Source organism: Streptomyces sp. NPDC002513 (assembly GCF_053595355.1).
Genome location: NZ_JBSFXK010000003.1, coordinates 1 through 57,228 on the forward strand (window position 1 = coordinate 1; position 57,228 = coordinate 57,228).

Here is a 57,228-nt window from a genome sequence, read left to right on the forward strand (position 1 = left end):
GTGGCCCGGATGTACTGCGGCGCCTTGGGCAAGCGCGGCAACTGCCAGATAGGCGTGAGTGTCAACCTGGTCAGCGACCACGCCTCGGCGGCCGTCGACTGGCGGTTGTTCATCCCTGACAGCTGGGACGATGCCACGGCTGAAGACGACGAACTGCTGGCCGGGGCGATCCGCCGTCGCCGTCGGCGGGCAGGCATCCCCGACGGGGTCCGCCACCGCGAGAAGTGGCGCCAGGCGCTGGAGATGCTCGACGAGGTCCGCGAGCAGTGGGAACTGCCGGATCTGCCGGTGGTCGCCGATGCCGGTTACGGCGACGCCACCGGCTTCCGTCTGGGCCTGACCGAGCGTGGCCTGGCCTACGCGGTCGCCGTCAAGGGCACCACGAGCGCCTACCCGGGCCACGCGCGGCCCGAGCGACCGCCCTACAGCGGCCGAGGCCCCCGACCCCGGCCCGCCTACCCGATACCGCACAGCTCCCTGCGCGATCTCGTCCTGGCCGCGGGACGAGAAGCCGCTCGCACCGTCACCTGGCGCCAGGGCAGCAAGAGCGGCCCGCGCAACCCGCGGGCCGAGATGCGTTCGCGCTTCATGGCGCTGCGTGTGCGTCCGGCCAACCGCGACATCCCCCGTGATGTGGACGGCAGTCTGCCCGAGTGCTGGCTGCTGGCCGAATGGCCCCCCGGCGCCGCCGAGCCCACCGACTACTGGCTGTCGACCCTGCCCGCCGACACCCCGCTGCGCGAACTGGTCCGTATCGCCAAGATCAGATGGCGCATCGAGCACGACTACCGCGAACTCAAGGACGGCCTCGGCCTCGACCACTTCGAAGGCCGCACCTACCTCGGCTGGCACCGCCACGTGACCCTGGCCGCCCTCGCCCAGGCCTTCTGCACCCTGCTCAGGCTCGACCCAAAAGCCCTTGCGCCGGCCTGACCCTCTACGCGGTCCTCCGCGAGTTACAGAAGATCCTGGCCACCTGGACCGGCGCCTGCTCGATATGCGGCCAACCCGCCCCCACTCCCGAACCCCACCACAGGACCTAACAAAGCCCTACTAGTGCCCCGACAGGCAACGTTCGCCCCGTCGCGACGCCCGGCACGCTCCCCCAAGCTCTTCGAGCAGGGGGTACCCCCACTCGCCGCACCGCCCGAAAGCCCAAGTACATCCAGTACGAGGACTTCCGGCCGGCACTCCCCCAGCCTTCGGCCGGGGGGACCCCCAGAGCACGCACCGGACGCCGCTCCTTAACGGGCAAACGTTGCCTGCCGCGGCACTGGCCACGGCCAGGTGGCGTGCAGCGCTGCGTAACGCATACGCGACACCTCGACATGCGGGCCGATCAGTCCCGAGGCCGTACTACCGCAACGCCTCGGAGGCCGACACCTCCGAGTCCGGCGGCTCAGCCACGGAAAGGCGTTGTTCCCTCACGGTGTTCGTGCCGAACACGAGAGTGCTGACGACGATCGCGGCGCCGGCCACGACGAACGGCGTTCCGAGGGAGAACAGGCCGGCGAGGAGGCCGCCCACGAGGGCGTCCGCGGGGACCGTGCCGAATCCGATGAGGCGGTACATGGCGGTCACGCGCCCCATCAGGTCCATCGGCGTGACGCTCTGGCGCAGGCTGCGAGCCACGATGGAGAAGGACACGCCGGCCAGGCCGGTCAGCAGCTGCAGGCCGTAGATCAGCCACACGCTGTGCGTCAGGCCGATCGCCAGCGTGGCCGCACCGGCGAGCACACTGGCGTCGAACATCGTGCCGGTCCGGCCGGCCAGCCGCACCACCCGCGAGGAGAGGGCGGCACCCAGTACCGCGCCGACACCGGTCCCTGTCAGCAGCACGCCGTAGGCGGCAGAGGACACGTCCAGGGCGTCCGTCGCGTAGAGGACGAACGTCGCGCTCGCCGCGCCGACCGACCCGTTGACCACGGCCACCCACAGTGCCATCGAGCGCAGCACGGGCTGGCGGACCAGGAAGCCGAAGCCCTCGACGGCCTCGCGGGTGAGCGAACCACCGGTGCGGGGCGCGGACTTGCGCTCGGGGAGCCGGGTCCGGAGGCGTTCGAAGAGGGCGGCGCTGACCGCGAAACTCGCCGCGTCGACCGCGAACGGCACCCAGCGGCCCACGCCGAACAGCACGCCGCCCAGGGCTGGTCCGGCGAAGTCCTCCCCGACGGACTGGGCGCCGCTGAGCCGGGAGTTGACGTGTTCCAGGCCCTGATCGGCGACGATCTCCGGGGTGAGCGCCTGGAGCGCGGTGTCGGCGAGCAGTTCGGCGATGCCGAGGACGACGGACAGGAGGTACAGGGCCCACAGGGCCATGGTGTCGGTGGCGACCAGCGCGACGAGGACGACGACCAGGAGCAGCCGGGTGAGCTGGACGCTGCGGACCAGCGAGATCCGGTCGACGCGGTCGACGAACGCACCGACATGCATACCGAACACCAGCTGCGGCACCTTCAGGGCCGCGGTGAGACCCGCCACGGCGACCGGGTCGCGGGTCAGTGCCACGGCGAGCAGCGGGAACGCCGACATGCGGACGCCGTCCCCGATGCTGGACGTCGCGGCGGACGTCCACAACAGGGTGGCGAGCCGGGCCCTCCTCACCGGTTCGGTCCTGCGGCGGCGCCGGTGGCGTCCGTCTCGGCCGCCCACCAGACGGGCGAAGCGGCGTAACCGCTGCGGGGGTTGATGTTGAGGGTGGTGTCGCCGTTGATGGCGTAGCGCCGCAGAACCCCGACCGCGGTGCCGCCGACGATGAAGCAGCCGTCGACGCTGACCGTCTCGGTGGTGACCTCCTCCAGCGCGCGATCAGTGTGCGTGACGGTGACGGCGTCGGGCACGAAGAGTTCCTGGACGACCCACCAGGCGCCGGCCCGACCGTCGGCCACGGCGCCCTCCACCAGGGCGCGCCAGGCGTCGTCGGCCACCTCGCGGCCGATGACGACACCGCGGCCGCCGTGTCCTCGTACGGGTTTGAGCAGCAGCTCCTCGCGGTGGGCGACGACGTACGGCACCAGGTCGATCTGGCGCTCGTCGCGGTAGGTATCGCGCGGCTCGACGACGCGGGTCCACGGCACGCTGCGCCGTACCCGGGCGGCCAGGTCCGCGTCGATGCCGCCGACGACCTCCTCGTCGGTCAGCACCGACAGCACCGCCTTGGACGCCAGCGTCTCGCCGCGGTAGCCGGTGAACAGGCCGACGACGCCCGCCCGCGCCGCCTCGAACAGCACGCGCAGCTTCTCCTGCTCGCGGGCGTTGTCCTGGGCCGGGGACTCGAAGCACCGGTAGACCAGTCCGATCGGGCGGCCCTGATAGGTGACCGCTTCGGAGCCGAACTCCAGGTCCTCGACCGCGCAGTACACAGCCTCCACGCCGAGCCGGGCCAACTCCGCGACGAACAGGTCGTACTGCCAGCTCAGCGGGCCCTCGTCACGCTCGTGGGCCCAGTAGCAGATGGCGAAGAGGCCGTCGTCGCGGCGGATCTCGCCCGACACGCCCTTGAGCAGGGCGGGCATGGCCGGGGACGGGGCGACGGGCCGGTCGGCACCGGTCTCCAGCAGCCGTTCCTGCGTGCGGGCCAGGATGTCGTGCAGCCCGAAGAGCCCCGCCGGGGAGTCGCTGTTGACCTCGACGACCAGGGTGCGCCCGCCGGACGTGATGACGTCGGGCCGGGCTATCGTCGCCCAGTCCTGGTGCGGCTGGTGGCCCAGCAGGACACCTCCTCGGGGGTGGCCCTGCACAGCGCGCCCAGCCGGGCGATGTCGCCCCCGCACACGTCGCGCAGGACGGCGTCGAGCCCGGCGAACACGTCGGTGCACGCCGACTCCAACCGCCGCAGCAGCGCGGGCGGTTCGACCGAGGGCCGGGTGACGAAACGCTCCTCGGCATACGGGGAGGACACCGCTCGTAGGTCGTGGAGCGCGGCGTCGATCGCCGCCCGGCGGGTGGGGAAGCGAGAAGTCATCCTTGGTCTCCCTGCGTCGTCGCGTCGTCGTTCCGTTTCGCCCCGGCCGGGGCGGCCGTCAGGATGCCGTGACCGCCGGGCACAGGTGCGTGGCGGCGAACCGCTCGATCGCGGTGTGCGCCCGCTCCGGCTGGTCCCACAGCACCTGATGGCTGGCCCCCTCGACGACGCACAGCTCACCCAGGCCCGGCGGCAGGGCGTCGACGGCCTCGGCGGCGACCGCGGGCGGCACCAGCGGGTCGAGTTCGCCGACCATGACGAGGACCGGTGAGCGGGCCGCGGCCAGCCCGGGGCGCAGGTCGAGCCGGTCGAGGGCGGGGATGAAGTGCGCGTTGACCTCTGGCGTGGCGATGCGCCGCGCACGTGCCCGGGCGAGCCGCGCGTCGGGCGGGCGGCGCGCGGACAGCGGGGCGCACACCTCGGCCCAGTCGCGCTCCGCCTCCGCGGACCGGTCGGTCAGGGAGCGCCGCATGACCTCGGCGGCCCGGTCGCCGCCGAGGTCGCGGTACCGCTGGACGATCTCGTCGTGGCCGGCCTGGCGCGGGCTGCTGCCCACCAGGACGGCACCGCCGGGCTGTTCCGGATGACGCGCGAGGTAGTGCTGCACGACGAAGCCGCCGAAGGACGTGCCGAGCACCAGCGGGCGGTGCAGGCCTAGGACGTCGATCAACTCCGCGACGTCGTCGGCCCATTCGTCGAGGTTCCAGGTGGCGGGGCCGGCGTGGTCACTGCGCCCGTGGCCTCGCTGGTCCGGCACGACGACCTGCGCCCACGACCGCGCAGGCTCCATGGTGAGCCGCAGCACGCCCGCGTCGATGCCCGGCCCGCCGTGCAGGGCGACGACGGCCGGGCGGCGGGTGTCGCCCTCCCATTCCTCGCCGAGAACGGAGACGTGGAGGCGGAGGTCACGGACCCGGACACGCATCAGGAGCTCCCGGAAGGTCGGGCGACCACCTCGAAGGAGAAGCGGTCGGGAATCATGCTGGACCGGACGTCCGGCGCGGACGGCGCGGTCACAGTGGTCACCACCACCGCACGGTCGATCACCGAGGCGGCTGTCAGCAACTGTGCCCTGCCGAGCCGTCCGCCCAGGCACCAGCGGCTGCCGCCCCCGAAGGGGAAGTAGGCGCCGGGGCCGGGACTGAGGTTCTCCCAGCGTCCCGGCTCGTAGTGCGACGGGTCGGTGTAGACGGCGGGATCGCGGTGGCTGACGTACGGCGAGACCATCACGGCGCAGTCGGCGGGGATGCGCCAGCCCGCGCACAGCTGCTCGCGGTCGGTCTCGCGGAACAGCATCCAGGTCGGGGGCCACAGCCGCAGCGACTCGTCGACGGCGTGCGCCACTTTCGTCGGGGACAGCGGGCCGCCCTCGGGCTGTCTGCCGGGGGCGCTCAGGCCGGCGATGATCCAGGTGATCCCGCAGCTCGGGGTCGTCCCGGCCCAGGCACAGCTGGGCGAAGGCCCGCGAGCCGGGCTCTGAGCTCTTCAGGGGGTGACGAGGTCGCCCGTGTCCACCGGCGCCGTGGCGTTGGCCGCGCGTCCGGCGTCGCCCGCGACCTCGTCCGCCGTCAGCACGTACCCCGTCTCCGGGTCCGACGTCGAGCGGGCGAAGACGACACCGTAGACCTGGCCGTCCGTGGTGAGCAGCGGGCCGCCGGAGTTGCCGGGCAGGACGGTGGAGCGGATCGAGTAGATGTCCCGGGTGACCGTGTCCGTGCTGTAGATGTTCTGGCCCGTGGCCCGGATCCGGGCGGCGACCGTGGCGGCCCGCAGCGTCAGATCGCCGTCCTCCGGATACCCCGCGACCACGGCCGCGTCGCCGCGCTTGGCGCCGCCGTCGAAGCGCAGGACGGGCGCGCGCAGCCCCGGCACGTACAGCACGGCCACGTCCCGGTCCGGGTCGAAGAGCACCACCCGGGCCGGGTACGCCGGGCCGACACCGCCGACCTGGACCGTCGGGTGGTCGATGCCCGCCACCACATGGGCGTTGGTCATGACGTGCCCCGCCGCGTACACGAAGCCGCTGCCCTCGCGGCCCTGGGCGCCGACGGCGCCCTCGATCTTCACCGTGCTGAGCTTGGCGGCGTTCGTCGCGCTCGGTGTGACGTTGTCCCCCGAGGGCCTGGGCACCCCGGCCGTCGGCTCGTTCTCGAACGGGTTGAAGACCTGGGGGAAGCCCGCCTGGGCGAGCGCGGTCGTGGCGCGCGAGAACCAGGCCGGGGTGGTGTCCGGCATCACCTTCTGCACGGAGCCCAGCAGCCGCGAGTCCCGGATCGAGTCCGTGACCAGCGGGGAGGAAGAGGCGCCCAGCACACTCGCGGCCACCCAGGCCACCAGCAGCACGGCCACCGTGTTGGCCGCCGCCCCGCCGATCCCGTCGGCCACCCGCAGCGGCCCGTGGTCCAGCTCGCGCCGCAGCTTCAGCGCGAGACGTCCCGCCAGCCCGTGGCCCACCACCGCCGGGACCAGCACGGTGAACACCGCGGTGACCGTCGCCGCCGTCGTCCCCCGCGTCACCAGGTGCATCACCCACGGCAGGATCCACACCCCGAGGACGGCCCCGCCCACGAAGCCGGCCAGGGAGACACAGCCGGCCACCAGCCCGCGCCGGTAGCCGGACGCCGCGTAGGCCAGGATGACCAGCATCAGCAGGATGTCGAGCAGGTCCACGGAGCCGCCTTTCTCTAGGACCCCTTAGTACGCGCCGCAGGGGCCCAGTGATCAGCCACGCGCGGGGGCGCCGGAAATCGTGTGCGCGTCGACCTGTGAAAACGCACCGGACCGGGACAATGGTTCCGCCAGGTGGCACAGCGCACATCGCACAGCCGGCGGGACCGGCCGAGAGTGGGGTCATGCGCGTCCTGCCAAGAGCCAGACCGGTGCGACCACCGTGCCTGCGGATTCCGGGGTCCGCCCTGCTGCTGCTCGGCGCTCTGCCCGGGTTCGCCGCCTCCCTCACCCTGATGACGTGCCCGTCCCGGGTCGAGCAGGCGGTGACGGCCCTGCGCCCGCATCCGGTCGAGGCCCGGTCCGCCGTCCTGCACGCGGCCCCCCGGCCGCGGATCATGCCGCGAACGGCCTGGGCGCGCGGGGGCAGGCCGAACCAGCCGCCGCCCCGCTACGACGACAAGGTCATCGCGGTCTTCGTGCACCACACCGCCTCGCCCAACCGCTACGACTGCGCCGACGTGCCCCGCATCATCAGGGCGCTGTACGCGGGCCAGATCGGCTACCGCCGGTGGGACGACATCGGCTACAACTTCCTCGTCGACCGCTGCGGCAGGATCTACGAGGGCCGCGCGGGCGGCACCGAGCGTCCCGTCACCGGCGCCCACACCCAGGGCTTCAACCACCGCACCGCCGGCATCGCCGCCATCGGCACCTTCACGGCGGGCGTGCCCGTGCCCCGGGCCATGACGGAGGCGATCGCCGCCCTGGCCGCGTGGAAGCTGGGCCTCGCGGACATCGACCCGCGCACCAAGGTCCGGCTCGTCTCCAGCAACGGCAAGAGCCGCTACAAGGAGGGCGCCACCGTCCTGCTGCCCGCCCTCGCGGGCCACAAGGACGGCTATGCGACCAACTGCCCCGGCGCGGCCCTCAGCGCCCTCCTCCCGGCGATCAGGGACCGGGCGGCGCATCTCCAGGGCAGACGGTGACCGGCCGGGCCCGCAAGGCCGGGGGAAACGCCCGCAGAGCGCCACGCCGCCCACGGCGTCCGCCCTCGACCGGGCCCGGCCGGACGCCGCCGCACCACACGGCCGGGCCCGGCCGGGAGCCGGGGACGGCCGGCCGGTGTCGGTCAGTCCGTGAACCGGACCCGGCGAGGAAGCCACCGCGCGTCCGCACCGTCAGTCAGTCCTTGAAGCGGTCCCACAGCCGGGGATAGCGCTCGGCGAGCACGGACTCGTTCTCCAGGTCGAACGGTGTCCCCTCCGGCTCGGAGGCCGTGGGCGGGATGCCCAGGTCGGGCGCCACGGTCCCGGTGAGCTGCTCGTACGCCTCGTCCGCGGCGTAGCCCAGTTCCTCGCCGTCCCCGTCCACCTCCTCGTCGAAGTCCCCCAGCAGACCGGCGAGCGCGTCGGGGTCGTGCAGGGCTCCCTCGAAGACCTCCCGGCCCTGGCCGATCAGCCAGCACCGGAAGAAGTCGAACGCGTCGTCGCTCGCCCCGTCGAGCAGCACCCAGGCGGCGCCCCACAGGTCCCAGCGGTAGGCGCGGTTGTAACGGCACTCGAAGTGGCGGGCGAAGTCCAGCACGGTGTCCGGGTCCAGTCGCAGCAGCCGTGCGACGAGCTGGTCGGCCTGCTCGTCGGGGTCGCCCCCGGCGGCCTCCCGGCTCGCGTCCACCAGCTCCCAGAACTCCGTCTCGTCCATCACGGGACCAGCATCGGCCCTCGGCGGGCGGGGCGCACGTGGAGTGCGGCGGGATGTCACCGGTCGTAGAGCCGGGCGAGCCGCAGCGCGTCCCGCGCGAAACGGGCGCGCAGTTCCGGAGGCGACACCACCTCGACCTCCGGCCCCAGCGCCGTGAGTTGTGTGTGCGCGACCTCCTCGGACTCCACCGGCAGGGGCACCGTCACCCACCCCTGCCCGTCCGGCGCGCCCGCGGCCGCCAGCGCGGCACGGGCCGACGCGGGATCCACGGCGTGCGGCAGTCTGCGCACGCCCTCCCCGGACAACCGCACCACGACCTCGGCCCGCAGGAGGGACTGCGCGAACTGTTCGGCCCGCTCCGCCCAGAAGGCGGGCAGATCGAACCCCTCGTCCCGCGCGAACCGCTCCGCACCGGGGACCACGGCCGTGCAGCGGTCGACGCGGTACACCCGGAAGACCTGGGCCTCGGCCACCCGCGCGCACAGGTACCACACCCCCGCCTTGAGCACGAGCCCGTACGGTTCCAGCTCCCGCTCCGCCTCGCCCGCGCCGCGCCGGTAGCGCGCGGTGATCCGCCGGTCGTCCCAGACCGCGTCCGCGATCTGGGGCAGCAGCGGCGGGGTCGCCGGCTCCGCGAACCAGGCGGGCGCGTCCAGATGGAACCGCTGCGCCGCCGTACGGGAGGCGTCGCGCAGGGAGGGGAGCAGCGCCGCGGACACCTTCAGCCGGGCCGCGGAGGCCGCGTCCTGAAGGCCCATCTCGCGCAGCGCCCCCGGCACCCCGCTGAGGAACAGCGCCTCGGCCTCGCCGCGGGCGAGCCCGGTCAGCCGGGTGCGGTAGCCGCCCACGAGCCGGTAGCCCCCGGCCCGCCCGCGGTCCGCGTACACCGGGACCCCCGCCTCCGAGAGGGCCTGCGCGTCCCGGGTGACGGTCCGCTCGGACACCTCGAGCTCACGGGCCAGCTCGGCCGCGGTCATCGAGGTCCGGGACTGGAGCAGCAGGACCATTTTGATCAGACGGGCGGCACGCATGCGGCCATCATGCCCCCGGCCACCGACAGCGAAGGGGTACGGCAGCCGCCGTACCCCTTCGCCCTCACCCTTCACGGCCCTTACAGGCCGTACTTCTCCCGGGCCTCCTTCACGGCCGTCGCCTTGATCTCGCCGCGCCGGGCGAGCTGGGCGAGGGCCGCGACCACGATCGACGGGGCGTCGACGCCGAAGTGGCGCCGGGCGGCCTCACGGGTGTCCGAGAGGCCGAAGCCGTCGGCGCCCAGCGAGGTGTAGTCCTGCTCCACCCACTGCGCGATCTGGTCCGGGACCTGGCGCATGTAGTCGGACACCGCGAGCACCGGGCCCTCGGCGCCCTGGAGCGCCTGCCGGACGTACGGCACCCGCTCCTCGCCCCGCAGCAGCGCCGCGTCCGCCTCCATGGCGTCCCGGCGCAGCTCGCCCCAGGACGTCGCCGACCACACGTCCGCCGCGACGCCCCACTCCTCGGCGAGCAGCTTCTGTGCGTCGAGCGCCCAGTGGATCGCGGTCCCGGAGCCCAGCAACTGGATGCGCGGGGCGATGGGGGCACCTCCCTGCTCGAGCGAAGCCGAGAGCTCGGGGGAAACCGGGGACAGGCCCGCAGACTCGGCGGTGTTGTAGCGGTACAGGCCCTTGACGATGCCCTCGTCGATACCGAGGCCGGACGGCTTCGCGGGCTGCGGCAGCGGCTCGTTGTAGACCGTGAGGTAGTAGAAGACGTTCGGGTCCTCGCCCGGCGCGCCCTCGCCGTACATCCGGCGCAGGCCGTCCTTCACGATCACGGCGATCTCGTACGCGAAGGCCGGGTCGTAGGCCAGCGCGGCCGGGTTGGTGGCCGCGATCGCCGGGGAGTGGCCGTCGGCGTGCTGGAGGCCCTCGCCCGTCAGCGTCGTACGGCCGGCGGTGGCGCCGACGAGGAAGCCGCGGCCGAGCTGGTCGCCGAGCTGCCACATCTGGTCGGCGGTGCGCTGCCAGCCGAACATCGAGTAGAAGATGTAGAAGGGGATCATCGCCTCGCCGTGCGTCGCGTACGACGTCGACGCGGCGATGAAGTCGGCCATCGAACCGGCCTCGGTGATCCCCTCGTTGAGGATCTGGCCGTTCTTGGCCTCCTTGTAGAACATCAGCTGGTCACGGTCGACCGGCTCGTACGTCTGGCCCTTCGGCGAGTAGATGCCGAGGGACGGGAAGAGCGACTCCATGCCGAAGGTGCGCGCCTCGTCCGGGACGATCGGCACCCAGCGCCGGCCCGTCTCCTTGTCGCGGACCAGGTCCTTGACCAGGCGGACGAAGGCCATGGTGGTCGCCACGTTCTGGGAGCCGGAACCCTTGTCGAAGGACGCGAACGCCTTCTCGGCCGGGGCGGGCAGCGGCGCGAGAGGGTGGACGCGGCGGGCCGGGGCCGGACCGCCGAGGGCCGCGCGGCGCTCCTGGAGGTAGCGGACCTCGGGGGAGTCGGTGCCCGGGTGGCCGTAGGGCACCACGCCGTCGGCGAACCGCGCGTCCGGGATCGGCAGCTCCAGCAGGTCGCGCATCACCTTGAACTCGTCCACCGTCAGCTTCTTCATCTGGTGGTTGGCGTTCTTCGACGCGAAGCCCGTGCCGAGGGTGTGGCCCTTGACCGTCTGCGCCAGGATCACCGTCGGGGCGCCCTTGTGCTCCAGGGCGGCCTTGTAGGCGGCGTACACCTTGCGCGGCTCGTGACCGCCGCGCGAGAAGTGGAAGCAGTCGAGGATCTTGTCGTCGCTCAGCAGCTTCGCCATCTCGACGAGCGCCGGGTCCTTGCCGAAGAAGTCCTCGCGGATGTAGGCGGCGTCGCGGGTCTGGTACGTCTGGACCTGCGCGTCCGGTACCTCGCGCAGCCGGCGGACCAGCGCGCCCGTGGTGTCGAGGGCGAACAGCTCGTCCCAGGCGCTGCCCCACAGCGACTTGACGACGTTCCAGCCGGCGCCGCGGAACTGGGCCTCCAGCTCCTGCACGATCTTGAAGTTGGCGCGGACCGGGCCGTCGAGGCGCTGCAGGTTGCAGTTGATGACGAAGGTGAGGTTGTCCAGCTCCTCGCGGGCGGCCAGCGCGAGCGCGGCCGTCGCCTCCGGCTCGTCCATCTCGCCGTCGCCGAGGAAGGCCCAGACATGGGACGCCGAGACGTCCTTGATGCCGCGGTTGGTGAGGTAGCGGTTGAAGCGCGCCTGGTAGATCGCCGACAGCGGGCCGAGACCCATGGAGACGGTGGGGAACTCCCACAGCCAGGGCAGGCGGCGCGGGTGCGGGTAGGAGGGCAGGCCGTTGCCGCCGGCCTCCCGGCGGAAGTTGTCGAGGTGGTGCTCGTCCAGCCGGCCGTCGAGGAAGGCGCGGGCGTAGATCCCGGGGGAGGCATGGCCCTGGATGTAGAGCTGGTCGCCCGAGCCGTCGCCCTCCTTGCCCCGGAAGAAGTGGTTGAAGCCGGTCTCGTAGAGCCAGGCGGCCGAGGCGAAGGTGGCGATGTGGCCGCCGACGCCGTACTTGCTGCCGCGGGTCACCATCGCGGCCGCGTTCCAGCGGTTCCAGGCGGTGATCCGGGCCTCCATCGCCTCGTCACCGGGCACGGCCGGTTCGGCGGCGGACGGGATGGTGTTGACGTAGTCCGTCTCGAGCAGCTTCGGCAGCGGGACGCCGGTGCCCTCGGCGCGCTCCAGCGTGCGGCGCATCAGATACGCGGCACGGTACGGCCCGGCCGCCTCGGTGACGGCGTCCAGGGAGGCCTGCCATTCGGCGGTCTCCTCGGGGTCGCGGTCCGGGAGCTGGTCGAGCTCGCTCGGCTGGATGGCCTTGGGGTCGGTCATGTCGCCGCCTTCCTCAGTCGAAGGGGGTTCCCTCATCGGTAAGGGTCGGGGGTGCCCTTGGTCTTTGGCAGGACAGGGCTGCGGACTTCGGTGGAAGTCCGTCGGCGACTGTAACTCCTTGATCGATGATCGATCAAAGGGGCGAGGGGCAAAACCTCTTGATTCCGAGAAAGTCGGCACGCGGTGCCTTCGAATGAGACACCGAGTGTCGCCTTTTTCCCTGGTTTTCGCAGGTCGTGTGTGTCCGAGCGGGGGAGCGCTCCGGTGTGCTCTCAGGCCCGCGGGGCGCACCCCAGCACATGTGCCTTCACGATCTCCGCGATACCCGGGTCACGCCGCTGGAACGCGGCCACCAACTCGTCGTGCTCCTCCGCGTACGACTGCTGCACCGTCCCCAGCCAGCGGATCGACAGGGCCGTGAACACCTCGATGCCGAGACCCTCCCAGGTGTGCAGCAGCACCGAGTTCCCGGCCGCCCGCACCAGCTCCCGGTGGAAGGCCACCGTGTGCCGCACCTGCGCCGTCCCGTCCGCCCTGCGGTCCGCCTCGTAGAGGGCCGCGACATGCGGCTCCAGGGCCGAGCAGTCCTCCGCCAGCCGTGCGGCCGCCAGCTCCGCGGCGATGGCCTCCAGACCGGCCCGGACGGGGTAGCTCTCCTCCAGGTCGGCGGCCGTCAGGTTCCGCACCCGTACACCCTTGTTGGGTGCCGACTCGATCAGCCGCAGCGACTCCAGCTCCCGCAGCGCCTCCCGCACCGGCGTCTGGCTGACCTCCAGCTCCGTGGCGATCCGTCGCTCCACGATCCGCTCGCCCGGCTTCCAGCGCCCGCTGACGATCCCCTCCACGATGTGCTCGCGGATCTGTTCGCGCAGCGAGTGGACGACGGGCGCGGTCATGAGGGCTCCTCAGTCGGGGCGTGCGACCTTTAGACAATACGGCCGCCAGTCCCTGCGGGAAGAGCGCATGCGGGCGCTTTCCCCGCAGGTGAGACAAGGCTTACACACCGCCCGGGCCCGCAGACACGGGCGCCCCCGCCCGGAGACTTCCGGACGGGGGCGCCGTGGTACTGGTCACCTGTCGGTGGCCCGGAGGCCCGGCTCGGCCTCGTGCAGATCCTCGGCCCCGGTCAGAGCCCGAGCTCGACCTCGAACTCGCCGGCCTCCAGGATCGCCTTGACCGCGGTCAGGTAACGGGCGGCGTCGGCGCCGTCCACCAGACGGTGGTCGTAGGAGAGGGTCAGGTAGGTCATGTCGCGGACGCCGATGACCGTGCCCTCCTCGGTCTCGATGACCGCCGGGCGCTTGACCGTGGCACCGATGCCGAGGATCGCGACCTGGCCCGGCGGCACGATGATCGTGTCGAACAGCGCGCCGCGCGAACCGGTGTTGCTGATGGTGAAGGTCGCGCCGGACAGCTCGTCCGGGGTGATCTTGCTGGCCCGGACCTTGCCCGCCAGCTCGGCCGTGGCCTTGGCGATGCCCGCGATGTTGAGGTCACCGGCGTGCTTGATGACCGGGGTCATCAGGCCCTTCTCGGAGTCCACCGCGATACCGACGTTCTCGGTGTCGAAGTAGGTGATGGTGCCCTCGGCCTCGTTGATCCTGGAGTTGATGACCGGGTGGGCCTTCAGCGCCTGGGCCGCCGCCTTCACGAAGAACGGCATCGGGGAGAGCTTGACGCCCTCGCGGGCCGCGAACGCGTCCTTGGCCTGGGCGCGCAGACGCATCAGGCGGGTCACGTCGACCTCGACCACCGAGGAGAGCTGGGCCTGCTCGCGCAGGGCCTTGACCATGTTGTCGCCGATGACCTTGCGGATCCGCGGCATCTTCACGGTCTGGCCGCGCAGCGGGGAGGCCTCCAGAACCGGGGCCTTCTTCGCGGCCGGAGCGGCGGGGGCCGGAGCCGCGGCCGGGGCGGCCGCGGCGGCCTTCGCGGCCTCGGCGGCGGCGAGGACGTCCTGCTTGCGGATGCGGCCGCCGACGCCGCTGCCCTTGACGGTGGACAGGTCGATGCCGTTCTCGGCGGCGAGCTTGCGCACCAGCGGGGTCACATAGGCACCCTCGTCGGTCGGCTGCGCGGCGGGCACCACGGGCGCCGGGGCCGGGGCGGCGGGCGCGGCCGGAGCCGGGGCGGCAGCGGCGGGGACCGCCGGAGCGGCCGGAGCCGGAACAGCGGGCGCCGGAACAGCGGGAGCCGGGGCCGGGACGGCGGGCGCGGCCGGAGCCGCGGCGGCAGCGGCGGGCGCCGGAGCGGCCGGGGCCGGAGCGGCTACGGGAGCGGCACCCGGCTGGCCGATGACGGCGAGCTTGGCGCCGACCTCGGCGGTCTCGTCCTCGCCGACCACGATCTCCAGGAGCACGCCGGAGGCGGGCGCCGGGATCTCGGTGTCGACCTTGTCCGTGGAGACCTCGAGCAGCGGCTCGTCGGCCTCGATGGAGTCGCCGACCGACTTCAGCCAGCGGGTGACGGTGCCCTCGGTGACCGACTCGCCGAGCGCGGGCAGGACCACGTCCGTTCCCGGGGCGCCACCGGCCGGAGCGGCGGGGGCGGCAGCCGGGGCCGGAGCGGCCGGGGCCTCGGCGACCGGGGCCGGGGCGACCGGGGCCGGGATGGGCTCGGCGGCCGGGGCGGGAATCTCGGCGGCGGCCGGGGCCGGAGCCGCGGCGGGGGCGCCCGTGCCGTCGTCGATGACGGCCAGCTCGGCGCCGACCTCGACGGTCTCGTCCTCGGCGACCTTGATGGAGGTCAGGACACCGGAGGCGGGGGCGGGGATCTCGGTGTCGACCTTGTCGGTCGAGACCTCGAGCAGCGGCTCGTCGGCTTCGACGCGCTCGCCTTCGGCCTTGAGCCAGCGGGTGACGGTGCCCTCGGTGACGCTCTCACCGAGCGCCGGAAGGGTTACGGAAACCGGCATGGTTTCGGTTGCTCCTTACGAAGTGCGGAAGTCTGTGAAATCGCGTTCGTCGACCGAGGGTCAGTCGTGCATGTGGAGAGGCTTGCCGGCCAGGGCCAGGTGAGCCTCGCCGAGCGCCTCGTTCTGCGTCGGGTGGGCGTGGATGAGCTGGGCCACCTCGGACGGCAGCGCCTCCCAGTTGTAGATCAGCTGGGCCTCGCCGACCTGCTCGCCCATGCGGTCGCCGACCATGTGGACACCGATCACGGCGCCGTCCTTGACCTGGACGAGCTTGACCTCGCCCGCGGTCTTCAGGATCCGGCTCTTGCCGTTGCCGCCGAGGGGGAACTTGATGGAGACGACCTTGTCCGCGCCGTAGATCTCCTTGGCCTTGGCCTCGGTGATACCGACGGAGGCGACCTCCGGCTGGCAGTACGTGACCCGCGGCACGCCGTCGTAGTCGATCGGGACGACCTTCAGGCCGGCCAGCCGCTCCGCCACCAGGATGCCCTCGGCGAAGCCGACGTGCGCGAGTTGGAGCGTCGGGACCAGGTCACCGACGGCGGAGATGGTGGGGACGTTGGTGCGCATGTACTCGTCGACCAGGACGTAGCCGCGGTCCATGGCGACGCCGGCCTCCTCATAGCCCAGGTTCTGGGAGACCGGGCCGCGGCCGACGGCGACGAGGAGGATCTCGGCCTCGAACTCCTTGCCGTCGGCGAGGGTGACCTTCACACCGTCCTGGGTGTACTCGGCCTTCTGGAAGAAGGTACCCAGGTTGAACTTGATGCCGCGCTTGCGGAAGGCGCGCTCAAGAAGCTTGGAGGAGTTCTCGTCCTCGACCGGGACGAGGTGCTTCAGGCCCTCGATGACCGTGACGTCGGCACCGAAGGACTTCCAGGCGGAGGCGAACTCGACGCCGATGACGCCGCCGCCGAGGATGATCGCGGACTGGGGCACGCGGTCCAGGACGAGGGCGTGGTCCGAGGCGATGATGCGGTTGCCGTCGATCTGGAGGCCGGGCAGCGACTTCGGCACGGAACCGGTCGCCAGGAGGACGTGGCGGCCCTGGATCCGCTGACCGTTCACATCGACGGAGGTCGGGGAGGACAGCCGGCCCTCGCCCTCGATGTAGGTCACCTTGCGGGAGGCGATCAGGCCCTGGAGACCCTTGTACAGGCCCGTGACGACCTCGTCCTTGTACTTATGGACGGCCGGGACGTCGATGCCCTCGAAGCTGGCCTTGACACCGAACTGCTCGCTCTCACGGGCCTGGTCGGCGACCTCGCCCGCGTGCAGCAGAGCCTTGGTGGGGATGCAACCCTTGTGCAGGCAGGTGCCGCCGACCTTGTCCTTCTCGATCAGGGCGACGTCCAGACCCAGCTGCGCCCCGCGCAGGGCCGCGGCGTAACCACCGCTACCACCGCCGAGGATCACTAGGTCGAAAACGGTGCTGGCGTCGTTCGCCACGTCACGTCCTCCATGCATGTGCGCCGTGCGCCGGTCTCCGATGACCGGCAGGCGGCTGGTGTCCGGCCGCTTGTTGCTTCGGCCCTTCGGTGGGGGCCCTGTCCTGCCGAGACCCCATCTTTGCACTTGTCGGCGGATCAGGGGACGCCGGGCCGAGGTCTGAGACGTCGGATCCATCACGTCGGGAGGTCGCGGCCGCCCCGCCCGAGCGGATTTCGTCGAGGGCGTAACGCCCGCACGGCCGGGAGCACGGCCCGGGGAGCAGGCCGGGTCACGCGCGAGGCCCGCCCGTCCTGCGGCGACGAGGCACGGAGACGGCGGCGGTGCGGGGCGCCCCGGGATCGCGGTGGCGAGGGCACCTTGGGGGTGCGCTGACGAGGGCGGCCCCCGGGTGCCGTGGCATCCGGGGGCCGCCCTCGTGGTGTGCCTGCCGTACGGCCAGGCGTCAGCCGAGGTCGCCCGCGGCGGTCAGCTCCGCGAGCCGCACCAGGGTGCGGACCGCCGAGCCCGTGCCGCCCTTCGGGGTGTAGCCGAAGGGGGCCTGCTCGTTGAAGGCCGGGCCGGCGATGTCGAGGTGGGCCCAGGTGATGCCCTCGCCGACGAACTCCTTCAGGAACAGACCGGCGACCAGGCCGCCGCCCATCCGCTCGCCCATGTTGGCGATGTCGGCCGTCGCGGAGTCCATGCCCTTGCGCAGGTGCTCCGGCAGCGGCATCGGCCAGGACTCCTCGCCGACCTCGGCGGCGGTCTCGTGGATCGCGGTGCGCAACGCGTCGTCGTTCGCCATGATCCCGAAGGTGCGGCTGCCGAGCGCCAGCACCATGGCGCCGGTCAGGGTCGCGACGTCCACGATCGCGTCCGGGCTCTCCTCCGACGCCGCCCACAGCGCGTCGGCGAGCACCAGACGGCCCTCGGCGTCCGTGTTGAGGACCTCGACGGTCTTGCCGCTGTACATGCGCAGCACGTCGCCGGGGCGGGTCGCCGACCCGGACGGCATGTTCTCGGCCAGGGCGAGCCAGGCGGTGACGTTGACCTCGAGACCGATCCGGGCGGCCGCCACGACCGCGGCGAAGACCGCCGCCGCGCCGCTCATGTCGGACTTCATGGTCTCGTTGTGGCCGGCCGGCTTCAGGGAGATGCCGCCCGAGTCGTAGGTGATGCCCTTGCCGACGAAGGCCAGGTGCTTGCTCGCCTCGGGGTGCGTGTACGACAGCTTCACCAGGCGGGGAGCGGAGGCCGAGCCCGCGCCGACGCCGAGGATGCCGCCGTAGCCGCCCTTGGCCAGCGCCTTCTCGTCGAGCACCTGCACCTTGAGGCCGTGCTCCTTGCCCGCGGTCTGGGCGAGGGACGCGAAGGCCGCCGGGTTCAGGTCGTTGGGCGGCATGTTGATCAGGTCGCGGGCGCGGTTGAGTTCCTCGGTGACCGCGACGGCGCGGTCGACGGCCGCCTTGTGGGCCTTGTCGCGGGGCTTGCCGCCGAGCAGGGCGACCTCGGCGAGCGGGGCCTTGCCGTTCTTGGCGTTCTTGGAGTTCCTGCCGTTCTCCTTGTACGCGTCGAAGGAGTACGCGCCGAGCAGCGCGCCCTCGGCGATGACGCCGGCGTCGGCGGCGTCCGTGAGCGGCAGCGCGAAGACGGCCTTCTTGGAACCGCCGAGCGCACGGGCGGCGGCGCCGGCGGCCCGGCGCAGCGACTCGGCGGCGTAGGCCTCGTCCTTCTCCGGTGCGGGGCCGAGGCCCACGGCCACCACGACGGGGGCCTTGAAGCCGGCGGGCGCGGGCAGCTTCGTCACCTCGCCCTCGGTACCCGAGGCGCCCAGGGTCTCCAGGACAGCGGCGAGCCCGCCGTCGTACGCCTGGTCCACGGCCTCGGCGCCCGGTGCGACGACCGGGCCTGAGGCGCCCTTCGCGACACCGACCACGATCGCGTCGGCGCGCAGGCCGGCGGGCGCAGCGGTGCTGAGAGTGAGAGCAGTCACGGTGGTGAATTCTCGCTTCCGATTGAGTTTCGGTGGCCGAACAGGATGGGGTCGACCGGCCCGGGGCCCGACCCTGGATTGGTCCGATTGTTCGGTCTTCACCTGGGCGGGAATCACCCGGCATGAGCCTACGCGGGGTGGCCGGTCCGCTCAGCGCGGTGGGTGTTCACCTCATCGTCGCGCCCCGGCCGTCTCCCGTCGCCTCCCGGTGACCGGGGTCACACGCGGGAGTTCCGGGGGCGTTCATGGCGCGGAGGCGGTCAGCCCAGGGACAGGACGACGAGCGCGGTCGTCGCCGCCGTTTCCGCGAGGGCGCCGAAGACATCCCCCGTCACTCCGCCGAACCGTCGGACGCAGTGGCGCAGCAGCAGTTCCGCGGCGGCCACCGAGACGACCACCGAGGCCGCCGTGCGCACCGCGCCGTAGGGGCCGAACAGCGCGCCCCCGGCCGCCGCCGCCGCGGTCACGGCGAGTCCCACGGCGAGGGCGCCGCCCACCGGGACCACTCCCGCGACCGCGGCCCCCAGCCCCTCCGGCCGCGCGGCCGGCACCCCGTCGCGCGCGGCCAGCGTGAGGGCGAGCCGCGCGGCGGTCGCCGAGACGACGGCGGCCAGCAGGCCCCGCGTCCAGGAGGCGCCGAAGGCCTGCGCGAGGGCCGCGACCTGGGCGAGCAGGACGAGGACCACCGTGATCACGCCGAACGGCCCGATGTCCGACTGCTTCATGATCCGCAGCGCGTCCTCGGCGGGCTTTCCGCTGCCGAGGCCGTCGGCGGTGTCCGCGAGCCCGTCCAGGTGCAGGCCCCGGGTCAGCGCGGCCGGTACGGCGGCAGTGGCGACGGCGGCCGTCAGCGGACCCGCGCCCAGCAGGAGCAGGACCGCGCCGAGCAGTCCGGCGAGGACGCCGACCACCACTCCGGCGAGCGGCGCGCACACCATTCCGCCGCGTGCGGCCCGACGGTCCCAGCGGGTCACCGTGACGGGCAGCACGGTGAGGGTGCCGAAGGCGAAGCGGAGGCCGTGCGCGTACGGGGTCTTGGACACGGGCGAAGGGTACGTGAGCGGTGCGGCCACCTCGTCGAGGGGCGGCCGGGAGCGGGCACTTCGGGAGCGCACCCGGCTCCCCGTGAGCCGGACGGTTCCCTCGCCGCCGGCCACGCGCCAGTGCCGGGGCGGGCCCGCGCGGCTACCGCCACGACCGCCGCCGGGCGGTCCCCGGCCGAGGGGTTCAGGACCGGATCGGCGGCAGGCCCGACTCACAGGACACCCGGGCGCCCCAGCGCCAGTACCGGACCAGCGCCGACATCCCGCACAGCACCAGCACCGCGGCGATCGCGGCGATGTGCTCCTTGCCCGCGAGGTTCTCCTTGACCAGGAGTTCCCCGGCCATCGCCGCCGTCACCACGCCCGCGGTGAGGTACGCCCGGTACCGCCAGCACAGGAACAGGGCCAGCCCGATCACCGCCGCCGACGGACCGGTGTCGACGACCTGCGCGTCCGTCGGGGGCAGCCCCAGCGGATGATGCGCCCCCCACTGGATGCCCACGCGCGCGTAGAGCGTGCCGGCCAGCGTGGCGACGTACGCGATGCCGAGCGTGCGCCACCAGCCCAGACAGATCTCGGCGATCCCGAACACGCACAGGACCTGCAGGAGCGCCCCCCACACCGGCAGATCGAGGGCCGGTACGAAGAGGGAGAGCGGCGTGCGCAGCAGGGCCGGACCGAGCGGGTCCTCGGCCCGTACGGACCCGATGTGCTGCACGAACCCGAAGCCCCACGACTGGTTCTGCACGAACTGCAGGACCGACGTCAGGCACACGGCCGTCAGCGTCATCGGGACCGCCCGCCAGCTCCGTCGCGCGAGGTCCTGACGCACGGTGACGTACAGCGGTCCCCATTCGGCGCGGGCCAGGCGGGCGAGGGCGTTCATCCAGCGTTCCTCATCGTCCGACGCTCCTCATCCGTGCGACTCCAGATGCTTGCGGTGCAGCCACTTCGGCAGTCCCGGTGCCTCCAGGAACCCCTCGGCGCGCGCCGAGGCGATGCCGATGCGCAGCAGGTCCGCGCTCTTCTCGAAGAGCAGGAACCGGGGCTCCCAGATGGGCCGGTACTTCGCGTTGGCCCGGTACAGCGACTCGATCTGCCACCAGCGCGAGAAGAAGCTGAGCAGCGAACGCCACAGCCTCAGCACCGGTCCGGCACCGAGGCGCGCACCACGTTCGAAGACGGATCGGAACATGGCGAAGTTGAGCGAAACCTGGGTGACCCCGATCTCCGCGGCGCGGCGCAGGAGTTCGATGACCATGAACTCCATCAGTCCGTTGTCCGAGTCGCGGTCACGGCGCATCAGGTCGAGCGACAGCCCGTGCGGTCCCCAGGGCACGAAGGACAGCAGCGCCCGCAGCCGGCCCTCGGCGTCCGCGCACTCCAGCATCACGCACTGCCCGTCCCGCGGGTCGCCGAGCCGCCCCAGCGCCATGCTGAACCCGCGCTCGGTGGCCCCGTCCCGCCAGTCGTCGGCCTTCTGAAGCAAAAGCGCCATCTCGCCCGCGGGGATGTCCTCATGGCGCCGGATGCGCACCGTGTACCCGGCGCGCCGCACCCGGTTGTAGGCCTGGCGGACGGTGCGCATGGCCCGCCCCTCCAGGGTGAACTCGACGACCTCCACGATGGCTTCGTCACCGAGTTCGAGGGCGTCCATCCCGTGGCGCGCGTACACGGTCCCGGCTTCCTCGCTCGCGCCCATCACGGCCGGGATCCAGCCGTGCACCCGGGCCTCGGCGAGCCAGGGCTCGATGGCGCCGGGCCATGCCTCGGGGTCGCCGAGCGGGTCGCCGGAGGCGAGCGAGACACCGCCGACGACCCGGTAGGCGACCGCGGCCTTGCCGGTGGGCGACCAGATCACGCTCTTCTCCCGGCGCAGCGCGAAGTAGCCGAGCGAGTCCCGCTCGCCGTGCCGGGCGAGCAGCGCGCGCAGCCGCTTCTCGTCGTCCTCGGTGAGGGGGTCGACGGCGCGCCGGGAGCGGAAGGCGGCGTACAGCACGGCGAGGACGAGCAGCGTGCTGAACACGTTGATGGTGACGTTGACCCAGTTCGGCGTGGAGACACCGGGGTAGTGCGACTCGTCGGCGGCGACCGAGACCAGCCGCAGGGTGCCGTAGCGCCACCGGTCCAGGAAGGTCGAGCGGTGCGGGTCGTGCGCGGTGTTGGTGACGGTCACCAGGAGCGCGGCGAGCAGCGAGGAGGCGAGCAGGCCGCCGACGGCGACCACGGCGGCGAGCCGGGGGTTGGAGCGGTCGCCCTTGGCGTAGAACTCGCGCCGCCCGAGGAGAAGGGCCCCGACGAAGCCCGCGGTGAGCATCAGCGAGACCCAGTTCTGCGCGTACTGCCGGATCTCCGGGAAGCTCAGGGCGAGGGCGAACAGCAGCAGGAACGGCCCGCTGAGTACGAGGTTGAGGATCCACGCGGCCCGCTTGCGCCGCCGCATGGTGACGGCGAGGAACATCGTGAAGACGCCCGAGGCGAAACCCGCGGTCAGCAGGTACGGGGTGAAGAGGTTCTCCTGGTTGTGCCGCCGTACGTCCTGCCCCAGGGAGACCCATACGGCGGAGAGGAAGTTGATGAAGGTGACGGCGCGCAGATACCAGACGGCGCATGCGGCGGCCCGCCGGGAGGCCCGACTGGACCGCCGCCGCGCCTCGCCCTCCGGCCGAACCGAGCGCTCCTGTTCCATGCTGAAACGGGCATCTCCCATGAAGGGCGATGATATGGGGCGGCCGGGTGTGTGCGGGGGAGCGGTGCGGGGCGGAATCCGGCCGACCTGATCCCCCGGGCCGGCCGTGCGGCCGACTGTCCGTCATGTCCCGTATGTCCGGAGGTTGTTGCCGTGCCCGGCGCTCGTCGCCTGGCCGCTGGCACCGTGCTCGGCGGCTCGTCCGGGCTGCTCGTCGCCCGGCCGTCCGCGTCCTGTCCGGCCGGGCGTAGCGCGCGCTCCTCCCGGGGCGCCCCCGTTACGCGTCGCCCCCGGCCTCCGCGGGCTTCTCCGGAAGTTCCGCCGCCAGCGCGGCGGCGGCCTGCACCAGGGGCAGCGCCAGCAGGGCCCCGGCCCCCTCGCCGACGGTCACGCCGTGGTCGAGGAGCGGCTCCAGTGCCATCCGGTCCAGCGCCTTGGCCTGCGCGGGCTCCCCGCTGTTCTGCCCGGCCAGCCACCAGTCCGGCGCGCGGAACGCGATCCGCTGCGCGACCAGCGCGCACGCCGCCGACACGACCCCGTCCAGGATCACCGGGGTCTTGCGCACGGCGCACTGCAGCAGGAAGCCCGTCGTCGCGGCCAGATCGGCCCCGCCGACCGCGGCGAGCAACTGCACCTGGTCGCCCAGCACCGGCCGGGCCCGCCGCAGCGCGTCCCGTACGGCCGCACACTTGCGCATCCACGCCAGGTCGTCGATCGCGAGACCCCCGCGCCCGGTCACCACGGACGCGTCCGTCCCGCACAGTGCGGCGATCAGCACAGCCGCCGGCGTGGTCCCGCCGACGCTCACGTCGCCGAGGACCACCAGGTCGGTCCCGGCGTCCGCCTCCTCGTCCGCGACCGCGACCCCCGCCCGGAACGCCGCCTCCGCCTCTTCGGGCGTCAGCGCGTCCTCGACGTCGATGCGTCCGCTCCCGCGCCGCACCCGGTGCCGTACGACCTCCGCGGGCAGTTCGTCCGGATCGCAGTCGAGCGCCATGTCGACCACGCGCACGGGCACGTTGAGCTGTCGCGCCAGGATCGCCGCCGGGCTCGCGCCTTCCAGCACCGCCCGCACCAGCCGGTCCGCGCTGCCCGCCGGACGCGCGGACACCCCGAGAGAAGCGACGCCGTGGTCGCCCGCGAACAGCACCACGCGCGGTCGCTCGACCGGCCGGACGGGTACGGCGGACTGTGCGGCCGCCAGCCACTCACCCAGGTCGTCCAGACGGCCCAGTGCCCCGGGCGGCACGATCCGATGCTCCCGGCGCGTCTCCGCGTCGCGGCGCACCCCGCTGTCGGGGCGCTCGATCAGATCGGTGAAGTCGTCGAGATTAAGCGAGCTCATTGGCCGAACAGTACCGGCCCCGATCGAGCGTCGAGGTGCCACGTCGGCGGCACGTCATTGCGCCCTGGAGCGGTGTCCCGTACATACCTTTTGGGCATGTATGGTCGCGCACCCCGCGGTTCCGGCCGTACCCCGTGCCGCCGCGGCCTCCGTCGCCCCGCCCGCCCCTCAGCCGCCACAGGAGCCGCCCATGCGCCGCACCCCACGGACGGCCGCCGCGCGCCGCGCCGAGCGCCCCGGTGAACCCGCCCCGGACACCGCCCGGCCGCAGGAGCCGCGCCGCGAGGACTGCCCCTGGTGCGGCTCCACGTGGCTGCGCACCCGCCGCGGCGCCCCGGACCCGGTGCGCACAAGCGCCCTTTGCGTCGACGAGTGCCGGGACTGCGCCCATGTGTTCCGCAATCCCCGCCCCACCGCCGAGGACCACGCCCGCCACCCCCACGACGCCCCCGACGGCCGCCCGGGACCCGACCGCTTCACCGAACGCCTCCTCGGCGCCCGTGCGGACGCCCGGCGCCACCGGGCCGCGGCCCGCGCGCTCGGGCCCCATCAGGAGCCGGAGAGCTGGCTCGACGTCGGCACCGGGGACGGCCACTTCCCCGAAGCGGCCAAGGAGATCCACCCGTACACGTCCTTCGACGGCCTGGACCCCAGCCGGCGCGTCCACCGGGCGCGGGCCGCGGGCCGCATCGAGGAGGCCCACCGCGGACACCTCACCGACCCGGCGGTCCTCGCGCGCCTGCGCTCCCGTTACGACGTCGTGAGCATGGTCCACCACCTGGAGCGCACCCCCGACCCGCGCGCGGAACTGCGCGCCGCCCTGACCGTGCTGCGCCCCGGCGGTCATCTGCTCGTCGAAGCCGCCGACCCCGGCTGCGCGTTCGGCCGGCTGCTCGGCGGGCGGTGGGTCCCCTACGCCGCGCCGCACCATCTGCACCTCGTGCCGCCGGCCAACCTGCTGGCCGAACTCGAGGCCCTGGGCTGTGCGATCGTCGCCACGGACCACCGCGAGCCGCACACACCGTACGACCTGGCGGGCGCCCTCGCCCTGACCCTGGCCCGCGCCCTGCCGGCCCCGAGCGCCCCGGGGCACCCGGCACCCCCGACGCGCCCGGGGCGCGCCCTGCGCACGGCCCTGGCCGGGGCCACCGTCCCGCTGGCGGCCACGGCCACGGCGGCGGACCACGCGCTGGCACCGCTGCTGCGGCGCACCCGCTTCTCCAACGCCTACCGCGTCGTCGCGCGCACGCCGCCGTCATCCGCGTAGCCTCATCGCACGCCGCCGTCATCCACGTAGCGTCAGCGCCTGTCCGGCCACCACCAGCAGCACATGCTCGCACTCCGACGCGAACGCCGCGTTCAGACGGCCGAGTTCGTCGCGGTAGCGGCGGCCGGACGCCGTCGCCGGGACGATGCCGGAGCCCACCTCGTTCGAGACGGCGACGACCGTCCGGCGGGTCTCCCGCACCGCCGCCGTCAGCTCCTCCACCCGCGCCCGCAGCGCCCGCTCGCCGCCGTCCGCCCACTCCGCGTCGTCCCACGCGTCCACCGTGTCCATCGCGTCGGTCAGCCACAGCGACAGACAGTCGATCAGCAGCGGCGGCCCGTCCTCCTTCAGCAGCGGTACGAGGTCACAGGTCTCGGTGGTGTGCCAGGACCCGGGCCGGCGCTCCCGGTGCGCGGCCACGCGCGCCGCCCACTCCGTGTCCCCGCCCCGCGATCCGCCCGTCGCCACGTACAGCACGTCCGGGAACGCCTCCAGCCGCCGCTCCGCCTCCACCGACTTGCCCGAGCGCGCCCCGCCCAGCACCAGCGTGCGCCGCGGCACGTCCGGGACCTCGTCGTACGCGCCCACGGCCAGCGTCGTCCCGTCCGGCACCGCCCGCGCCCCCGCCGCCGCGAGCCGCCGCCGCAGCTCGGCGCCCGGCGCCACCTCGTGGCCGAGGTGCACCGCGATGACATCGGTGGTCGGCCCGAGCGCCCCCACCGCCCGCAGCCTCGCGACCGCGTCCGGCCGCCCCACCACATCGGCGACCACCATGTCGTACGGCTCCACCGGCCCCGTGAGGCCCGCGGGCGCCCCGCCCGGCGGCAGATACAGCAGCCGCATCCCCTCCGGGCCCGTCACCGCGTAGCCCGTGCCCGGCGCGTCCATCGCGAGGGCCCGTACCCGGTGCCCGGTCAGCAGCGCCAGCTCCCGCCCGTCCGGCACCCGTCCCGGCTGCGGCAGGCCCGCCGGGACCTCCACCGGGGGCCCCTCGTGCGGATGGGTGAGGAGCACCTGGCGCACCCCGGCCAGCGAGTGCCCGGCGCGTGCGGCCGCGAACGCCGCACCCGGTGTCAGATCCAGCAGCAGCGTGCCGTCCACCAGCAGCGAGGTCGCCGCGCGCGCCTCCGGGCCGAGCGCACGCGCGCAGGACGCACAGGGACAGTCGGGGCGGGGGAGTCCCGCGGGGGCACCGGTGCCGAGCAAAGTCAGTTCCACGGACCCGATTTTCCCGGGTCACCGTAGGTCTTGCGCGTCCGGCTAGGCTCAGGACAGCGGCCGGACCAAGATCCGGCCGGTGCTCTGCGTGTGCTCACATCTGGGAGGCGTACATGGCGGCATGGACGTGGCGGTTCGAGAAGGCCGACGGGGCGGAGGTCCAGCCCGCGGTCGTGCCCGAGGAGTTCACCACGCAGGGGGACGCCGAGTCCTGGATCGGGGAGCACTGGAGGGAACTGCTCGACGGCGGCGCCGACCAGGTGCGGCTGTACGAGGACTCGACGGAGATCTACGGGCCCATGAGCCTGCACGCCGACGAGTCGTAGCCGAGAACTCCTCGCCCCGGGCACGGGGGCCGGGCGAGGGCCGCACGGTCCTCGCCGCCTCACCCGGTTTCTGAGCGCCTACTGCTCGCCCAGGGTGACGTCGACCGTCCGCCGGCCGCCGTCGCGGGTGTAGGTGACGCTCGTCCGCTGTCCGGGCCGGTCGCCGGCGAGCGCCTCGGCGAGCGAGGTGATCGTGGTGACCTCCCGGTCACCCAGCCTGGTGATCACGTCCCCGGCCCTCAGGCCCGCCTTGTCCGCCGCGCCGCCACGCTGGACCTCGACCACCGCGACCCCGGTCGGCTGGTAGGCGCTGTTCACCACCGTGCGGCCGGTGATGCCGAGCGCCGCCCGCCCCGAGTCAGTGACCCGGCCGCTCCTGATGATCTGGTCGGCGATCGTCTTCACCAGGGACGCCGGGATGGCGAACCCGATGCCGGGCGCCGCGCCGTTGCCGAGTTCGGGGTCGACGGCGGCGAGGGTGGGGATGCCGATCACCTGGCCGTTCAGATCGACGAGCGCGCCCCCGCTGTTGCCGGGGTTGATGTCCGCCGACGTCTGCACCATGTTCGCGAGGGTGGCGCCCGTGCCGCCCTGGCTGTTCCCCTCGCTGACGGTCCGCCCGGTCGCCGACACGATCCCCTCGGTCACGCTCGACGACAGCCCGAGCGGCGAGCCCATGGCGAGGACGATCTGGCCCACCTCGACCTTGGCCGAGTCGCCGAGGACGGCCGGCCGCAGGCCCTCGGGTGTCCGGTCCAGCCGGATGACGGCGAGGTCCTGCTGGGGGTACGAGAAGACGAGGCTCGCGGTGAGCACCTCCTGGCTGTTGGCGGTGGTCACCCGGAACGTCCTGCCGCTGCCCACCACGTGCGCGTTGGTGACGATGTGCCCCTTGCCGTCGTACACCACTCCGGACCCGAGGGCCTCGCCGGCCTGGATCTGCACCACCGACGGCAGCACGTTCCTGATGACCCGCTGGTAGTCGCTCTGCAGGGCGTTGGCCGTCGTGGGGGAGGGGGCCTGTGTGCCGGCCGGGCTCTGTGCCCTGCCCGGCTGCCCGGAGCCGGTGCAGCCGGGCAGGACCAGACACCACAGGAGAAGCGGAACGCACCGCCGAACGGTACGGGCACGGGTAGCGTCCATGCCCCGAGTCTCTCCTCGGGAGGGTCTCCCGGCTCCTCCTGCGCGTCCGAACGAGGGGGCGGCGGTGCTTCGGCGGCGCACCTTGTACGGGCTGTGGTTCAGCCGCGCACCCCGTACGGGCCGTGATTCAGCCGCGCACTCCGCACAGATGCAGCAAGGCGGCCACACCCCGGTACGGATCCGTGCGCCCCGCCCGCTCCTCCGCGGCCAGCAGCGGCTCCACGTCCGCGGGGACCGGCGTGTCGTCGGGCGCGACGTCCGTGAAGAGCCGCACCCCGTACCAGGCGTGCAGCGGGGCCCCGATCCCGGCGAGCGTCGCGGTCAGCGTCGCCAGCCGGTCGGCGCGCACGGCCAACCCCAGACGGTTGGTGTAGGCGGTCGTGTCGAAGGAGGCGAGCGCCGTGTCCCAGTCCCCGGACAGCCCCGGCCTGAGCGCCAGCGCGTCCCCGTTCCGTACGAGCAGCGACAGCAGACCCCCGGGCGCCAGCATCCGCGCCAGCCCCGCCAGCAGCGGATCGGGCTCGTCCACGTACATGAGCACCCCGTGGCACAGCACGACGTCGAAGCTGCCCGGCAGGAAGTGCACCCCCGTGTCGCGCCCGTCCGCCTCGATGATCCGCATCCGCTCCCGGATGCCCTCGGGCTCGTCGGCCAGGGCCCCGCGGGCCACCGCGATCATCCTCGGGTTCCGTTCGAGCCCGGTGACCCGGTGCCCGGCCCGGGCCAGGCGCAGTGCCTGGGTGCCCTGGCCCATCCCCACGTCGAGCACCCGCAGCCGCTGCCCGACCGGGAACCGCCCGGCTATCTGCTCGTCGAGCTGCCGGGCCACCAGTTGCTGCCGTACGACATCACGCAGCCCCCCTAGCTTGTCCAGCCAGGCATCCGCCGCGTTCCCGGAGAAGGGATCCGCGCTCAGGGCCGCTCTCCGCGCTTGACCTGCGGCTTCGGCAGCCGGAGTCGGCGCATCTGGAGGGAGCGCATCAGCGCGTAGGCGACCACGCCCTTCTTGTTCTGGTCGGGGAAGCGCTCGTTCAGCCGCTTGCGCAGCCGGAACCCGGAGAGGATCGAGTCGACCACGATCAGCACGATCACGACGAGCCACAGCAGCAGCGCGATGTTCTGCAGCGAGGCCACCTTCACCAGGCTCAGCGCCAGGATGATCACGGCCATCGGCAGGAAGAACTCCGCGACGTTGAAGCGCGCGTCGATGGAGTCGCGGGCGAACTTGCGGACCGGGCCCCTGTCCCGCGCAGGCAGATACCGCTCGTCACCGCCGGCCAGCGCCTGGCGCTGCCGCTCCATCTGGACGCGGCGCTCCTCGCGCTGCCGCTTGGCGGCGTCCTTGCGGGTCAGCGGCGTGTTGGCGACGCTGCGCCGCTGGGACTGGGCCTCACTGCGCTTGGGCGTGGGCCGGCCCTTCTTGGCCTGCGGGTCACGGGGCTGCTTGGAGTCGGTCACCTGCGCCTTGTCGGCGAGGGCCTTCTCTTCCTTGGCACGGCTACGGAACACAAAACCCAAGGGTACGGGGTCCCACCGCATGGACCACAGCCGGACTGGGGAACGATCCGGCAACGCCGGTCGTCTGTAGGGGGACAGAGGGCCGCAAAAGGAGGACCGTCGGCGTTCTCCCGGAAGCCGGCTGAGGGAATCCCGGAGTCCCGCCGTACGTAACCTCGGGGGACATCTACTCCCTACGCCGGAGCGGGACCGCACACAGTCGTCCTTGGGGATGACCGCATCCGTCCCCGGACAGTGCGGTAATGGATGCAGGGCCCGTACTGTGGGTCCTGTCGCAGACCTGTGAGCTGGAGTCCGTCAGAAGGGGGCGCGCGAAGCCCATGAGCGGTGTCATGAAGCGTATGGGGATGATCTTCCGCGCGAAGGCGAACAAGGCCCTTGACCGGGCCGAGGACCCGCGCGAGACCCTCGATTACTCGTACCAGAAGCAGCTGGAGCTGCTCCAGAAGGTGCGCCGCGGAGTCGCGGACGTGGCGACCAGCCGCAAGCGCCTGGAGCTCCAGCTCAACCAGCTGCAGCAGCAGTCCTCCAAGCTGGAGGACCAGGGCCGCAAGGCGCTCGCGCTCGGCCGTGAGGACCTGGCCCGCGAGGCGCTGTCCCGGCGCGCCGCGCTTCAGCAGCAGGTGACGGACCTGGAGACCCAGCACCAGACCCTGCAGGGCGAGGAGGAGAAGCTGACCCTGGCGGCCCAGCGCCTCCAGGCCAAGGTGGACGCCTTCCGCACCAAGAAGGAGACCATCAAGGCGACGTACACAGCGGCCCAGGCACAGACCCGGATCGGCGAGGCGTTCTCCGGCATCTCCGAGGAGATGGGCGACGTCGGCCTGGCGATCCAGCGCGCCGAGGACAAGACGGCGCAGCTCCAGGCCCGCGCCGGCGCGATCGACGAACTGCTGGCCTCCGGCGCCCTGGACGACCCCTCCGGCATGGCCAAGGACGACATCCAGGCGGAGCTGGACCGGCTCTCCGGCGGCACGGACGTGGAGCTGGAGCTGCAGCGCATGAAGGCGGAGCTGGCCGGGGGCGCCTCCGACCAGCGGCAGGCGCTGGAGGGCGGCACGGGCCGGGAGCAGTCCCCGTCCCAGCCGCAGGACACCCCGCGCTTCGACAAGCAGTGACGCTCGCCCGACCGTCACCTCGCGTAACGCTGTCACCCACCGGGTCCCACGCCTACAGGAGGGCCACATGATCGTACGGATCATGGGGGAGGGGCAGGTGAAGCTGGACGACGCCCACTTCACCGAGCTGAACAAGCTGGACGACGAGCTGCTCCAGGAGATGCAGAGGGACGACGAGGAGGGCTTCCGGCGCACGCTGAACGCCCTCCTGGACGCGGTCCGCCGTCTGGGCACCCCGCTGCCGGACGAGTCCCTGGAGCCGTCGGAGCTGATCCTGCCGTCGCCGGAGGCGACCCTCGCGGAGGTCCGCGAGATGCTGGACGACGACGGCCTGATCCCGGGCTGAGGGGGTCGGCACCCACGGGTGCCACTCCTCGCGCGCCCGCGGGTTCCGCGCCTTCGGCACCCCCGGGTCCCCTTCCTGCGGCACCCGGGTACCCCGTCCGCTGCGGTGTGCCCCCCATCACCCTGGTTCCGCCTGCCGCAGGCCCCCCGTACCGTAAGTCCGTGAGCACCTTAGAACGCACCTGGTGCCGGATCAGCGCCCATCCCCTCGCGCTGGACGCCGTGCTCGCCCTCGGCGTCCTCGCCGCCATGGTGGCCGGCTCCTTCGCCAACCCCCACGGCGAACACGGCGTCTCCACGCGCAGCCCGGGGGTGCTCAGCCTCGCGCTCATGGTGCTCGGGGCAGCGGCGCTCATCCCACGCCGCCGGCGTCCCCTGGCCGTCCTCGCGGTCACGGTCGCCCTCTCCCTCGTGGAACTCGTCGCCGCCGACCCGCGTGCCCCCGTCGCGATGTCCGCGGTCGTCGCCCTCTACACCGTCGCCGCCACCACCGACCGCCCCACCACCTGGCGCGTCGGCCTGCTCACCATGACGGTGCTCACCGGAGCCGCGATGCTCTTCGGCCCCCTGCCGTGGTACGGCCCGGAGAACCTCGGCCTCTTCGCCTGGACGGGCATGGCCGCGGCCGCCGGCGACGCCGTCCGCAGCCGTCGCGCCTTCGTGCACGCCATCCGGGAGCGCGCCGAACGCGCGGAACGCACCCGCGAGGAGGAGGCCCGCCGCCGGGTCGCCGAGGAGCGGCTGCGCATCGCCAGGGATCTGCACGATGTGGTCGCCCACCACATCGCCCTGGTCAACGTCCAGGCCGGGGTGGCCGCGCACATCATGGACAAGCGCCCCGACCAGGCGAAGGAAGCCCTCGCCCATGTCCGTGAGGCCAGCCGCAGCGCGCTCAACGAGCTGCGTGCCACCGTCGGTCTGCTGCGGCAGTCCGGGGACCCCGAGGCACCCACCGAGCCGGCCCCCGGACTCGCCCGTCTCGACGAACTCGCCGACACCTTCCGCAACGCCGGGCTCCCGGTGGAGGTCGCCCGCGCCGACCTCGGCACCACCCTGCCCGCGGCCGTCGACCTGGCCGCGTACCGGGTGATCCAGGAAGCCCTCACCAATGTGCGCAAGCACGCGGGCCGGACGGCGAAGGCCGAGGTCAGCGTGGTCCGGGTGGGGCCCCGTATGGAGATCACGGTCCTCGACGACGGCACGGGCGAGGGCACCGGTCCCGAGGACGTCCGGCCCGAGGACGCCGGGTCCGAGGACCACGGCGGGCACGGCGGACACGGACTGCTGGGCATGCGGGAGCGCGTCACCGCTGTCGGCGGCGCCCTCACCACCGGTCCCCGCTACGGAGGCGGGTTCCGGGTCCATGCGATCCTGCCGCTCCAGACACGCACGACGACCGCCACCGGGAAGAGCGTGTGACCGCCGCCCAGGGAGGGCCCGTATGACCATCCGTGTCCTGCTCGCCGACGACCAGGCGCTGCTCCGCAGTGCCTTCCGGGTCCTTGTCGACTCGGAGCCGGACATGGAGGTGGTGGGCGAGGCCTCCGACGGCGCGGAGGCGGTCCGGCTGGCCGGCGAGCGGCGCGCCGACGTGGTCCTCATGGACATCCGGATGCCCGGGACGGACGGGCTCGCCGCGACCCGGCTGATCAGCGCCGACTCCTCCCTCGCCCAGGTCCGCGTGGTCATCCTGACGACCTTCGAGGTCGACGACTACGTCGTTGAGTCGCTGCGCGCCGGGGCGTCCGGGTTCCTCGGCAAGGGGTCCGAGCCGGATGAGCTGCTGAACGCCATCCGGGTCGCGGCGGGCGGTGAGGCGCTGCTGTCCCCCGCCGCCACCAAGGGGCTGATCGCCCGCTTCCTCGCCCAGGGCGACGACGGGCGCGACCCGGCCCGCTCCGACCGGCTCGACACGCTGACCGGCCGTGAACGCGAGGTGCTCGTCCAGGTCGCCGGGGGCCACTCCAACGACGAGATCGCCGAACGGCTGGAGGTCAGCCCGCTGACGGTGAAGACGCACGTCAACCGGGCGATGGCCAAGCTGGGCGCCCGCGACCGGGCGCAACTCGTCGTCATCGCCTACGAGTCGGGGCTGGTGCGCCCGAGGGTGGAGTGAGCGGGGCCGGGCCCGGTACGTCCATGGGTGGAGTGGGCTCCATCGGGCCCTACTGCGCCCGCAGTAGGCGTCGCATAAGGAAATGGTCCTCGGGGCGACGGAACCGCCCCCGCTGATGCCTCAAGGTGTAGGTGGGGTGCTCAGGTGTGCCCCGAATCCTCCGCTCAGCCACAGAGAGAGACGCCGACCCATGTCCTGGCTGTCACGATTCAGCCTCGCGCAACGGGCCCTGATAGCGCTGATGTCCATCGTCGCGCTCGTCTTCGGGGCGATCGCGATCCCACAGCTCAAGCAACAACTCCTGCCCACCATCAACCTGCCCGTCGTGTCCGTTCTGGCGCCGTACCAGGGTGCGTCCCCCGACGTGGTCGACAAGCAGGTCGTCCAGCCTCTCGAAGACAGCCTCCAGGCCGTCTCCGGGATCAAGGGCGTCACCTCCACGGCGAGCGAGGGCAACGCCGTCATCATGGCGTCCTTCGACTACGGCAACGACACCAAGCAGCTCGTCGCCGATGTCCAGCAGGCCGTCAACCGGGCCCGCATCAAGCTCCCGAACTCGGTCGACCCGCAGGTCGTCGCCGGTTCGACGGACGACATCCCGACCGTCGTCCTCGCCGTCACCTCCGACAAGGACCAGCAGGCCCTGTCCGACCAGCTGGACAAGACCGTCGTGCCCGCGCTGAAGAACATCTCCGGCGTCGGCCAGGTGACCGTCAACGGCGTCCGGGACCTCCAGGTCACGGTCACGCCCGACAGCGGGAAGCTCGCGCGGGCGGGGCTGACCCCGGCCGCGCTGGGCCAGGCCCTGCAGGCGGGCGGAGTGACGGTCCCGGCGGGCTCCTTCGACGAGAACGGCAGCAACCTCACGGTCCAGGTCGGCGGCGGCTTCACCTCGCTGCAGCAGATCGAGGACCTGATGGTCGCCGGTGAGGCCGGCAAGAAGCCCGTACGCCTCGGTGACATCGCCACGGTCCGGCAGCAGGAGGCCGCGGCCGACTCGATCACCCGCACGGACGGCAAGCCGAGCCTCGCCGTGGCCGTCACCATGGACCACGACGGCAGCGCGGTCGCCATCTCCAAGACGGTCAAGGACAAGCTGCCGGACCTGCGCAAGAACCTGGGCTCCGGCTCCACCGTCACCGTGGTCAGCGACCAGGGCCCGGCGGTCTCCAAGTCCATCAGCGGTCTGACGACCGAGGGTGCGCTGGGCCTGCTCTTCGCGGTCCTGGTGATCCTGGTCTTCCTGGCGTCGGTGCGCTCGACCCTCGTCACGGCGGTCTCGATCCCGCTGTCGGTGGTCCTGGCCCTGATCGTCCTGTGGACGCGCGACGTGTCGCTGAACGTGCTCACGCTCGGCGCGCTGACCATCGCCATCGGCCGGGTCGTCGACGACTCGATCGTGGTCCTGGAGAACATCAAGCGGCACCTCGGCTACGGCGAGGAGCGGCACACGGCGATCCTCACCGCGGTCCGCGAGGTGGCCGGCGCGGTGACCTCCTCCACCCTGACGACGGTGGCGGTCTTCCTGCCGATCGGTCTGGTCGGCGGCATGGTGGGCGAGCTGTTCGGCTCGTTCTCCCTCACCGTGACGGCGGCCCTGCTGGCCTCGCTGCTGGTGTCGCTGACGGTCGTCCCGGTCCTGTCGTACTGGTTCCTGCGCGCTCCGAAGACCCTGCCCGAGGACGCGGCCGAGGCACGCCGGGTCGCCGAGGAGAAGGAGGCGAAGAGCCGGCTGCAGCGCTTCTACGTGCCCGTGCTGCGCTTCGCGACCCGTCGCCGCCTCACCAGCGTGGCCATCGCGGTGGTCGTCCTGATCGGCACCTTCGGCATGGCGCCGCTGCTGAAGACGAACTTCTTCGACCAGGGCGAGCAGCAGGTGCTCACCGTCAAGCAGAAGCTGAAGCCGGGCGCGAGCCTGGCGGCGACGGACGCCCAGGCCCGGAAGGTCGAGAAGATGCTCGCCGGGGTGAAGGGCGTCAAGGACTACCAGGTCACCGTCGGTTCGTCCGGCTTCATGGCCGCCTTCGGCGGGGGCACCGGCAGCAACCAGGCGTCGTACACGGTCATGCTGGACGACTCCGCGAAGTACACGGACGTGCAGACCCGTGTCGAGGACGGGCTGGCCAAGCTCTCCGGGATCGGCTCGACCACGGTGTCGGCCGGGGACGGCTTCGGCAGCCAGGATCTGAGCGTGGTCGTGAAGGCGGCCGACGCGAAGGTGCTGCGCACGGCGTCGGAGCAGGTCCGTGCCGAGGTGGCGGGGCTCAAGGACGTCACGGACGTGTCGAGCGACCTGTCGCAGAGCGTGCCGCGCATCTCGGTCACGGCCAACTCCCGTGCGGCGGCGGCCGGTTTCAACGACCAGACGCTCGGCGCCGTGGTCGCCCAGGCGGTGCAGGGCACCACGACCGGCAAGGCGACCCTGGACGACACCGAGCGGGACATCGTCATCAAGGCGGCGAAGCCGGCGCGGACGCTGGAGCAGCTCGAGCAGCTTCCGCTCGGCCCGGTGAAGCTGGGTGACATCGCGACGGTGAAGCTGGTGGACGGCCCGGTGTCGATGACCCGGATCGACGGTCAGCGCGCGGCGACGATCACGGCGCGCCCGACCGGTGACAACACGGGCGCGGTGAGCGCGGACCTCCAGGCGAAGATCAAGGCGCTGAAGCTGCCGGCGGGCGCGACGGCCGAGATCGGCGGTGTCTCGCAGGACCAGAGCGACGCGTTCAAGAACCTGGGCCTGGCGATGCTGGCCGCGGTGGCGATCGTGTTCATGCTGCTGGTCGCGACGTTCCGCAGCCTGGCCCAGCCGCTGATCCTGCTGGTCTCCATCCCGTTCGCGGCGACCGGCGCGATCGGCCTGCTGATCGCCACCGGCACCCCGATGGGCGTTCCGGCCATGATCGGCATGCTGATGCTGATCGGCATCGTGGTGACGAACGCGATCGTGCTGATCGACCTGATCAACCAGTACCGCAAGCAGGGCTACGGTGTGGTGGAGGCCGTGGTCGAGGGCGGACGCCACCGTCTGCGCCCGATCCTGATGACGGCCCTGGCCACCATCTTCGCGCTCCTCCCGATGGCCCTGGGCGTCACGGGCGAGGGCGGTTTCATCGCCCAGCCGCTGGCGGTGGTGGTGATCGGCGGCCTCGTCACGTCGACCGTGCTGACCCTGCTGCTGGTCCCGACCCTCTACGCGGTGCTGGAGCTCCGCAAGGAGCGCCGCGCGAACAAGAAGGCGGCGAAGCGGGCGAAGAAGGGGGGTACCCCGGTCGAGCCGGCGGAGTCCGGGAAGCCGGAGCCCGCGGGGGTGTAGGTTCCCCAGGTGTGACTGAGGCCCGGCCCGCACGAACGTGCGGGCCGGGCCTCGGCGTTGGCGGGCCGGACGGGTCGTCGGCCGGGCGAGCGGCTACGGCAGCGCGAGCATCCGCTCCAGCGCCAGCTTCGCGAACGCCTCGGTCTCCTGGTCCACCTCGATGCGGTTGACCAGGTTGCCCTCGGCCAGCGACTCCAGCGCCCACACCAGGTGCGGCAGGTCGATGCGGTTCATCGTCGAGCAGAAGCACACCGTCTTGTCGAGGAAGACGATCTCCTTGCCCTCCGGGGCGAAACGGTTCGCCAGCCGCCGGACGAGGTTCAGCTCCGTGCCGATGGCCCACTTGGAGCCGGCCGGAGCGGCCTGAAGCGCCTTGATGATGTACTCCGTCGAACCGACGTAGTCCGCGGCGGCCACGACCTCGTGCTTGCACTCCGGGTGCACCAGCACGTTCACGCCCGGGATCCGCTCCCGGACGTCGTTCACCGAGTCGAGGCTGAAGCGGCCGTGCACCGAGCAGTGGCCGCGCCACAGGATCATCTTCGCGGCGCGCAGCTTCTCGGCCGTCAGCCCGCCGTTCGGCTTGTGCGGGTTGTAGACCACGCAGTCGTCCAGCGACAGGCCCATGTCCCGCACCGCCGTGTTGCGGCCCAGGTGCTGGTCCGGCAGGAAGAGGACCTTCTCCCCCTGCTGGAACGCCCACTCCAGGGCCCGCCGCGCGTTCGACGACGTGCAGATGGTGCCGCCGTGCCTGCCCGTGAACGCCTTGATGTCCGCGGACGAGTTCATGTACGAGACCGGGACGACCTGATCGGCGATGCCCGCCTCGGTCAGCACGTCCCAGCACTCGGCGACCTGCTCGGCGGTCGCCATGTCGGCCATGGAGCAGCCGGCCGCCAGGTCCGGCAGGACGACCTTCTGGTCGTCGGACGTCAGGATGTCCGCCGACTCCGCCATGAAGTGCACACCGCAGAACACGATGTACTCGGCCTCCGGGCGGGCCGCCGCGTCCCGGGCCAGCTTGAAGGAGTCGCCCGTGACGTCGGCGAACTGGATGACCTCGTCGCGCTGGTAGTGGTGGCCGAGCACGAAGACCTTGTCGCCGAGCTTCTCCTTGGCCGCGCGGGCGCGTGCGACCAGGTCCGGGTCGGACGGCGAGGGCAGGTCGCCGGGACACTCCACGCCCCGTTCGCTCCTCGGGTCGGCCTCGCGGCCGAGCAGCAGGAGAGCGAGGGGCGTCGGCTGTACGTCGAGCTCCTGGGTCTGGGCGGTGGTCACCTCACGCACCCTTTCTGTTCTGCGGCTCGCCGGCCCGAAGAGGGCCGGCGGGACATGCGGGACACGCCTTTTCGTCGAATTGACGCTATCTATCATATCTGCTTCACGTCAGTTTGACGACGGCCATAGTGTCGATGTGACATGAATCCCGGACCGGTGCGCCACCCCTCCCCGGAGGCGACGCCCGGCGCCCCCGATGCCGTACGACGGCGATCCGTCACGTCGCCCAGTGGCTGCTCACGCGCCCTACGGCGGCGGTCCGGGGGACGTACGGCGGATGGCGCGGCGGTGTCACCCGGGTCGTCCACAGGCAGTGTCCGTGTTCCGGCGCATGTGCGAGCATGAACGGGGGGAGCGAAAAGAGGCGCGCTCGGCCTGGAATGAATCCGTGGCCATGCCGGTTGCACTCGTCTGCAAGCAGTCTCCGTACAAACCGGGAGAGATGTAGATGTCCGTACAGGACGAGACCACCACCGTCACCGACGGCATCATCCTGACCGACGCCGCCGCGGCCAAGGTCAAGGCCCTGCTCGACCAGGAAGGCCGGGACGACCTGGCGCTGCGTGTCGCGGTTCAGCCCGGCGGCTGCTCCGGCCTTCGCTACCAGCTCTTCTTCGACGAGCGCTCGCTCGACGGCGACGTGGTGAAGGACTTCGGCGGGGTCAAGGTCGCCACCGACCGCATGAGCGCCCCCTACCTGGTCGGCGCCACCGTCGACTTCGTCGACACGATCGAGAAGCAGGGCTTCACCATCGACAACCCGAACGCGACGGGCTCCTGCGCCTGCGGCGACTCCTTCAGCTGAGCCGGCGCCTTTACCGGTACCGTGCGCGAAGGCGGCGTCCCCATCGAGGGGCGCCGCCTTCGCGCTGCCACGGACCGCGGTCAGCGGGGGAGCGCCGACCCCGCCCCGCCCGAGGACGCCGTCGGCGGCGTGTCCGCCGTCCCCGGGGGAATCGGCCGGCCGTCCGAGCCCACCACCCGGCGGTCGCCGAGCGGTGCCTTCAGACGCACCGTCTCGTGGTAGATCTTGGCGATCATGGCGCAGACCTTCCCCTGCCAGGGCGTCTCGGTCACGGTCACCGTCACCCGGTCGGCGTCCTCGCGCACGGATGCCGCGTAGTCGGCGCACACCCCGCCCTCGTAGGCGAGGGTGAGATCCCGGCCGTCGGCGGTGTAGCCCAGCACCTTCACCTCACGGTGCGCCGGCGCGGGCTCGGCCTGGTTCCCCGGCCCACTCGTCGACGGACTCGGCCGCGGGGCCGGTGTCCCGCTCGGCCGGCCCGGCGGCTGGGGCGCGACCAGATACCGCGGGGCGACCGCGGGATACGCCACCGTGAAGCCGTCGCCGCCCTGTGGGGTCCCCGTCTCCCGCACCTCGAACAGCCAGGACGGCACCAGCACCGCCTGGCCGCCCACCGCGTGCGCGGCCAGTCCGAACACCGCGCCCTCCACGGACGCCGACGCCCGCTGCGGCGCGGACGCGCCCGCCCGGCACGGCTTCTCGTCCCGGTCCTTGACCGGTACGGGGCCGGTGCAGCCGCCGATGCCCTTGCGGCCGTACGCCGGCGCGCCGTTCATCAGGTCCAGCGTCCTCCGCGCGCCGAGCACGGGATAGACGGCGCCCTTCACCGGGGCCGCGAGACGGCCGCTGCCGCCGATGACCTTGCCCTCGGCGCTGATCCGCAGACCGGTCGTCCAGCCGTGCGTCGGCAGCCCGCCCACCACCGGTTCGGCGTTCACCACCCGCACCCGGTCCATGAGCTGCGACGCGTCCAGTTTCGCGTCGTCCTGGCCGACCGCCTTGAGCACCGGAGCGGCCGCCCGCCGCGCCGCCTCCTCGCTCACCGGGCCCGGCCGCACCCCCGCCGTCGACGACCCGGCGGGCCGGCACAGGGTGGTGCCCCGGGGACAGTTGTCGGTGCCCGGCACGAAGGAGTCGAACGTCCAGGTGCCCGGCGCGTCCCTGGTGACCCGCAGACTCGGCTCCGCGCCGTCCTTCACCGCCCCGACCTGCCAGGTGTCGCCGACCAGCCGCGGCGTGCCGCTCAGCTCCAGGGCCCTGGCGAGCCGGGCCACCTCGTCCTGCGTCACCCGGCCCTTCGCCCAGTACACCGGCGCCGACCCCGGCCCGCCGGGGAGCGTGCCCCGGACGGTGTACGTGGTGCCGTAGGGGTTGGGCTCGCCCACCGCGATGCCCGGTGCGGTGCCCTCGCCGACGCCGACGCCGACGCCGACGCCGTCGAGGGCCAGTGCCGGGGGAGTGCCGTCGCCGCCCGGCGCCGGGGAGCCGCCCGGCGCCCGGGAACCGCCCGGTCCGCCGGACGTGTTCGTGGCGAGAAAGGCCCCGCCGCCCCCGACGAGCAGGACCGCGGCCGCTACCGAGGCGACCACCACGGGGGAGCGCCGCCGCGGCACGGCAGCGCCCGTGCCCTCACTGACGTCCGGTGCGCCGTTCGTGTCGTCGGGTCGCTCGGTGCTCACGCATCGCTCCTTCGGCTCCGCTGCTGTCCCGGCAGGACCCCGCCGTACCCGAAAGGAGCACCCAAGGGCCGTACCCCGCCTCCCCGTCGAAGGGGACGGCGATGGGACGCACGGGGGGAGCGCACGGTTCCCTCGTGGCGTGCCCGTGCCCCGCGGGGTTCCGGGTCCGGTCCCGGTTGCCGTACGGTGCCGGTGCCCGGCCCGTTCCCGGCGGCGGCCCGGTCAGTCCCCGTAGTCGGACATCGCGTCCAGCAGCCGCGCCGAGGAGGGCGGCACGCTGACGCCGTGGATCAGGGAGGGGGCGACCGGCCGGGAGGCGCTCTTCTCGGGCGCGGCCCAGTGCGGGGCCATCCGGGCGCAGTCGCCGCGCAGCGCCGCCAGGTCTCCCTCGGGGTCGAGCGGGCCGGTGCCGTGGAACTCGGGGTTCGTCATGGCGGAACGGTAGGCACCGCGGAGCCGACGGCGAAAGATCTACTATTGGGTAGTTTTCGCCTGCTTCAGTGGGGCGGATCGACCGGGTAGCGTGAACTGTCAATCCCCCATCCTCCACAGGAGCGTGTCGTCGCCGTGCGTATCGCAGTCACCGGCTCCATCGCCACCGACCACCTCATGACCTTCCCCGGTCGTTTCGCCGACCAGTTCGTCGCGGACCAGCTCCACACGGTCTCGCTCTCCTTCCTGGTCGACCGCCTCGACGTACGCCGGGGCGGAGTGGGCGCGAACATCGCCTTCGGTATGGGTCAGCTCGGCACCCGGCCGGTCCTGGTCGGCGCGGCGGGCGCGGACTTCGACGAGTACCGCGCATGGCTGGACCGGCACGGGGTGGACACGGCCTCCGTCCGTATCTCCGACACCCAGCACACGGCCCGCTTCGTCGTGACCACCGACGCCGACCACAACCAGATCGGCTCCTTCTACACCGGTGCGATGAGCGAGGCCCGGCTCATCGAACTCAAGACGGTCGCCGACCGGGTGGGCGGTCTCGACCTGGTGCTGATCGGCGCGGACGACCCGGAGGCGATGCTGCGCCACACGGAGGAGTGCCGCTCCCGGGCCATCCCCTTCGCCGCGGACTTCTCGCAGCAGATCGCCCGGATGAACGGCGACGAGATCCGGATACTGCTGGACGGGGCGACCTACCTCTTCTCCAACGAGTACGAGAAGGGGCTCATCGAGAGCAAGACCGGCTGGAGCGACGCCGAGATCCTGACCAAGGTGGGTCACCGGGTGACCACGCTCGGCTCGCGGGGTGTGCGGATCGAGTGCTCCGGCGACGACCCGATCGAGGTCGGCGTGCCCGAGGAGACGGCCAAGGTCGACCCGACGGGCGTCGGCGACGCCTTCCGCGCGGGCTTCCTGTCGGGCCTCGCCTGGGGCGTCTCGCTTCAGCGCGCGGCTCAGGTCGGCTGCATGCTCGCGACCCTGGTCATCGAGACGGTGGGCACCCAGGAGTACCAGTTGCGGCGGGCCCACTTCATGGACCGCTTCACCAAGGCCTACGGCGACGAGGCCGCGCTGGAGGTCCAGGAGCACCTGGCCTGACCGCCGGACCCGCGAACGGACGGGGCGGCCTGGAACGTGCGGGGCGCCTCAGGAGAGCCGGCGGACCAGATAGGCGGAGCCCCGCTCCGCCGACTCCTCCCCGACGTACTGCTGTTCCCTCATCTCGCACCACGCCGGGATGTCGAGGCGGGCCGCCTCGTCGTCCGACAGGACGCGTACGGTGCCGCCCACCGGGACGTCCCCGATGACCTTCGCCAGCTCGATCACCGGGATCGGGCACCGCTTGCCGAGGGCGTCCACGACAAGGGCGTCCCCGTGCGCCGCCGTCCGCGGAGCCGGCGCGCCGAGCTTCTCGCGCACCGTCGCCACCACGCCCGGCAGCACCGAAAGGAACCGGTCGACTTCCCCGGCCGGCGTTCCCGGCGGCAGCGACACCCGGATGTTGCCCTCGCTCAGCACCCCCATCGCCTTCAGCACATGGCTCGGGGTCAGCGTGCTGCTCGTACAGGACGATCCCGACGACACGGAGAAGCCCGCACGGTCCAGTTCGTGCAGCACCGTCTCCCCGTCGACATAGAGACAGGAGAAGGTGACGATCCCGGGCAGCCGCCGGACCGGCTCGCCCACCACCTCCACATCGGGGACCAGCTCCGGCACCCGCGCCCGGATCCGCTCCGTCAGCTCCCGCAGCCGGGCCGACTCCTCGGCCGCCTCCGCCCGCACCGCGCGCAGCGACGCCGTGGCCGCCACGATCGCGGGGATGTCCTGGAACCCGGCCGCCCGCCCCGACTCCCGCTCGTCCAGGGGGCCTTGGGGTGCGAACCGCACCCCTTTGCGGACGACGAGCAGCCCGACACCCGAGGGTCCGCCCCATTTGTGCGCACTCGCCGTCAGCAGCGACCAGCCGTCCACCGGGCCCCACCCCAGCGACTGCGCCGCGTCCACCAGCAGCGGCACCCCGGCCGCCCGGCACACCTCGGCCACCTCGGCCACCGGCTGCACCGTGCCCACCTCGTGGTTGGCGGACTGCAGACACGCCAGCGCGGTGTCCGGGCGCAGCGCCGCCCCGTACGCCTCGGGGTCGACCGTGCCCGCCCTGGAGACCGGCACCTGGGTCACCGTGCCCCCGTCGGCCTCGAACGCCTCCGCCGAATGGAGGACAGAGGAGTGTTCGACCGCGGACACGATCAGGTGACGTCCCACCCGGCGGCGGCCGGCCAGCGCTCCCTCGATCCCGGAGTGCACCGCCCGGGTGCCCGAAGAGGTGAACACCAGCTCGTCCGGGCGGCAGCCCACCGCCTCGGCGGCCGCCTCGCGCGCCGCGTCCAGCAGCAGCCGGGCCCGCCGCCCCTCGCGGTACAGCCGGGCGGGGTCGGCCCACCCCTCGTCGACGGCGGCCAGCAGGGCCTGACGTGCGACGGGGTGCAGGGGAACGGCGGAGGCGGCGTCGAAGTAGGACACACCGCAACGCTAACTCCTGTGCACCGCGGGGCCCCTCGGAGCGGCCGTCGGGCCCGTCGAAGAAGGGCCACAACCGGGCATTCCCTCCCTCCGGGGGGTCCGGCGGCGCGTTGGGTACCCTCCCCGCGCGACCCCAAATGGCGTCCAGTAGGGTTTGGTCCGCATAAACATCCAAACCCCTGCCCGACGCAGGGCGGCGACCTACCAGCGAGAAGGCCGCAGCCGACCGCGCGGGCGAGACTCTCGGGAAGGCGCTACGTGAGTCCCAACGGCTCCGACCGCTCGCCGCGGCGCCCGATGCGGCGGAAGCTGCTGCAGGCACTGACCGCGGGCCTGGTCCTGGCGACCGCCACCGGTTGCACATACAAGGACTTCCCCCGCCTTGGTATGCCCACCCCGACCACGGAGGAGGCTCCCCGGATCCTCTCCCTGTGGCAGGGGTCCTGGGCGGCCGCGCTCGCCGTCGGCGTGCTGGTGTGGGGCCTGATCCTGTGGAGCGCCATGTTCCACCGGCGCAGCCGCACCAAGGTCGAAGTTCCTCCGCAGACCCGGTACAACATGCCGATCGAGGCGCTGTACACCGTGGTCCCGCTGCTGATCGTCTCGGTGCTCTTCTACTTCACCGCCCGCGACGAGTCGAAGCTCCTCAGCCTCGACAAGAAGCCCGACGTCACCGTCAACGTCGTCGGCTACCAGTGGAGCTGGGGCTTCAACTATGTCACCCCCGTCAGCGGGGTGACCGGTGACGCCAAGACCGATCCGAACCTGAACGCGATCCCGAACCGGTTCAAGGACGACTTCCCGGCGAACGCCGGCGGTGTCTACGACTTCGGCACGCCGGCCACGCGGAACCCGCAGACCAACAACCCCGGTCCGACCCTCTGGCTCCCCAAGGGCAAGACGGTCCGCTTCGTCCTCACCTCGCGCGACGTCATCCACTCCTTCTGGGTGCTGCCGTTCCTGATGAAGCAGGACGTCATCCCGGGCCACACCAACTCCTTCCAGGTGACACCCACCATGGAGGGCACCTTCCGCGGCAAGTGCGCCGAGCTCTGCGGTGTCGACCACTCCCGGATGCTGTTCAACGTGAAGGTCGTCTCGCCCGAGCGCTATGAGCAGCACCTCAAGGACCTGGCGAAGAAGGGGCAGACCGGTTACATCCCCGCGGGCATCGCGCAGACGAGCCACGAGAAGAACCGGGAGACGAACAACCTGTGAGCATCCTCAACGAACCCCAGGGTGCCGCCGCAGCCGAGGACTCGTACGAGAACGAGCTGCCGGTCAGGCGCAAGAATCCCGGCAACGTCGTCGTCAAGTGGCTGACCACCACGGACCACAAGACGATCGGCACGCTGTATCTGGCCACGTCGTTCGCGTTCTTCTGCATCGGCGGCGTCATGGCGCTCCTCATGCGCGCCGAGCTCGCCCGGCCGGGTCTGCAGATCATGTCGAACGAGCAGTTCAACCAGGCGTTCACGATGCACGGCACGATCATGCTGCTGATGTTCGCGACGCCGCTGTTCGCCGGTTTCGCGAACTGGATCATGCCGCTGCAGATCGGCGCGCCCGACGTGGCGTTCCCGCGGCTGAACATGTTCGCCTACTGGCTCTACCTGTTCGGCTCGCTCATCGCGGTCGGCGGCTTCCTCACCCCGCAGGGCGCGGCCGACTTCGGCTGGTTCGCCTACAGCCCGCTGTCGGACGCGGTCCGCTCGCCGGGCATCGGCGCCGACATGTGGATCATGGGTCTGGCCTTCTCCGGCTTCGGCACGATCCTCGGCTCGGTCAACTTCATCACCACGATCATCTGCATGCGCGCACCCGGTATGACCATGTTCCGCATGCCGATCTTCGTGTGGAACGTGCTGCTGACCGGTGTGCTCGTCCTGCTGGCCTTCCCGGTCCTCGCGGCCGCGCTGTTCGCTCTGGAGGCGGACCGCAAGTTCGGTGCGCACGTGTTCGACGCGACCAACGGCGGTGCCTTGCTATGGCAACACCTCTTCTGGTTCTTCGGCCATCCAGAGGTGTACATCATCGCGTTGCCGTTCTTCGGCATCATCTCCGAGATCATCCCGGTCTTCAGCCGTAAGCCGATGTTCGGTTACATGGGCCTGGTCGGCGCGACCATCGCCATCGCCGGTCTGTCCGTGACGGTGTGGGCGCACCACATGTACGTCACCGGTGGCGTACTGCTCCCGTTCTTCTCCTTCATGACGTTCCTCATCGCCGTCCCGACCGGTGTGAAGTTCTTCAACTGGATCGGCACGATGTGGAAGGGCTCGCTGTCCTTCGAGACACCGATGCTCTGGGCGACCGGCTTCCTGATCACCTTCGTCTTCGGTGGTCTGACCGGTGTCATCCTGGCTTCGCCGCCGTTGGACTTCCACATCTCCGACTCGTACTTCGTGGTGGCGCACTTCCACTACGTGGTCTTCGGAACGGTCGTCTTCGCCATGTTCGCCGGCTTCCACTTCTGGTGGCCGAAGTTCACCGGCAAGATGCTCGACGAGCGCCTCGGCAAGATCACCTTCTGGACGCTGTTCATCGGCTTCCACGGCACCTTCCTGGTGCAGCACTGGCTGGGCGCCGAGGGCATGCCGCGACGCTACGCGGACTACCTCGCGGCCGACGGCTTCACCGCTCTGAACACGATCTCGACGATCTGCTCGTTCCTGCTCGGTCTGTCGATCCTGCCGTTCTTCTACAACGTGTGGAAGACGGCGAAGTACGGCAAGCCGGTCGGCGTGGACGACCCGTGGGGCTACGGCCGTTCGCTGGAGTGGGCGACCTCCTGCCCGCCGCCGCGGCACAACTTCCTCACGCTGCCGCGGATCCGCTCCGAATCCCCCGCCTTCGACCTGCACCACCCGGAGATCGCCGCGCTCGAACAGCTTGAGTACGCGGGTGCGGGCGGCAAGGCCGTCGCTGGTGGCAAGGAGGCCGGCAAGTGAAGATCCAGGGCAAGCTGTTCCTCTGGCTGGCGGTCTTCCTGCTGGCCGTCGCCATCATCTATGGCCTGTGGTCGAAGGAGCCGGCCGGTACCACCGCGCTGTTCCTGGCCTTCGGCCTGAGCGTGATGATCGGCTACTACCTGGCCTTCACGGCTCGGCGGGTCGACGTGGGCGCCCAGGACAACAAGGAGGCCGACGTCGCGGACGACGCCGGTGAGATCGGCTTCTTCAGCCCGCACAGCTGGCAGCCGCTCGCCCTCGGTGTCGGCGGCGCACTCGCCTTCCTGTCCATCGCGATCGGCTGGTGGCTGATGTACTTCTCCGCCCCGCTGATCCTGGTGGGCCTGTGGGGCTGGGTCTTCGAGTACTACCGCGGCGAGAACCGCACCCAGTAACACGCACCGAGCGCACGGGAGCCCGGACACTCTCCGAAGTGTCCGGGCTCCCTCTTTTGCCGCGCCACGCGTCCCCCGCACGGCTCACCCGGCGCGCCGTGGCCGGGCGGGGTTCATAGCGTGAGGTCATGAGCAACTCAGTGTTCTTCCGGGGGCCACGACGCCACACGGTCGTCGGCTGCACCCTGCTGCTGATATCCCTCGCCGCGGGCCCCGTCGCCTGCGGCGTCGACGGCGATCCGCTCGCCGCGCATCCGTTCGACGCGGCGGACCAGATCGCGTACAACGCCCCTGACGGCAACGACAAGAAGGCCGATCCGGACAAGCCCCTGGAGATCACCGCCTCGGACTCCGACGGGCGCATCACGGACGTCACGGCCGTGGACGCCCGGGGACGCTACCTGGCCGGTGAACTCAACGCCGACGGCAGCCGTTGGCACAGCACCGCACCGCTGGCCGCCGGCACCCACTACACGGTGCGGGTGAGCACGGAGGACGACAACGGCGCACCCGGCCGCAAGGTCCTCGAGTTCGACACCGCCGTCCCGAAGTCCACGAAGGTGCTGAACGTCGGTCTCGGACCCGACACCGGCACCTACGGCGTCGGCCAGCCTGTCACGGCCGCACTCAGCGAGCCCGTCAAGGACAGGACGTCCCGTGCGATCGTCGAGCGCGCCCTCAAGGTGGACTCGGTGCCCGCGGTCGAGGGCTCCTGGTACTGGGTGGACGACAAGACGCTGCACTACCGCCCCAAGGACTACTGGCCCGCCCACGCCACCGTCACGGTGCACAGCAACCTCGCGGGCGTGAAGGTCTCGGACCGCCTGTGGGCCGCCGACAGCAAGCCCGTGCGGCTCACCGTGGGCGATCGCCTCGTCGCCGTCACGAACGCCGCCGCGCACCAGATGACCGTCTACAAGAACGACGAGGTGCTCCGGCGGATCCCCGTCACGACCGGCAGGCCCGGCTACGCCACCCGCAACGGGATCAAGGTCATCATCGCCAAGCAGTCCGCCGTACGGATGCGCGGAACGACCATCGGCATCTCCTCGAGTTCCAGCGACTCCTTCGATCTGATGGTCTACTGGGCGGCCCAGGTGACCTGGAGCGGCGAGTACGTGCACGCCGCACCCTGGTCCGTCGGCTCCCAGGGGTACGCCAACGTCAGCCACGGCTGCACCGGCATGACCACCGGCAACGCCCACTGGTTCTACGACACCGTGCGGCTGGGAGACATCGTCCAGGTCGTCAACTCCGGGGGCACGCAGATGGCCCCCTTCGGCAACGGCTACGGCGACTGGAACCTCGACTGGGACAAATGGGGCAAGGGCAGTGCCCTGACCCCGGACAAGCCCGGCCCGAGTCCGGCGGACATCGCGAGGCTGCGCCCGCAGTCGGTGTGACCGGAGTGCCCGTGCCCCGGCAAGGGGCGCGGGGCCGGCGATGTCCTGCGGGGGTGGGCCGGCGCGGGAGCGAGAGGCCGCCAGGACGCCCCCGGGCGCCGCGTCAGGCGCGGCGCCCGGGCTCGCCCGGCTCGTACGGCCCCTGGACGCTCACGGTGCCGTCACGCGCTCGCGAGGGCCCGCCGCCTCAGCAGCGAGGCCAGCGCCGAGGCCAGCTCCACCGGCTCGACCGGCAGCGCCACGGCGGCATCGGCCCGGCTCCACGTCGCCAGCCACGCATCCTGCGGGCGCGCGATGAGCACCAGCACCGGAGGACAGTGGAAGATCTCGTCCTTGATCTGCCGGCACACGCCCATGCCGCCCATCGGCACGGCCTCGCCGTCCAGCACGCACACGTCGATGCCGCCCCTGTCCAGCTCCCTGACGACCGCGTCGGGCGTCGCGCACTCCACGAACCGGACCTCGGGGACGTCCGGCGCCGGCCTGCGCCCGGCCGCGAGCCGCACCTGCTCGCGCGTGCGGGAGTCGTCGCTGTAGACCAGCACCGTGGCGGTCGGCTGCATGCTTCCTCCGGGACGTCAGCGTCGTACGGAACGGACCGATGGGGCGGATGCTACTCCTTTGAACACCCGGTCAACAGCGGTCCGCACACGGCTTCCGATGGGCCATACGGGCACTACAGACGGTACGGACACTCCGAACAGCACCCCCCGGGGTGAGGGCGGGATAAGGGCCCGACATAATGTCGGTCGTGGCGACAGCAACGACAGTAGAAACCGGGCACGCGCACCCGTCGGTCAACCGGCCGAACCTCACCAGCGTCGGAACCATCATCTGGCTGAGTTCCGAGCTGATGTTCTTCGCGGCCCTCTTCGCGATGTACTTCACCCTGCGATCGGTGACGGGTCCGACGCACTGGAAGGCGATGGCGGAACATCTCAACCTTCCGTTCTCGGCGACCAACACCACGATCCTGGTGCTCTCCTCGCTGACCTGCCAGCTCGGCGTGTTCGCGGCCGAGCGCGGTGACGTGAAGAAGCTCCGGGGCTGGTTCATCCTCACCTTCATCATGGGTGCGATCTTCGTCGGCGGGCAGATCTTCGAGTACACCGAGCTGGTCAAGAAGGACGGCCTCTCGCTGTCCTCGGACCCGTACGGCTCGGTGTTCTACCTGACCACCGGCTTCCACGGCCTGCACGTGACGGGTGGTCTCATCGCCTTCCTGCTGGTCCTCGGCCGCACCTACGCGGCCAAGAGGTTCACCCACGAGCAGGCGACCGCCGCCATCGTCGTGTCCTACTACTGGCACTTCGTCGATGTCGTCTGGATCGGCCTCTTCGCCACGATCTACCTGATCAGGTAATCGGCGATCGGCCGCGGCGGACGTTCACCCGATCGGGGTGAACCGAGCGCCCGCGACGATCCGATCCATTTCCAGAAGCATCGACGCAGAAGATCCTGACACCGGGGTAATCCGTGAAAAAGCTCTCCGCACGACGACGCCATCCGCTGGCGGCTGTCGTCGTCCTACTCCTCGCGCTGGCGGCCACCGGGGGGCTGTACGCCGCGTTCGCGCCCGCGAGCAAGGCCCAGGCCGATGAAACCTCCCAGTCCCTCGCCATCGAGGAGGGCAAGAAGCTCTACCAGGTGGGCTGCGCCAGCTGCCACGGCACCGGCGGTCAGGGCAGCTCCGATGGTCCGAGCCTGGTCGGCGTGGGCGCCGCGGCCGTGGACTTCCAGGTGGGCACCGGCCGTATGCCGGCCGCCACCTCCCAGGGTCCCCAGGTGGTGAAGAAGAAGAACATCTACAGCCAGGCCCAGATCGACCAGCTCGCGGCGTACATCTCCTCGCTCGGTGCCGGCCCGGCCGTGCCGACGAAGAACGACTACAGCCCCGAGGGTGCCGACATCGCCAAGGGCGGCGAGATCTTCCGCACCAACTGCGCGCAGTGCCACAACATCACGGGCGCGGGCGGTGCCCTGTCGCACGGCAAGTTCGCGCCGAGTCTCGAAGGCGTCGACCCGAAGCACATCTACGAGGCCATGCAGACCGGCCCGCAGAACATGCCGTCCTTCCCCGACACCACCATGTCGCAGCAGAACAAGAAGGACATCATCGCCTACGTCAAGGCGGTCAACGGTGACCAGACCGAGAACCCCGGCGGCCTCGACCTCGGCGGTCTCGGCCCGGTCTCCGAGGGCCTCTTCGCCTGGATCTTCGGACTGGGCGCCCTGATCGCGGTCGCCGTCTGGGTCGCCGCTCGGACCGCAAAGGCCAAGAAGTCATGAGTAGCCAAGACATTCCCGAAGAGAACCTGCCCGCAGAGCAGGACACCGAGCACGGTGCCCTGGCGGTCGCGGACGAGAAGAACCCGTTCGCCGACCCGGGCCTGCCGCCCCATGAGCACCGGATCCAGGACATCGACGAGCAGGCCGCCAAGCGCTCCGAGCGCACGGTTGCCCTGCTGTTCACCGTGTCGATGCTGGCCACCGTCGGCTTCATCGCCTCGTACGTCACCATCCCGAACGACAAGGCGATCTACGTCTTCCCGATCGGGCACATCAGCGCGATGAACTTCGCGCTGGGCCTGACGCTGGCCGTGGCGCTGTTCTCGATCGGCGCGGGCGCGGTCCACTGGGCCCGCACCCTGATGTCCGACGTCGAGGTGGCCGACGAGCGTCACCCGGTCGAGGCGTCGCCGGAGGTCAAGGCGCAGGTCCTCGCCGACTTCCAGGCGGGTGCCAAGGAGTCGCAGCTCGGCCGCCGCACGCTGATCCGGAACACGATGTTCGGCGCGCTGGCCCTGGTGCCGCTCTCCGGAGTGTTCCTGCTGCGCGACCTCGGCTCGCTGCCGGGCACCAAGCTGCGCCACACGCTGTGGCGCAAGGGCAAGCTCCTCGTCAACATGAACACGAACCAGCCGATGCGTCCCTCGGACGTCGCGGTGGGCTCGCTCACCTTCGCCAAGCCGGAAGGCCTGGAGGAGGCGAACGAGGGCTTCCAGACGGAGATCGCGAAGGCCGCCCTGATGCTGGTCCGGCTGCAGCCGGAGAACATCAAGGACAAGAAGGAACTCGAGTGGTCCCACGAGGGCATCGTGGCCTACTCGAAGATCTGCACCCACGTCGGTTGCCCGATCTCTCTGTACGAGCAGCAGACGCACCACGTCCTCTGCCCGTGCCACCAGTCCACCTTCGACCTCTCCGACGGTGCCCGGGTCATCTTCGGCCCGGCCGGTCACGCCCTGCCGCAGCTGCGCATCGGCGTCAACGCGGACGGCTACCTCGAGGCGCTCGGCGACTTCGAAGAGCCCGTCGGTCCTGCTTTCTGGGAGCGCGGATGAGCACTTCATCGAGCAATACGAATCGGTCTGCCGCTGACGCGGCGGGCGCTTCGCGCGGAAGGGCACCGGCCGGCGAGCGCCTCGCCGACTGGGCCGACGGCCGCCTGGGGATCTACTCCCTGGCCAAGTCGAACATGCGCAAGATCTTCCCCGACCACTGGTCGTTCATGCTGGGTGAGGTCTGCCTCTACAGCTTCATCGTCATCATCCTCACGGGTGTGTATCTGACGCTGTTCTTCCACCCCTCGATGAACGAGGTGGTGTACCACGGCAGTTACGTGCCGCTGCAGGGCCAGCTGATGAGCGAGGCGTTCAACTCGGCGCTGCACATCAGCTTCGACGTGCGTGGCGGTCTGCTGATCCGGCAGATCCACCACTGGGCGGCGCTGATCTTCCTCGCCGGCATGTTCGTGCACATGATGCGCGTGTTCTTCACGGGTGCGTTCCGCAAGCCGCGTGAGATCAACTGGCTGTTCGGCTTCCTGCTGTTCGTCCTGGGCATGTTCACCGGCTTCACGGGTTACTCGCTCCCGGACGACCTGCTCTCCGGCACCGGTGTCCGCTTCATGGAGGGCGCGATCCTGTCCGTGCCGATCGTCGGCACGTACCTGTCGTTCTTCCTCTTCGGCGGCGAGTTCCCGGGCGGCGACTTCGTGGCCCGGTTCTACTCGATCCACATCCTGCTGCTGCCGGGCATCATGCTCGGCCTGGTGGTCGGCCACCTGATCCTGGTCTTCTACCACAAGCACACGCAGTACGCGGGTCCCGGCAAGACCAACAACAACGTCGTCGGCATGCCGCTGCTGCCGGTCTACACGGCCAAGGCCGGAGGCTTCTTCTTCCTGGTCTTCGGTGCCATCGCGGCCGTCGCGGCGGTCGCGCAGATCAACCCGATCTGGGCCATCGGCCCCTACCGTCCGGACCAGGTCTCCACGGGCGCCCAGCCCGACTGGTACATGGGCCAGGCCGAGGGTCTCATCCGTGCCATGCCCGGCTGGGAGATCAACCTCTGGGGCCACACGCTCGTCCTGGGCGTGTTCATCCCGCTGGTGCTCTTCCCGCTGACCCTCGTCGCCATCGGTGCGTACCCCTTCATCGAGGCCTGGATCACCGGCGACAAGCGCGAGCACCACATCCTGGACCGCCCGCGCAACGCGCCGACGCGTACGGCCTTCGGTGCCGCGTGGATCTCCTGGTACTTCGTGATGCTGCTGGGTGGTGGCAACGACATCTGGGCCACGCACTTCCACCTGTCGATCAACGCGATCACCTGGTTCGTCCGCATCGCCTTCTTCGTGGTGCCGGTGCTCGTGTTCCTCGTCACCAAGCGGATCTGCCTCGGCCTCCAGCGCCGCGACCGCGACAAGGTGCTGCACGGCCGCGAGTCGGGCATCATCAAGCGGCTGCCGCACGGTGAGTTCATCGAGGTCCACGAGCCGCTCAGCCAGGAGCAGTTGCACACGCTCACGGCGCACGAGCAGTACAAGCCGGCCGAGATCGGTCCGACGGTCGACGAGAACGGCGTCGAGCGGAAGGTCAAGGGCTCGGAGAAGCTGCGTGCCAGGCTGAGCAACGCCTACTACGGGGAGGACAACCAGATCCCCAAGCCCACTGTCGAGGAGTACAAGGAGATCACGAGCGGCCACGGCCACCACTGATCGCTGCGCGCGCCACGCCACGGTCCAAGGGCCCCGTCCGACCGGACGGGGCCCTTCGCCGTGCCCGGGGCTGGATAGGGTGGACCTGTTCGAGAAGCGTGTCCCCACCGGGACACCGACCCAGGAGCGGCTTATGAGCGCTGTGAACCCCGCTGGAGGCGACACCGCGGCGGGCCGTTCCTGGCCCCGGGTGCTGAACGCGCTGCTGGACGGCCATGACCAGAGCGTGGACGACACGGCCTGGGCGATGGACCGCATCATGCGCGGCGAGGCGACGGACGCGCAGATCGCCGCCTTCGTCGTCGCGCTGCGGGCGAAGGGCGAGACGGTCGAGGAGATCACCGGGCTCGTCCGGGCGATGTACGCGCACGCGAACGTGATCGAGGTGCCGGGTCCCGCGGTCGACATCGTCGGCACGGGCGGCGACGGCGCGAGGACGGTGAACATCTCCACGATGTCGTCGATCGTGGTGGCCGGCACGGGCGCGAAGGTGGTCAAGCACGGCAACCGTGCCGCGTCGTCCGCGTCGGGCTCCTCGGACGTGCTGGAGAAGCTCGGCATCAATCTGGACCTCACCCCGCGGCGGACGGCCGAGGTGGCCGAGGAGGCCGGGATCACCATCTGCTTCGCGGTGAAGTTCCACCCGGCGCTGCGCCATGTGGCCGCGGCGCGCGGGCAGCTCGGGATCCGTACGACGTTCAACGTGCTCGGTCCGCTGACCAACCCGGCGCGGGTGAAGGCACAGGCGGTGGGCGTCGCCGACCCGCGGATGGCGCCCATCGTGGCGGGCGTCCTGGCCGAACGCGGGAACTCGTCCCTGGTCTTCCGGGGCGACGACGGACTGGACGAGCTGACGACGACCTCGACGTCGCGGGTGTGGGTGGTCCGCGACGGCACGGTCACCGAGGAGACCTTCGATCCCCGGGACGTCGGCATCGAGCCGGTGCCGGTGGAGGCGTTGCGCGGGGCCGACGCCTCCTACAACGCCGATGTGGCGCGGCGCCTGCTGGACGGTGAGACCGGTCCGGTGAGGGACGCGGTGCTGCTGAACTCGGCGGCGGCGCTGGTGGCCCTGGAGCCGACGGGGGCGCCGCTGGCCGAGCAGCTCCGCGCCGGGATGCAGAGGGCGCAGGAGTCGATCGACTCGGGGGCCGCGAAGCGGACGCTGGAACGCTGGGTGGCCGCAAGCCACCGGTGAGCCCAGGGGAGTGGGGGGAGCGCGGCACGGCCGGGCTCCCCCTCTCGTACACCGCCGCAGGGACATCCGGCGCATGTCCCGGCATCCGGACAGCTGTTGCGGCCGGCTGATCACGTCACGTAACGTCCTGCCCAGGTCATGAGCGACAGCCACTCGGCCCCGGCCGGCTGTCCGGCAACCCTCCGTCCGTGGCGGGGTGCCCCGGGTGAAGACCAGGCCGCAGGCAGCGAGGTCTGCGGCAAGCGCGGACCCCTCACACGCGGTGCATGAGCGTGGGGCCAGGGGTCCTGGTCGTTCGAGGGAGCCTTCCGTGAGCAAGCGAATGCGCTAGGGCCGCAGAGCCCCGCCTCCGCATCCCGTTTCGCCCTTCTTCACCCTTCACCCTTTCCTGTGCCGTTGACGCAGGCGCGCGTTCTGCGCGCCCTCCGGCACGGTGATCCCACCTGCCTTTCACGGGAGTGCACCCATGTCCGTCTCCACCCTTGCCGCCGACCCGTCCGTTTGTGCCCCGCTGCCCGTTCTGGGCAGGGATGTCAGCGTGCCGCTCGTCACGGGCGGCACCGTCACCTACGCCGCGCTCGACTACGCGGCCAGCGCCCCGGCGTTGCAGCGGGTGTGGGACGACGTGGCGGCGTACGCGCCGTACTACGGCAGCGTCCACCGCGGCGCCGGGTATCTGTCGCAGCTGTCCACCGACCTCTTCGAGAACGCCCGCCGGACCGTGGCCGCGTTCCTGGACTGCCGCGAGGCGGACCAGGTGATCTTCACCCGGTCCACCACCGACTCGCTCAACCTCCTGGCCGCCGCCCTGCCGGCCGGCTGCCAGGTCTTCGTCTTCGAGACCGAGCACCACGCCTCGCTGCTGCCCTGGCGCGACGCCCGGGTCACCGTCCTCGACGCCCCGCGCACCCCGCGGCAGGCCGTGCGGACCCTGGAGCGCGCCCTCGCGGACCGCGACTCCCGCGGACCGGCCCTCGTGTGTGTCACCGGCGCCTCCAACGTCACCGGTGAGTTGTGGCCCGTACGCGAGCTGGCGGCGGTCGCCCATGCGCAGGGCGCCCGTATCGTCCTGGACGCCGCCCAGCTCGCCCCGCACCACCCCGTGTCGGTCACGGACCTCGACGTGGACTGGGTCGCCTTCTCCGGCCACAAGCTGTACGCCCCCTTCGGCTCCGGCGTGCTGGCGGGCCGCGCCGACTGGCTGCGCGCGGCCGAGCCCTATCTCGCGGGCGGCGGCGCCAGCCGCCGGGTCACCCGGCGGACGGACGGGGGAGTGGACGTCGACTGGCACGAGACCGCCGCGCGGCACGAGGCCGGTTCGCCCAACGTGATCGGTGCCTACGCCATCGCCTCGGCCTGCAAGGCCCTCACCGAGGCGGGCTTCGACGCGCTCGTCGCCCGTGAGCAGCACCTCGTCCGCACGGTCAGGGAGGGACTCGCCGGGGTCCCGGAGGTCAAGGTGCTCTCCCTCTTCGGCGACGACGCGCCCCGCGTCGGTGTGATCTCGTTCGTCGTCGACGGCTGGAACAGTTCCCACTTCGCCGCCGCGCTCTCCGCGGAGTACGGCATCGGCGTCCGCGACGGCCTGTTCTGCGCCCATCCGCTGGTGCGCACCCTGCTGGGCGGCGACCCGGAGGCCCCGGGCGAGTGCGGTGCCCCCGAGGCCGCACCCGGCGAGCGGTCCCTGAACGCCATCCGCGTCAGCTTCGGCGCGGGCACGCCCGACGAGCATGTCGAGCGGTTCGTCCGGGCGGTCGCGGAGCTGGTCCGGCAGGGCGCGCGGTGGACCTACCGCACACAGGACGGGCGGTGCGTTCCGGCGGTCTGACGCCCCCGACCGATCGCCGAGCCCGGGTCCTGGTGCGCCGGCCGGAAGGGAGTCAGTTGTCGAGCCCGATCGCGAACGCCGCCTCCAGGTCGTGCTGGGAGTACGTGCGGAAGGCGACATGCGTATCCGTGCCCAGGACGCCCGGGATCTTGCTGATCCGGCCGGGGATGACGTCCGCCAGGTCGTCGTGGGCCCGCACCCGGACCATGGCGATGAGGTCGTAGGTGCCGGTGACGGAGAAGACCTCGCTGACGGAGTCCAGCGCGGCGATCGACTCGGCGATCTCGGGGATCCGGTCCACGCTGGTCTTGATGAGCACGATCGCAGTGATCACGGCTGGCTGTCTCCCTAGGTGCACGCTCGGACTGTCACTCTAAGACCTGCCCCACCGCTCACCAACAGACGCTGTCCCGGCAGCGTCGGCGGCCACCCGGCCGCGCCTCGGCGGCCCTCTTCGGCGGCTGGTTCGTCCGCCGGGGCGCTCGTGCCGGCCGGTGTGGCGGAGGAGGGGGCGAGGGGGACTCACGGACGCGCCGCCAGCACGGGCCTGCGCACCCAGGCGTAGAGGAAGCCCAGTGCGAACCCCACGACATGGGCGAGGTAGGCGACCCCGGGCCCCTGGGTGGCGCGGTCCGCCGCGATCCACTGCAGTGTCGCCCAGAAGGGCAGCACCACCCAGGCCGGAAAGCGCAGCGGCAGGAAGAAGAGGAACGGGAAGAGACTGGTCACCCTGGCCCCGGGGAACAGGAACAGAAACGCGCCGAGCACCGCGGAGATCGACCCCGAGGCCCCGACCAGCGTCTGCGTCGACTGCGCGTGGGCCGCCGCGTACCCGAGGAGCGCCAGATAGCCGCAGCCCCCGTAGAACAGGGCGAACTCCAGATGGCCCATCCGCTCCTCGGCCATCGCCCCGAAGACATAGAGGAACAGCATGTTGCCGAGCAGATGCACCCAGCTGCCGTGCACGAAGAGCGCCGTCGCGGGCGTGAGGGCGGCCCGTGGCGCCCCGCTGAACAGCTCCGCGGGCACCACGCCCCAGCGGGCGAAATAGGCCCGCTGGGCGGCGAGCAGCGCCTCGCCCCGGCCGTAGGAGGGGTTCAGGCCCGAGGCCGGCCCCAGGGCGAAGATCAGACAGCACAGGACGATCAGCCCGTACGTCATGGGCGCCGACTGTCCTCGCAGCGCCCTCCCGGCCGCCCTGCTCCAGGTGCTGATCATGGGACAGAGCATGGCGTAACCGGACTGATCCGCACAGAGTGCCTCGCCGCGTGAGACGGGCGGGCGGCGACTACCCGCCAGGCCGTAGGGTTACGAGCCACGCTCCAGGGAAACTGGCGCATCACGGAGACTGGAAGAAGGAAGAGAGCGTCCACGATGACGGTTCCCCTGCCGACCGAGACGACCCGCTGGCGCTGCACGCTCTGCGGCAACCTCACCCGGTTCGACGTGACCCGTTCGTCGAAGGTGGTCGAGTACGTGCATCTCGATCTGGCCGGGGAGCCGACGGTCGAGGAGCGCGAGGTGGTCAGTGAGACCATCGAGTCGGTGCGTTGCCGCTGGTGCAACGCCGTGGACCAGGTGGAGCTCGTGGACAGGCCGGGCGCCGGCTCCTGACGGAGGCGGCCTCGCACAGGCATTGGGGTGACGGATGGTGGAGACTTCGGGCGGGGAGCCGGTCGACGGCACCGCTGAGGTGCTCGACCGTCCGCTGCCCGACGGAGTGCGCCGTCGGGTCGTGCAGATCGTCGCGGACGG

At 71.7% G+C, this 57,228-nt stretch carries 51 protein-coding genes and 1 riboswitch (1 of these 52 only partly in view); of the genes, 23 read left to right on the top strand and 28 right to left on the bottom strand.

All coding sequences use genetic code 11. The annotated features are described in order from the left end of the window. On the top strand, positions 1-933 hold a 933-nt coding region (locus ACWD5Q_RS02790), incomplete at its 5' end, for an IS701 family transposase (protein WP_451425194.1). Between the two features lie 423 nt (positions 934-1,356). Here ACWD5Q_RS02790 and ACWD5Q_RS02795 read toward each other — a convergent pair. From ACWD5Q_RS02795 to ACWD5Q_RS02820, 6 genes are all read right to left on the bottom strand, one after another. Next, entirely contained in the window at positions 1,357-2,604 is a 1,248-nt protein-coding gene (locus tag ACWD5Q_RS02795; RefSeq protein ID WP_451425195.1) for an MFS transporter, read from the bottom strand. After that, the gene (locus tag ACWD5Q_RS02800; RefSeq protein ID WP_451425196.1) at positions 2,601-3,740 is read right to left on the bottom strand and encodes a hypothetical protein; all 1,140 of its coding nucleotides are present in this window, start codon (positions 3,738-3,740) and stop codon (positions 2,601-2,603) included. Before ACWD5Q_RS02800 ends, ACWD5Q_RS02795 begins: the two co-directional genes overlap by 4 nt. Next, positions 3,674-3,964, bottom strand: coding sequence for a hypothetical protein (locus ACWD5Q_RS02805; RefSeq protein ID WP_451425197.1), 291 nt, complete (start codon positions 3,962-3,964; stop codon positions 3,674-3,676). Before ACWD5Q_RS02805 ends, ACWD5Q_RS02800 begins: the two co-directional genes overlap by 67 nt. Positions 3,965-4,022: 58 nt before the next feature. Beyond that, positions 4,023-4,889, bottom strand: a complete 867-nt coding sequence (locus ACWD5Q_RS02810; protein ID WP_451425198.1) for an alpha/beta fold hydrolase — start codon at positions 4,887-4,889, stop codon at positions 4,023-4,025. Further along, positions 4,889-5,308, bottom strand: a complete 420-nt coding sequence (locus ACWD5Q_RS02815) for a cytochrome P450 (protein WP_451425199.1) — start codon at positions 5,306-5,308, stop codon at positions 4,889-4,891. The genes ACWD5Q_RS02810 and ACWD5Q_RS02815 overlap by 1 nt, the downstream gene beginning before the upstream one ends. A 141-nt stretch (positions 5,309-5,449) precedes the next feature. Beyond that, complete coding sequence (locus ACWD5Q_RS02820) at positions 5,450-6,634, bottom strand: MarP family serine protease (RefSeq protein WP_451425200.1); 1,185 nt, start codon at positions 6,632-6,634, stop codon at positions 5,450-5,452. Between the two features lie 119 nt (positions 6,635-6,753). Here ACWD5Q_RS02820 and ACWD5Q_RS02825 point away from each other — a divergent pair, with 119 nt between their 5' ends. Next, positions 6,754-7,620 carry a peptidoglycan recognition protein family protein gene (locus tag ACWD5Q_RS02825; protein ID WP_451425201.1) on the top strand — a complete coding sequence of 289 codons (867 nt, stop codon included), beginning with the start codon at positions 6,754-6,756 and terminating at the stop codon, positions 7,618-7,620. A gap of 196 nt (positions 7,621-7,816) precedes the next feature. Here the strand turns inward: ACWD5Q_RS02825 and ACWD5Q_RS02830 are convergent, their stop codons facing one another. The 11 genes from ACWD5Q_RS02830 to cobT all read right to left on the bottom strand — a co-directional run bounded on the left by ACWD5Q_RS02830 (position 7,817) and on the right by cobT (position 23,603). Continuing rightward, a complete protein-coding gene (locus tag ACWD5Q_RS02830) occupies positions 7,817-8,335 on the bottom strand; it encodes a DUF4240 domain-containing protein (protein ID WP_451425419.1) in 519 nt (172 codons plus the stop codon). Between the two features lie 56 nt (positions 8,336-8,391). After that, a complete protein-coding gene (locus ACWD5Q_RS02835; RefSeq protein ID WP_451425202.1) occupies positions 8,392-9,366 on the bottom strand; it encodes a helix-turn-helix transcriptional regulator in 975 nt (324 codons plus the stop codon). 80 nt (positions 9,367-9,446) lie between these two features. Then, the gene (aceE, locus tag ACWD5Q_RS02840) at positions 9,447-12,188 is read right to left on the bottom strand and encodes a pyruvate dehydrogenase (acetyl-transferring), homodimeric type (protein WP_451425203.1); all 2,742 of its coding nucleotides are present in this window, start codon (positions 12,186-12,188) and stop codon (positions 9,447-9,449) included. Positions 12,189-12,460: 272 nt separating this feature from the next. Continuing rightward, on the bottom strand, positions 12,461-13,084 hold the full coding sequence (locus ACWD5Q_RS02845; protein WP_451425204.1) for a GntR family transcriptional regulator: 624 nt from the start codon (positions 13,082-13,084) through the stop codon (positions 12,461-12,463). A gap of 230 nt (positions 13,085-13,314) precedes the next feature. Beyond that, the gene (gene sucB / locus ACWD5Q_RS02850) at positions 13,315-15,102 is read right to left on the bottom strand and encodes a 2-oxoglutarate dehydrogenase, E2 component, dihydrolipoamide succinyltransferase (RefSeq protein ID WP_451425205.1); all 1,788 of its coding nucleotides are present in this window, start codon (positions 15,100-15,102) and stop codon (positions 13,315-13,317) included. 60 nt (positions 15,103-15,162) lie between these two features. Next, positions 15,163-16,551, bottom strand: coding sequence for a dihydrolipoyl dehydrogenase (lpdA, locus tag ACWD5Q_RS02855; protein ID WP_451425206.1), 1,389 nt, complete (start codon positions 16,549-16,551; stop codon positions 15,163-15,165). Positions 16,552-16,996: 445 nt separating this feature from the next. Beyond that, a complete protein-coding gene (locus ACWD5Q_RS02860; RefSeq protein ID WP_451425207.1) occupies positions 16,997-18,526 on the bottom strand; it encodes a leucyl aminopeptidase in 1,530 nt (509 codons plus the stop codon). A 260-nt stretch (positions 18,527-18,786) separates the two neighbouring features. Next, complete coding sequence (locus ACWD5Q_RS02865; RefSeq protein ID WP_451425208.1) at positions 18,787-19,569, bottom strand: adenosylcobinamide-GDP ribazoletransferase; 783 nt, start codon at positions 19,567-19,569, stop codon at positions 18,787-18,789. 184 nt (positions 19,570-19,753) lie between these two features. Continuing rightward, positions 19,754-20,455, bottom strand: coding sequence for a hypothetical protein (locus tag ACWD5Q_RS02870; protein WP_451425209.1), 702 nt, complete (start codon positions 20,453-20,455; stop codon positions 19,754-19,756). A gap of 27 nt (positions 20,456-20,482) precedes the next feature. Beyond that, complete coding sequence (locus tag ACWD5Q_RS02875) at positions 20,483-22,258, bottom strand: phosphatidylglycerol lysyltransferase domain-containing protein (protein WP_451425420.1); 1,776 nt, start codon at positions 22,256-22,258, stop codon at positions 20,483-20,485. A 277-nt stretch (positions 22,259-22,535) separates the two neighbouring features. Continuing rightward, positions 22,536-23,603, bottom strand: coding sequence for a nicotinate-nucleotide--dimethylbenzimidazole phosphoribosyltransferase (gene cobT, locus ACWD5Q_RS02880; protein WP_451425210.1), 1,068 nt, complete (start codon positions 23,601-23,603; stop codon positions 22,536-22,538). Between the two features lie 190 nt (positions 23,604-23,793). On the opposite strand from cobT, the gene ACWD5Q_RS02885 reads away from it, so the two are divergent. Further along, complete coding sequence (locus ACWD5Q_RS02885; protein ID WP_451425211.1) at positions 23,794-24,870, top strand: class I SAM-dependent methyltransferase; 1,077 nt, start codon at positions 23,794-23,796, stop codon at positions 24,868-24,870. 18 nt (positions 24,871-24,888) lie between these two features. On the opposite strand, the gene ACWD5Q_RS02890 is transcribed toward ACWD5Q_RS02885, so the two are convergent. Then, positions 24,889-26,088 carry a bifunctional adenosylcobinamide kinase/adenosylcobinamide-phosphate guanylyltransferase gene (locus ACWD5Q_RS02890; RefSeq protein ID WP_451425212.1) on the bottom strand — a complete coding sequence of 400 codons (1,200 nt, stop codon included), beginning with the start codon at positions 26,086-26,088 and terminating at the stop codon, positions 24,889-24,891. 113 nt (positions 26,089-26,201) lie between these two features. On the opposite strand from ACWD5Q_RS02890, the gene ACWD5Q_RS02895 reads away from it, so the two are divergent. Beyond that, a complete protein-coding gene (locus ACWD5Q_RS02895; RefSeq protein WP_451425213.1) occupies positions 26,202-26,414 on the top strand; it encodes a hypothetical protein in 213 nt (70 codons plus the stop codon). A 78-nt stretch (positions 26,415-26,492) separates the two neighbouring features. Here ACWD5Q_RS02895 and ACWD5Q_RS02900 read toward each other — a convergent pair whose 3' ends face one another. From ACWD5Q_RS02900 to ACWD5Q_RS02910, 3 genes are all read right to left on the bottom strand, one after another. Beyond that, positions 26,493-27,557, bottom strand: coding sequence for a S1C family serine protease (locus ACWD5Q_RS02900; RefSeq protein WP_451425214.1), 1,065 nt, complete (start codon positions 27,555-27,557; stop codon positions 26,493-26,495). Between the two features lie 127 nt (positions 27,558-27,684). Next, complete coding sequence (locus ACWD5Q_RS02905; RefSeq protein WP_451425215.1) at positions 27,685-28,386, bottom strand: class I SAM-dependent methyltransferase; 702 nt, start codon at positions 28,384-28,386, stop codon at positions 27,685-27,687. 83 nt (positions 28,387-28,469) lie between these two features. Then, positions 28,470-29,066 (bottom strand): DUF3043 domain-containing protein, encoded by a 597-nt coding sequence (locus tag ACWD5Q_RS02910; protein ID WP_451425216.1) that lies wholly within the window; start codon positions 29,064-29,066, stop codon positions 28,470-28,472. Positions 29,067-29,395: 329 nt separating this feature from the next. Between ACWD5Q_RS02910 and ACWD5Q_RS02915 the strand changes: the two genes are divergently transcribed. The 5 genes from ACWD5Q_RS02915 (at position 29,396) to ACWD5Q_RS02935 (ending at position 35,970) form a co-directional block, all read left to right on the top strand. Then, positions 29,396-30,193: a PspA/IM30 family protein gene (locus ACWD5Q_RS02915; RefSeq protein WP_451425217.1), complete on the top strand. Its 798-nt coding sequence runs from the start codon at positions 29,396-29,398 to the stop codon at positions 30,191-30,193. Positions 30,194-30,260: 67 nt separating this feature from the next. Further along, a complete protein-coding gene (pspAA, locus tag ACWD5Q_RS02920) occupies positions 30,261-30,539 on the top strand; it encodes a PspA-associated protein PspAA (RefSeq protein ID WP_451425218.1) in 279 nt (92 codons plus the stop codon). 161 nt (positions 30,540-30,700) lie between these two features. After that, positions 30,701-31,957, top strand: a complete 1,257-nt coding sequence (locus ACWD5Q_RS02925; RefSeq protein ID WP_451425219.1) for a sensor histidine kinase — start codon at positions 30,701-30,703, stop codon at positions 31,955-31,957. A 22-nt stretch (positions 31,958-31,979) separates the two neighbouring features. Next, complete coding sequence (locus ACWD5Q_RS02930; protein ID WP_451425220.1) at positions 31,980-32,654, top strand: response regulator; 675 nt, start codon at positions 31,980-31,982, stop codon at positions 32,652-32,654. A 190-nt stretch (positions 32,655-32,844) separates the two neighbouring features. Continuing rightward, on the top strand, positions 32,845-35,970 hold the full coding sequence (locus ACWD5Q_RS02935; RefSeq protein ID WP_451425221.1) for an efflux RND transporter permease subunit: 3,126 nt from the start codon (positions 32,845-32,847) through the stop codon (positions 35,968-35,970). 93 nt (positions 35,971-36,063) lie between these two features. Here the strand turns inward: ACWD5Q_RS02935 and nadA are convergent, their stop codons facing one another. Beyond that, on the bottom strand, positions 36,064-37,248 hold the full coding sequence (gene nadA / locus ACWD5Q_RS02940) for a quinolinate synthase NadA (RefSeq protein ID WP_451425222.1): 1,185 nt from the start codon (positions 37,246-37,248) through the stop codon (positions 36,064-36,066). A 448-nt stretch (positions 37,249-37,696) separates the two neighbouring features. Here nadA and ACWD5Q_RS02945 point away from each other — a divergent pair, with 448 nt between their 5' ends. Then, positions 37,697-38,053: an iron-sulfur cluster assembly accessory protein gene (locus ACWD5Q_RS02945; RefSeq protein WP_451425223.1), complete on the top strand. Its 357-nt coding sequence runs from the start codon at positions 37,697-37,699 to the stop codon at positions 38,051-38,053. A gap of 80 nt (positions 38,054-38,133) precedes the next feature. Here the strand turns inward: ACWD5Q_RS02945 and ACWD5Q_RS02950 are convergent, their stop codons facing one another. Further along, positions 38,134-39,732: a hypothetical protein gene (locus tag ACWD5Q_RS02950; protein ID WP_451425224.1), complete on the bottom strand. Its 1,599-nt coding sequence runs from the start codon at positions 39,730-39,732 to the stop codon at positions 38,134-38,136. Positions 39,733-39,954: 222 nt separating this feature from the next. Next, positions 39,955-40,164 carry a hypothetical protein gene (locus ACWD5Q_RS02955; RefSeq protein WP_451425225.1) on the bottom strand — a complete coding sequence of 70 codons (210 nt, stop codon included), beginning with the start codon at positions 40,162-40,164 and terminating at the stop codon, positions 39,955-39,957. Positions 40,165-40,299: 135 nt separating this feature from the next. On the opposite strand from ACWD5Q_RS02955, the gene ACWD5Q_RS02960 reads away from it, so the two are divergent. After that, on the top strand, positions 40,300-41,274 hold the full coding sequence (locus ACWD5Q_RS02960) for a carbohydrate kinase family protein (protein ID WP_451425226.1): 975 nt from the start codon (positions 40,300-40,302) through the stop codon (positions 41,272-41,274). A 48-nt stretch (positions 41,275-41,322) separates the two neighbouring features. On the opposite strand, the gene ACWD5Q_RS02965 is transcribed toward ACWD5Q_RS02960, so the two are convergent. Next, positions 41,323-42,696, bottom strand: a complete 1,374-nt coding sequence (locus ACWD5Q_RS02965) for an aminotransferase class V-fold PLP-dependent enzyme (RefSeq protein ID WP_451425227.1) — start codon at positions 42,694-42,696, stop codon at positions 41,323-41,325. Positions 42,697-42,954: 258 nt separating this feature from the next. On the opposite strand from ACWD5Q_RS02965, the gene ctaC reads away from it, so the two are divergent. The 4 genes from ctaC (at position 42,955) to ACWD5Q_RS02985 (ending at position 47,445) form a co-directional block, all read left to right on the top strand. After that, positions 42,955-43,914, top strand: coding sequence for an aa3-type cytochrome oxidase subunit II (ctaC, locus tag ACWD5Q_RS02970; RefSeq protein ID WP_451425228.1), 960 nt, complete (start codon positions 42,955-42,957; stop codon positions 43,912-43,914). Further along, on the top strand, positions 43,911-45,647 hold the full coding sequence (ctaD, locus tag ACWD5Q_RS02975; protein ID WP_451425229.1) for an aa3-type cytochrome oxidase subunit I: 1,737 nt from the start codon (positions 43,911-43,913) through the stop codon (positions 45,645-45,647). Before ctaC ends, ctaD begins: the two co-directional genes overlap by 4 nt. Continuing rightward, complete coding sequence (locus ACWD5Q_RS02980; RefSeq protein ID WP_451425230.1) at positions 45,644-46,042, top strand: cytochrome c oxidase subunit 4; 399 nt, start codon at positions 45,644-45,646, stop codon at positions 46,040-46,042. The genes ctaD and ACWD5Q_RS02980 overlap by 4 nt, the downstream gene beginning before the upstream one ends. Positions 46,043-46,170: 128 nt before the next feature. After that, complete coding sequence (locus ACWD5Q_RS02985) at positions 46,171-47,445, top strand: Ig-like domain-containing protein (protein WP_451425231.1); 1,275 nt, start codon at positions 46,171-46,173, stop codon at positions 47,443-47,445. 161 nt (positions 47,446-47,606) lie between these two features. Here ACWD5Q_RS02985 and ACWD5Q_RS02990 read toward each other — a convergent pair whose 3' ends face one another. After that, positions 47,607-48,008 (bottom strand): hypothetical protein, encoded by a 402-nt coding sequence (locus ACWD5Q_RS02990; RefSeq protein WP_451425232.1) that lies wholly within the window; start codon positions 48,006-48,008, stop codon positions 47,607-47,609. 179 nt (positions 48,009-48,187) lie between these two features. Between ACWD5Q_RS02990 and ctaE the strand changes: the two genes are divergently transcribed. The 6 genes from ctaE (at position 48,188) to ACWD5Q_RS03020 (ending at position 55,473) form a co-directional block, all read left to right on the top strand. Further along, entirely contained in the window at positions 48,188-48,808 is a 621-nt protein-coding gene (gene ctaE / locus ACWD5Q_RS02995) for an aa3-type cytochrome oxidase subunit III (protein ID WP_451425233.1), read from the top strand. 113 nt (positions 48,809-48,921) lie between these two features. Next, positions 48,922-49,734 carry a cytochrome bc1 complex diheme cytochrome c subunit gene (qcrC, locus tag ACWD5Q_RS03000; protein ID WP_451425234.1) on the top strand — a complete coding sequence of 271 codons (813 nt, stop codon included), beginning with the start codon at positions 48,922-48,924 and terminating at the stop codon, positions 49,732-49,734. Continuing rightward, positions 49,731-50,789 (top strand): cytochrome bc1 complex Rieske iron-sulfur subunit, encoded by a 1,059-nt coding sequence (gene qcrA / locus ACWD5Q_RS03005; protein WP_451425235.1) that lies wholly within the window; start codon positions 49,731-49,733, stop codon positions 50,787-50,789. The genes qcrC and qcrA overlap by 4 nt, the downstream gene beginning before the upstream one ends. Beyond that, entirely contained in the window at positions 50,786-52,447 is a 1,662-nt protein-coding gene (qcrB, locus tag ACWD5Q_RS03010; RefSeq protein ID WP_451425236.1) for a cytochrome bc1 complex cytochrome b subunit, read from the top strand. Before qcrA ends, qcrB begins: the two co-directional genes overlap by 4 nt. A gap of 133 nt (positions 52,448-52,580) precedes the next feature. Next, entirely contained in the window at positions 52,581-53,645 is a 1,065-nt protein-coding gene (trpD, locus tag ACWD5Q_RS03015) for an anthranilate phosphoribosyltransferase (RefSeq protein ID WP_451425237.1), read from the top strand. Positions 53,646-53,779: 134 nt separating this feature from the next. Continuing rightward, positions 53,780-53,896: riboswitch (SAM riboswitch) on the top strand. 215 nt (positions 53,897-54,111) lie between these two features. Continuing rightward, complete coding sequence (locus tag ACWD5Q_RS03020) at positions 54,112-55,473, top strand: aminotransferase class V-fold PLP-dependent enzyme (protein ID WP_451425238.1); 1,362 nt, start codon at positions 54,112-54,114, stop codon at positions 55,471-55,473. 52 nt (positions 55,474-55,525) lie between these two features. On the opposite strand, the gene ACWD5Q_RS03025 is transcribed toward ACWD5Q_RS03020, so the two are convergent. Together ACWD5Q_RS03025 and ACWD5Q_RS03030 are read right to left on the bottom strand one after the other, a co-directional pair. Beyond that, on the bottom strand, positions 55,526-55,807 hold the full coding sequence (locus ACWD5Q_RS03025; RefSeq protein ID WP_402418093.1) for an Lrp/AsnC family transcriptional regulator: 282 nt from the start codon (positions 55,805-55,807) through the stop codon (positions 55,526-55,528). 188 nt (positions 55,808-55,995) lie between these two features. Then, complete coding sequence (locus ACWD5Q_RS03030; protein ID WP_451425239.1) at positions 55,996-56,691, bottom strand: rhomboid family intramembrane serine protease; 696 nt, start codon at positions 56,689-56,691, stop codon at positions 55,996-55,998. Positions 56,692-56,847: 156 nt separating this feature from the next. Between ACWD5Q_RS03030 and ACWD5Q_RS03035 the strand changes: the two genes are divergently transcribed. Next, a complete protein-coding gene (locus ACWD5Q_RS03035) occupies positions 56,848-57,087 on the top strand; it encodes a hypothetical protein (protein WP_451425240.1) in 240 nt (79 codons plus the stop codon). Between the two features lie 34 nt (positions 57,088-57,121). Further along, positions 57,122-57,228, top strand: partial view of an NYN domain-containing protein gene (locus tag ACWD5Q_RS03040; protein ID WP_451425241.1) — the start only. 1,243 nt of this gene lie beyond the right edge of the window; only the first 107 of its 1,350 coding nucleotides appear in the window; the start codon lies at positions 57,122-57,124; its stop codon lies off the right edge, out of view.

Bases quoted from the DNA above. Each gene is read 5' to 3' on its own strand.
- ACWD5Q_RS02825 (WP_451425201.1), top strand. From the start codon at position 6,754: ATGGTTCCGCCAGGTGGCACAGCGCACATCGCACAGCCGGCGGGACCG.
- ACWD5Q_RS02895 (WP_451425213.1), top strand. From the start codon at position 26,202: ATGGCGGCATGGACGTGGCGGTTCGAGAAGGCCGACGGGGCGGAGGTC.
- ACWD5Q_RS03020 (WP_451425238.1), top strand. From the start codon at position 54,112: ATGTCCGTCTCCACCCTTGCCGCCGACCCGTCCGTTTGTGCCCCGCTG.
- ACWD5Q_RS02875 (WP_451425420.1), bottom strand. From the start codon at position 22,258: ATGGAACAGGAGCGCTCGGTTCGGCCGGAGGGCGAGGCGCGGCGGCGG.
- ACWD5Q_RS02985 (WP_451425231.1), top strand. From the start codon at position 46,171: ATGAGCAACTCAGTGTTCTTCCGGGGGCCACGACGCCACACGGTCGTC.
- pspAA (WP_451425218.1), top strand. From the start codon at position 30,261: ATGATCGTACGGATCATGGGGGAGGGGCAGGTGAAGCTGGACGACGCC.
- ACWD5Q_RS02955 (WP_451425225.1), bottom strand. From the start codon at position 40,164: ATGACGAACCCCGAGTTCCACGGCACCGGCCCGCTCGACCCCGAGGGA.
- ACWD5Q_RS03030 (WP_451425239.1), bottom strand. From the start codon at position 56,691: ATGATCAGCACCTGGAGCAGGGCGGCCGGGAGGGCGCTGCGAGGACAG.
- cobT (WP_451425210.1), bottom strand. From the start codon at position 23,603: ATGAGCTCGCTTAATCTCGACGACTTCACCGATCTGATCGAGCGCCCC.
- ACWD5Q_RS02990 (WP_451425232.1), bottom strand. From the start codon at position 48,008: ATGCAGCCGACCGCCACGGTGCTGGTCTACAGCGACGACTCCCGCACG.
- ACWD5Q_RS02805 (WP_451425197.1), bottom strand. From the start codon at position 3,964: ATGACTTCTCGCTTCCCCACCCGCCGGGCGGCGATCGACGCCGCGCTC.
- ACWD5Q_RS02900 (WP_451425214.1), bottom strand. From the start codon at position 27,557: ATGGACGCTACCCGTGCCCGTACCGTTCGGCGGTGCGTTCCGCTTCTC.
- qcrB (WP_451425236.1), top strand. From the start codon at position 50,786: ATGAGCACTTCATCGAGCAATACGAATCGGTCTGCCGCTGACGCGGCG.
- ACWD5Q_RS02915 (WP_451425217.1), top strand. From the start codon at position 29,396: ATGAGCGGTGTCATGAAGCGTATGGGGATGATCTTCCGCGCGAAGGCG.
- ACWD5Q_RS02930 (WP_451425220.1), top strand. From the start codon at position 31,980: ATGACCATCCGTGTCCTGCTCGCCGACGACCAGGCGCTGCTCCGCAGT.
- ACWD5Q_RS02845 (WP_451425204.1), bottom strand. From the start codon at position 13,084: ATGACCGCGCCCGTCGTCCACTCGCTGCGCGAACAGATCCGCGAGCAC.
- sucB (WP_451425205.1), bottom strand. From the start codon at position 15,102: ATGCCGGTTTCCGTAACCCTTCCGGCGCTCGGTGAGAGCGTCACCGAG.
- ctaE (WP_451425233.1), top strand. From the start codon at position 48,188: ATGTCGGTCGTGGCGACAGCAACGACAGTAGAAACCGGGCACGCGCAC.
- trpD (WP_451425237.1), top strand. From the start codon at position 52,581: ATGAGCGCTGTGAACCCCGCTGGAGGCGACACCGCGGCGGGCCGTTCC.
- ACWD5Q_RS02945 (WP_451425223.1), top strand. From the start codon at position 37,697: ATGTCCGTACAGGACGAGACCACCACCGTCACCGACGGCATCATCCTG.
- aceE (WP_451425203.1), bottom strand. From the start codon at position 12,188: ATGACCGACCCCAAGGCCATCCAGCCGAGCGAGCTCGACCAGCTCCCG.
- ACWD5Q_RS03035 (WP_451425240.1), top strand. From the start codon at position 56,848: ATGACGGTTCCCCTGCCGACCGAGACGACCCGCTGGCGCTGCACGCTC.
- ACWD5Q_RS02830 (WP_451425419.1), bottom strand. From the start codon at position 8,335: ATGGACGAGACGGAGTTCTGGGAGCTGGTGGACGCGAGCCGGGAGGCC.
- ACWD5Q_RS02835 (WP_451425202.1), bottom strand. From the start codon at position 9,366: ATGCGTGCCGCCCGTCTGATCAAAATGGTCCTGCTGCTCCAGTCCCGG.
- ACWD5Q_RS02870 (WP_451425209.1), bottom strand. From the start codon at position 20,455: ATGAACGCCCTCGCCCGCCTGGCCCGCGCCGAATGGGGACCGCTGTAC.
- ACWD5Q_RS02810 (WP_451425198.1), bottom strand. From the start codon at position 4,889: ATGCGTGTCCGGGTCCGTGACCTCCGCCTCCACGTCTCCGTTCTCGGC.
- ACWD5Q_RS02885 (WP_451425211.1), top strand. From the start codon at position 23,794: ATGCGCCGCACCCCACGGACGGCCGCCGCGCGCCGCGCCGAGCGCCCC.
- ACWD5Q_RS02935 (WP_451425221.1), top strand. From the start codon at position 32,845: ATGTCCTGGCTGTCACGATTCAGCCTCGCGCAACGGGCCCTGATAGCG.
- qcrA (WP_451425235.1), top strand. From the start codon at position 49,731: ATGAGTAGCCAAGACATTCCCGAAGAGAACCTGCCCGCAGAGCAGGAC.